Source organism: Helicobacter canis, from assembly GCF_008693005.1.
In the GTDB taxonomy this organism is placed as follows: domain Bacteria; phylum Campylobacterota; class Campylobacteria; order Campylobacterales; family Helicobacteraceae; genus Helicobacter_B; species Helicobacter_B canis.
The window spans coordinates 114498-155057 of record NZ_VXKE01000006.1; the positions used below are offsets into that span (position 1 = coordinate 114498).

33 protein-coding genes (1 of these 33 cut by a window edge) are annotated in these 40560 nt (G+C 47.7%); 18 read left to right on the forward strand and 15 right to left on the reverse strand.

The features are described 5' to 3' along the window. The 8 genes from rfbG to F4V45_RS02505 all read right to left on the reverse strand — a co-directional run. Positions 1-779, reverse strand: partial view of a CDP-glucose 4,6-dehydratase gene (gene rfbG, locus F4V45_RS02470; protein ID WP_150336906.1) — the 5' portion only. 298 nt of this gene lie to the left of the window's left edge; the window shows 779 of its 1077 coding nt (coding positions 1-779); the start codon lies at positions 777-779; its stop codon lies off the left edge, out of view. 5 nt (positions 780-784) lie between these two features. Continuing rightward, on the reverse strand, positions 785-1585 hold the full coding sequence (gene rfbF, locus F4V45_RS02475; protein WP_150336907.1) for a glucose-1-phosphate cytidylyltransferase: 801 nt from the start codon (positions 1583-1585) through the stop codon (positions 785-787). Further along, entirely contained in the window at positions 1582-2241 is a 660-nt protein-coding gene (locus F4V45_RS02480; RefSeq protein ID WP_150336908.1) for a hypothetical protein, read from the reverse strand. Before F4V45_RS02480 ends, rfbF begins: the two co-directional genes overlap by 4 nt. 89 nt (positions 2242-2330) lie before the next feature. Next, the gene (locus tag F4V45_RS02485) at positions 2331-5294 is read right to left on the reverse strand and encodes a heavy metal translocating P-type ATPase (RefSeq protein WP_150336909.1); all 2964 of its coding nucleotides are present in this window, start codon (positions 5292-5294) and stop codon (positions 2331-2333) included. 1 nt (position 5295) lies between these two features. Beyond that, entirely contained in the window at positions 5296-5952 is a 657-nt protein-coding gene (locus tag F4V45_RS02490; RefSeq protein WP_170235131.1) for a phosphatase PAP2 family protein, read from the reverse strand. A gap of 61 nt (positions 5953-6013) precedes the next feature. After that, positions 6014-7705: a Gfo/Idh/MocA family protein gene (locus F4V45_RS02495; protein WP_150336911.1), complete on the reverse strand. Its 1692-nt coding sequence runs from the start codon at positions 7703-7705 to the stop codon at positions 6014-6016. 2 nt (positions 7706-7707) lie between these two features. Then, positions 7708-9135 (reverse strand): 30S ribosomal protein S12 methylthiotransferase RimO, encoded by a 1428-nt coding sequence (gene rimO, locus F4V45_RS02500; protein ID WP_150336912.1) that lies wholly within the window; start codon positions 9133-9135, stop codon positions 7708-7710. Positions 9136-9137: 2 nt separating this feature from the next. Then, a complete protein-coding gene (locus tag F4V45_RS02505; RefSeq protein ID WP_150336913.1) occupies positions 9138-10331 on the reverse strand; it encodes a pyridoxal-phosphate-dependent aminotransferase family protein in 1194 nt (397 codons plus the stop codon). Positions 10332-10467: 136 nt separating this feature from the next. Here F4V45_RS02505 and purH point away from each other — a divergent pair, with 136 nt between their 5' ends. From purH to F4V45_RS02520, 3 genes are read left to right on the forward strand one after another with little or no spacing between them, the layout of a single operon-like run. Next, positions 10468-12072 carry a bifunctional phosphoribosylaminoimidazolecarboxamide formyltransferase/IMP cyclohydrolase gene (gene purH, locus F4V45_RS02510; protein WP_150336940.1) on the forward strand — a complete coding sequence of 535 codons (1605 nt, stop codon included), beginning with the start codon at positions 10468-10470 and terminating at the stop codon, positions 12070-12072. Between the two features lie 10 nt (positions 12073-12082). After that, positions 12083-12775, forward strand: a complete 693-nt coding sequence (gene ung / locus F4V45_RS02515; protein WP_150336914.1) for a uracil-DNA glycosylase — start codon at positions 12083-12085, stop codon at positions 12773-12775. After that, positions 12756-13100 carry a hypothetical protein gene (locus F4V45_RS02520; RefSeq protein WP_150336915.1) on the forward strand — a complete coding sequence of 115 codons (345 nt, stop codon included), beginning with the start codon at positions 12756-12758 and terminating at the stop codon, positions 13098-13100. Before ung ends, F4V45_RS02520 begins: the two co-directional genes overlap by 20 nt. Here F4V45_RS02520 and F4V45_RS02525 read toward each other — a convergent pair. Then, positions 13003-14319: a CapA family protein gene (locus tag F4V45_RS02525; RefSeq protein WP_150336916.1), complete on the reverse strand. Its 1317-nt coding sequence runs from the start codon at positions 14317-14319 to the stop codon at positions 13003-13005. The two genes, F4V45_RS02520 and F4V45_RS02525, sit on opposite strands and share 98 nt — an antisense overlap. After that, positions 14316-15635: a histidine--tRNA ligase gene (gene hisS / locus F4V45_RS02530; RefSeq protein ID WP_150336917.1), complete on the reverse strand. Its 1320-nt coding sequence runs from the start codon at positions 15633-15635 to the stop codon at positions 14316-14318. Before hisS ends, F4V45_RS02525 begins: the two co-directional genes overlap by 4 nt. Before the next feature lie 173 nt (positions 15636-15808). Here hisS and F4V45_RS02535 point away from each other — a divergent pair, with 173 nt between their 5' ends. Both F4V45_RS02535 and F4V45_RS02540 read left to right on the forward strand, forming a co-directional pair. Next, the gene (locus F4V45_RS02535; protein ID WP_246144981.1) at positions 15809-17353 is read left to right on the forward strand and encodes a glycosyltransferase family 9 protein; all 1545 of its coding nucleotides are present in this window, start codon (positions 15809-15811) and stop codon (positions 17351-17353) included. 15 nt (positions 17354-17368) lie between these two features. Further along, positions 17369-17953 (forward strand): flavin reductase family protein, encoded by a 585-nt coding sequence (locus tag F4V45_RS02540; RefSeq protein WP_150336919.1) that lies wholly within the window; start codon positions 17369-17371, stop codon positions 17951-17953. A 77-nt stretch (positions 17954-18030) separates the two neighbouring features. Here F4V45_RS02540 and cmoA read toward each other — a convergent pair whose 3' ends face one another. Then, complete coding sequence (cmoA, locus tag F4V45_RS02545) at positions 18031-18732, reverse strand: carboxy-S-adenosyl-L-methionine synthase CmoA (RefSeq protein WP_150336920.1); 702 nt, start codon at positions 18730-18732, stop codon at positions 18031-18033. 107 nt (positions 18733-18839) lie between these two features. Between cmoA and F4V45_RS02550 the strand changes: the two genes are divergently transcribed. Together F4V45_RS02550 and lpxD are read left to right on the forward strand one after the other, a co-directional pair. Continuing rightward, a complete protein-coding gene (locus F4V45_RS02550; protein WP_150336921.1) occupies positions 18840-19553 on the forward strand; it encodes a triose-phosphate isomerase in 714 nt (237 codons plus the stop codon). 32 nt (positions 19554-19585) lie between these two features. Then, positions 19586-20593 (forward strand): UDP-3-O-(3-hydroxymyristoyl)glucosamine N-acyltransferase, encoded by a 1008-nt coding sequence (gene lpxD, locus F4V45_RS02555; RefSeq protein ID WP_407925323.1) that lies wholly within the window; start codon positions 19586-19588, stop codon positions 20591-20593. A gap of 133 nt (positions 20594-20726) precedes the next feature. On the opposite strand, the gene F4V45_RS02560 is transcribed toward lpxD, so the two are convergent. Continuing rightward, the gene (locus tag F4V45_RS02560; RefSeq protein WP_150336923.1) at positions 20727-22277 is read right to left on the reverse strand and encodes a phospholipase D family protein; all 1551 of its coding nucleotides are present in this window, start codon (positions 22275-22277) and stop codon (positions 20727-20729) included. A 206-nt stretch (positions 22278-22483) separates the two neighbouring features. On the opposite strand from F4V45_RS02560, the gene F4V45_RS02565 reads away from it, so the two are divergent. Then, on the forward strand, positions 22484-24028 hold the full coding sequence (locus tag F4V45_RS02565) for a flagellin A (RefSeq protein ID WP_150336924.1): 1545 nt from the start codon (positions 22484-22486) through the stop codon (positions 24026-24028). A 117-nt stretch (positions 24029-24145) separates the two neighbouring features. Here the strand turns inward: F4V45_RS02565 and msrA are convergent, their stop codons facing one another. Then, the gene (msrA, locus tag F4V45_RS02570; RefSeq protein WP_150336925.1) at positions 24146-24655 is read right to left on the reverse strand and encodes a peptide-methionine (S)-S-oxide reductase MsrA; all 510 of its coding nucleotides are present in this window, start codon (positions 24653-24655) and stop codon (positions 24146-24148) included. Positions 24656-24673: 18 nt separating this feature from the next. After that, positions 24674-25258 carry a LemA family protein gene (locus F4V45_RS02575; RefSeq protein WP_150336926.1) on the reverse strand — a complete coding sequence of 195 codons (585 nt, stop codon included), beginning with the start codon at positions 25256-25258 and terminating at the stop codon, positions 24674-24676. Positions 25259-25396: 138 nt separating this feature from the next. On the opposite strand from F4V45_RS02575, the gene rpoD reads away from it, so the two are divergent. The 10 genes from rpoD to F4V45_RS02620 all read left to right on the forward strand — a co-directional run bounded on the left by rpoD (position 25397) and on the right by F4V45_RS02620 (position 38060). Beyond that, positions 25397-27262 carry an RNA polymerase sigma factor RpoD gene (rpoD, locus tag F4V45_RS02580; protein WP_150336927.1) on the forward strand — a complete coding sequence of 622 codons (1866 nt, stop codon included), beginning with the start codon at positions 25397-25399 and terminating at the stop codon, positions 27260-27262. 2 nt (positions 27263-27264) lie between these two features. After that, a complete protein-coding gene (locus tag F4V45_RS09310) occupies positions 27265-27441 on the forward strand; it encodes a hypothetical protein (RefSeq protein ID WP_170235133.1) in 177 nt (58 codons plus the stop codon). A 73-nt stretch (positions 27442-27514) separates the two neighbouring features. Beyond that, on the forward strand, positions 27515-28990 hold the full coding sequence (locus F4V45_RS02585) for a glycosyltransferase (RefSeq protein ID WP_170235134.1): 1476 nt from the start codon (positions 27515-27517) through the stop codon (positions 28988-28990). Between the two features lie 159 nt (positions 28991-29149). Then, positions 29150-30160, forward strand: a complete 1011-nt coding sequence (gene purM, locus F4V45_RS02590; protein ID WP_150336928.1) for a phosphoribosylformylglycinamidine cyclo-ligase — start codon at positions 29150-29152, stop codon at positions 30158-30160. A 27-nt stretch (positions 30161-30187) separates the two neighbouring features. After that, entirely contained in the window at positions 30188-30973 is a 786-nt protein-coding gene (locus tag F4V45_RS02595; RefSeq protein WP_150336929.1) for an SH3 domain-containing protein, read from the forward strand. Beyond that, positions 30973-31872: a shikimate dehydrogenase gene (locus F4V45_RS02600; protein ID WP_150336930.1), complete on the forward strand. Its 900-nt coding sequence runs from the start codon at positions 30973-30975 to the stop codon at positions 31870-31872. The genes F4V45_RS02595 and F4V45_RS02600 overlap by 1 nt, the downstream gene beginning before the upstream one ends. 266 nt (positions 31873-32138) lie before the next feature. Continuing rightward, on the forward strand, positions 32139-33605 hold the full coding sequence (locus tag F4V45_RS02605; protein WP_150336931.1) for a TolC family protein: 1467 nt from the start codon (positions 32139-32141) through the stop codon (positions 33603-33605). Between the two features lie 6 nt (positions 33606-33611). Then, entirely contained in the window at positions 33612-34322 is a 711-nt protein-coding gene (locus F4V45_RS02610) for an efflux RND transporter periplasmic adaptor subunit (RefSeq protein ID WP_150336932.1), read from the forward strand. A gap of 39 nt (positions 34323-34361) precedes the next feature. Then, complete coding sequence (locus F4V45_RS02615; RefSeq protein ID WP_150336933.1) at positions 34362-37442, forward strand: efflux RND transporter permease subunit; 3081 nt, start codon at positions 34362-34364, stop codon at positions 37440-37442. 9 nt (positions 37443-37451) lie between these two features. After that, on the forward strand, positions 37452-38060 hold the full coding sequence (locus F4V45_RS02620) for an outer membrane beta-barrel protein (protein ID WP_150336934.1): 609 nt from the start codon (positions 37452-37454) through the stop codon (positions 38058-38060). On the opposite strand, the gene F4V45_RS02625 is transcribed toward F4V45_RS02620, so the two are convergent. Further along, a complete protein-coding gene (locus F4V45_RS02625; RefSeq protein ID WP_150336935.1) occupies positions 38057-40324 on the reverse strand; it encodes an RNB domain-containing ribonuclease in 2268 nt (755 codons plus the stop codon). The two genes, F4V45_RS02620 and F4V45_RS02625, sit on opposite strands and share 4 nt — an antisense overlap. Positions 40325-40560 lie beyond the last annotated feature (236 nt).

Here is a 40560-nt window from a genome sequence, read left to right on the forward strand (position 1 = left end):
CACTCTATGCGCCCTGCTAGCAGAGCTTGCCCTAGTAGCAAGTAGCCCTGCAAGCTCTCGCATACAAACTGCCACGGGCGCGTGGCGTGCGGACTCCTAATGTGTGCTTTGCCGCTAGTGCGAGCTGCGCGCACGAGATCTGGCAGCAGCCTATCTTGGCTAAAGTCCCCACCGCCGATCACATTGCCAGCTCTAGCAGTGGCGATTAGCACGCTATGCCCCTTACTCCCGCTTGCGCCGTAATCTTCTGGGTGGAAAAAGCTCCTGCGCATAGAGTCTGTGATGATCTCCGCGCACGCCTTAGACGCGCTGTAAGGATCATAGCCGCCAAGCGCATCGCACTCCCTATACCCATAGAGCCACTCTTTGTTCTCATAGACTTTATCAGTGGTTACAATCACTACCGCGCGCACAGATTCTAGCTTGCGGCAGGCATTTAGCACATTAGCAACGCCTAGGGCGTTTGTGGCAAAGCTTCCTAGCGGGTCTTGGTAGCTTTGCCTTACAAGCGGCTGCGCTGCTAGGTGGAGCACCACTTCAGGCTTGGCTTCTTGCAGGGCGGATTCTAGCGTGGCGTAGTCGCTGATGTCTGCTAGCCACTCTTTGGCAAAAAGCCTTTGCGCACCGCTTAGAGTGTAGTGGCTAGGCTCTTGTGGGGGCAGGGAGTAGCCATAGAGCCTAGCCCCTAAGTGTGAGAGCCACAGAGCTAGCCACGAGCCTTTGAAGCCGGTATGCCCCGTTAGCAAGACTCTTTTACCGCGGTAAGCTTCATCAAACATTGCGATCACCATACCGCCCAAGGTGCGCTGCCACTAAGCCACATTTGTGTCAGGTCATTTTTGTCTTTCAAAGTGTCCATACACTTCCAAAATCCGCTATGCTGGTAGGTGTAGAGCTGCCCGTCTTTGGCTAGATTTTTCAAAGGCTCTTGCTCTAGGATAGTCATATCCCCAAGCCCTGCGCGCTCTATATACTCAAGCACCCTAGCCTCGCATACGAAAAATCCCCCATTGATCCAGCCGCTTTGCTGCGCGCTAGCATCGCCTCTGGGCTTTTCTACAAAGGTCTTTACAGCATTGGTGCTAGGCTCTATCTCTAGTGCGCCAAACCGCCCCTCTGGCAGCACAGAAGTCATACTCATAGCACCTTTGTGGGATTTGTGGAAGTCTAAAAGCGTGTGGAGATTTATGTCGCTCAAACCATCGCCATAAGTGAGCATAAAGCTTTCGTTGTTGATATAAGGCTTAGCGTGCAAGATCCTGCCCCCGGTTTGGGAGTCCTGCCCGGTGTAAAGGAGCGTTACACGCCAAGGCTCGTGGCGATTGGCGTGGATCTGCAAGGAGTTGTCCGCTAGATCGATGGTAATGTCGCTGTAATGCGTGTAGTAGTTTAGGAAGTATTCTTTGATGATATGCCCCTTATAGCCTGTAAGGATAATAAAATCACTAAAGCCATAGTACGCATAAATCTTCATAATATGCCACAAAATCGGTCGCCCGCCTATTTCTACCATAGGCTTTGGCTTAAGCCCTGTCTCTTCAGCGAGCCTTGTGCCAAGACCGCCGGCTAGGATAAGGACTTTCATAGGGCTAGCCTTTGGGGTTTGTTGAAGGATTCGGCTTTTGGGCTAGAATCGTGGATTGCTTCGCGCGTGCGGCGGTTACATACGCCAAGTATGCGCCCTTGCACGCGCTCGCAAAACCCCGATTCTATCTCCAAAATCCTAGAATCCTTTGCTAGCGTTTTTAGATTTTGTGCTTCACTCCTAGAATCCACTTTTTTACTAGCGGCGTTTGGGTAAAAAACGCAAAATCCTACCGCTTGCGAGTCGCTTACATTTGGGGCGTTTTTTCTGTCATTGCGAGCGGATTGAAAATCCGCGCGGCAATCCATACTAGAATCTACTTTTTTGCTTTTTTGTGCGTTATGTGTGGATTGCCACGCCACTGCTTCCGCAGTGTCTCGCAATGACGGCAAACTAGATTCTAGTGCGATATGGGATTCTAAGATTTTTGCGCTAAAAACGGCGTTTTGCGAAAACGAGAATTTTACTTGAAGTTGCTCGCGGAAAGATTTTCGCGCTAAAAATGGGGCTTCGCAAGGCGATTCAAGGGATTTACCTTGCGTGGTAATGAGCGCAGAATCGCCGCAGCGATCGCCGTTTTTAGCCGGAAAGCTAACGCGTGCTAGCTTCCCCCCCCCCCGTTTAACAGCAGCAACCATACCAACCACACAATCCACAAGCAGCCCTTAAGTTAAAGTAAGTAAGCGCAGATTCTAGCACATTACTTTTAATATCTAGCCAAGCCCTATGCTAAATCGCGCGCGAGCTACGCACCATCGCTGCTCACGCTACCTTTGCGCAGGGAGTTCCCCACAACAAGCAGCGACGATAGACTCATACTAAGTGCCGCCACTAGCGGTATCACAAACCCACATAAAGCCAGCGGGATTAGCAGGGCGTTGTAGGCTAGACTTATGGCTAGGTTTTGATAAATCCTAGCATAAGTCTCCCTAGCGATACCAAAGCCTGCTTGCAAGCTAGCTAGACTATCATCTAGCACGATCACATCACTTTGAGCGATGGCTATATCACTCCCAGCCCCCATAGAGATCCCCACATCAGCGTTTTTGAGCGCGACGATGTCATTAAGCCCATCGCCTATCATCACTACACTAGGATCTTCGCGCCAGAGCCCCTTGCCCCTAGGCGTGCTTAAGGCTTCTTGCAAATCCTGTATATATTGCGCCTTTTGCGCTGGGAGCAAGCCACTATGAAACTCCCTAATCCCAAGCGATCTCGCCACAGACTCTACCGCGCCAGCTCTATCACCACTAAGCAGCACGACTTGCTTGCCATTGCTTTGTAGATATGCTACAAGCTCTTTCGCCCCATCTTTTGGCTCATCGCTGATGTAGCAAATAAGCTTAAGTGAGCCATCTATAGCATAGCCAAACACGCTCATAGCGTTTAAGGGCGTTGGCTTTTGCGCGCTTTTGCGGGAGTCTGCGGCGTGGGCTTGCTCATTACCGACAAGGTAAATCCCTTCGCCCACGCCTTGACAACCCACAAAATCATCGCAAAATCCTACCGCCTGCGAGTCGCTTACACTTGGAGCGTTTTTGTCAAAACTCCTAGAATCTTGTGCTAGCTCGTTTAGAGTTGGGGCGTTGTTTCTGTCATTGCGAGCGAGCGCGGTAGCGGTTGCGTGGCAATCTACACCAGAATCTACTTTTTTGCTTTTTTGTGCGTTATGCGTGGATTGCCACGCCACTGCTTCCGTAGTATTTCGCAATGACGGAGAGCTAGAATCTAAAAAGTTAGATTCTAGCTCGGTTTGGTTTTTGCTTTTAGTTTGTTTTTCTTCAAAGATTCTAGGAATTGCGGTATTGCTTTCGTAGTTTTTAGCAAATTTTGTGGCAGAGCTAGACTTGTGGTCTGCGGTTGCCCCAAAATTTGCTAAATCTGCGGAATGACTACCCAACGCCGAATCTCTCACGCCACTATCTAGCAAAAACTCTACACTCCCTCCCACTACCTCCACCCCTCCACATCTCGCCCTTATCCCCCTAGAATCCACCTGCACCACCGCGCCTAGCTCCACTGCTCCGCTTGGGTGGAAGCACTCTGCCACAGCCATTGATATGGGGTGGGAAGAGAGCCGCACAAAATGCGCTAGCACATTTTCATCAAACTCCCCAAATCGCTCCATATACTGCACCTTTGGGCTGCCCTTTGTGAGCGTGCCGGTTTTGTCAAAGACCACCGACTTTGCGCGCGCTAGCACTTCTAAAAACCGCGCTTCTTTAAACACCAGCCCAGCCCTATACGCGCGCGAGATCCCCACCACACTAGCAATAGGCGTAGCAAGAGCTAGCGCGCAGGGACAAGCGATCACAATCACAGATATAGTGATAATAAGTGCTTGATCAAACCCAGAATCCACCCACCAATACACAAACCCACCTAGCGCGATGAAAAGCACAAAGCGAGAAAAATACTTCGCCAAGCTATTGGCTAGATTCTGTATCCTAGGGGCAGAGCTTAGGCTCTCTTCTAGCAGGGTGATAATCTTACTCATCGTAGAATCCACATACCGCTTACGCACTTCATACACAAGCGACTTTTCTAGCACAATGCTCCCAGATAGCACTTCTTCTCCACTTTTCTTGCCTACGGGCAAGCTTTCCCCTGAGAGCGAGCGCATATCTAGCAAGGTATCACTGCAAGCCACCCCATCACAAGGGAGCATTTCTCCCACAGCAATATGCACCCGCTCACCTATGCGCAAGTCTTTCACATCGCAGGTTTGCAAGCTCCCAGCGCGCTCGACTCTAACCATACTTGGTAGGATAGTATGCAGCTTATCAAGGCTATCGCCAGCAGCGCGCCTTGCACGCATTTCCAAAAACTTCCCACTAAAGACAAAGAGAATAATCATCGCCACCGATTCAAAGTAGCTCTCCCCACTGCGCGTAATACTCGCATAAATTGAGTAGATAAATGTCAAGCTCGCCCCAAAGGCGACCAAAAAGTCCATACCGATATAGCCCTGCCTAAGCCCATAATACGCCCCGGAGAAAAACACCCTCCCTGTATAAAACAGCACCGGAGTAGCAAGCAAGCAAGCGATGAGATTTAGCACATCTTTCATCAAGGGCTGCATACCATAGAAATACCCCACATACTGCGCGATAGCCACCATCATAATGCTCATCGTGCAAAACACCCCCACCACAAAGGAGATAAAAAAGCTCCTTTGTGTTTGCGCTAGCTGCTCTTCTTGCACTTTTGGGTCATAAATGTGGGCGATATAGCCGATAGATTCTATAAGCTCAAAAATCCTAGATAAGCTAATTTGCGCGCTATCAAAGAGAATTTTTGCTTTGTTGTTTGTGTAGTTGATAGAAGCCTTTTTAATACCCTTTTGCATACTTAGGATATGCTCATTAAGCCATATACACGCCGCGCAGTGAATGCCCCCTATCACAAGGCTTACTTCATTAAGCTCTCCCATTTTTGCTGTGTGCTGCTGCAAAAAGCTAGGCTCATCAAGGTAGCTAAAATCTACGCGCCTTTGCTCTAGGGGGGTTAGCGTTACTTCACCTAATCGCTCATAGAACCCGCCAAAGCCACTTTGGTGCAAAAGCTTATACACGCTCTCACAGCCATTGCAGCAGAAATACACATCATTGCCACTAGAATCTTTGCTATGTGAGAGCTTAGAGAGTGGGAAGCTACGCTGACAATGCGAGCATTTACAAGAAGTGCTAGCTTGAGCGAAGTCTTGCAAGCTATACCACCATCAATGCTAGCAGGGCGCACTCGCACAAAGTCGCCTTGGTGCTAGGTGGGGTTGCGCCCTTTGTGCCACCAAAGCTTGTGTGCCTTGCCCCTGTGTGCTTATCATCGCGCCTAGAAGCTAGGATAAAGGATAGGAAAAACCCAAGCATACCTCCGCAAATCACTTGCGTGATCGTGTGTCTTTGAGCGTGGATTCTAGAGATCCCAACCACACTTGCAATCGCTAAGGCTGGCAGCCCCAAGCGCAGCCCATAACGCTTCTGCAAAAACCCTACCGCCGCAAAGGCTGAAGCCGTATGCCCACTAGGGAAGCCCTCGAAATTCTCTCCATCTGGGCGTTTGGATAGGCTTTGGATTTTAGGACTTAGGGGTGCGCTATAATGCAAGGCATATTTAATCGCATAGGTGCTAGCCACCACTGCTACATAGCCTACAGCCTGCTGCCTAGCCCCCACAAAATCGCGTAAAAAAATCGCATAAGCAAGGCTTGCTGCCGGCAAGAACTGCGCCACATCGCCAAACTCACGCAAACTAATAGAGCGCACAGAGTCTATAAAAATATCTTGCTTCTCCTGTGTCTGCTCTACTTGGCTAGCCACTAGGCTGGCTACTAGCACGCTTAGAAGCAATAATGCCCTTATATACATACAAATCCTTAGGGGTAAATTTGGCGCATTGTAGCGCATATCAAGGGACTTGCGCAATCTCTTAGCGCAAAGTGGCTGCATCGATTTGCTCTAGGATTTGGACCACGCGCAAAGTGTGCTGCGCTAATTCTGGGCATATTTGCCCCTGCGTGATCTGGGCATAAAAATGCGCGATTGAAGAGATGAGTGGCGGAGTTGCGGGCAGTTCAGCTTGGCTAGAGAATTGAGCTTTGCTGGTTTTTGGCGTTGTCTTGTCGCTGGAGGATTCGGCTTTGCGCGATAAATCGGCGATTCTGCACGATTGTCTGCGGTCATTACCGCTAAGGTAACTCCCTTGCCAATCGCTTGAAAGCCCCGATTTCTCATCGCAATTCCTAGAATCCTTTGCGGAGTTGGCTAGAGTTTTTACTTCACTCCTAGAATCCACTTTTTCACCAATCGCGCTTCTTCTGTCATTGCGAGCGGATTGAAAATCCGCGCGGCAATCTACACTAGAATCTACTTTTTGCGCGGTATGGCTAGATTCTAGCTTTGTTTGGGATAAAGTCCTTTCAAGGGGGGACGGGGGGGCTTGAATTGGCAAGCTCGACTCCCTTATCCCCCCCTCTTTTTTCACTCCTTTTGCCCCCAAGCCAAGGGCGACGCTTTCAAGGTTGCACGCTTTGCGTGCGCCATTGATTTGATTGGATTCTGTTTGCGCAGAATTGGATTGCCACGCCGATGAATCGGCTCGCAATGACGGAGAGCTAGAATCTAAAAAGTTAGATTCTAGCTCGGTTTGGGTTTCACACTCAGCTCCTTTTTCTTCTTCAAGGATTCTAGGAATTGCGGTGGGGCTGTGGGAGCTTTGCGGATTTTTGGGAAGGTTAGCGACCTTGGCGGTCGTGCCTTTCACAAAATTTTCAATCTTGTCAAATTGCTCACCCAAGACCGAATCCACGGAAAATAAGGTAAGCTTATTTTCTGCCACCTCATCATACACCCCCACCCCCCTTGTCCCCACAATCACCATCTCGCGCACCTTTTTAGGAGAGAGCCACGAAGTATGGATAGAGATATGTGGCTCTCCAGCACCGCTAAACCCTATATCCGCTAAAGCGAGATAGCCACTTACATCAACAAGCTTTACACAAGGCTTCATCTGCTCTAGCACGCTAGAACCTAGCACATACGCTAAAATCGCCACATCGTGCAAGGCAAGATCCCACACCACGCTCACTTCTTTTTGAAATCGCCCAAGACTTGCGCGCCTTGCGTGGATAGAGTGGATCTGCCCAAACTCTTGGATATGCGCCCTTAGCCACTGCACCGCTGGCGCATACAAAAAGATATGATCACAATGTAGCACCACGCCCTGCTTGCTGGCTAGCTCATAGAGCAGCGCGCACTCTTTAGAGCTTAGTGCTAAAGGCTTTTCGACAAAGATATGCTTCTTAGATTCTAGGGCGGCTTTAGCTAGGGGGAAGTGGCTAGCAGGTGGGGTGATGAGAAAGATGGCTTCTATCTGCTTATCTGCCAGCAAGGCTTCATAGCTAGGATAGATATGTAAATGCGGGTAAGCTTGGCGCGCTTTTTGCGCATTATCTAGGCTGCTATCATACACGCCTATAAGCGTAAAATCTGCCCTTTGTAGCAGCCTTGTGCCATAAGGCTCTAGCACGCCTAAATCCCGCGACTCTTGCGCACTTGGCTCGCACATTGCACTTAGCACCTTCTCCCCCCAATATCCACACCCCACAAGCGCGCATTTCATCGCTATAAGCCTAGATCCCTAACCACACTGCCTAAAAGCATTGTGTCTTTAGTCTGCGTGATTTGCACTTCATAGAGCCCGGGAGCAAGCGTGCTAGAATCCACAGAGCTAGAATCTAGGCTAGATTCTAGCGCGATCTCATTGATCAATATCTCACCATCAATTTCTAACCCCCATCTGCGATCCCTAGCACTATAAAAATACTCACTTATGGCACTTTTAGATTCTATAAATGCCTGCACTCTCGCACCTTGCAAGGCTTTAGCGCGCTCTTTTGCCTGCTTGGCTAAAAGCTTTTGCAAGATAGTGAGCCTAGCGTTGGCTATTTTAGCAGGGACTGCGCCACTCATTGTGTGTGCTAGCGTGCCTTCTTCACTAGAGAAAGCAAAGAGATTGACACGATCAAACACCCCTTGCGCTAGAAACTCGCGCAGCTGCTCAAACTCGCTCTCACTCTCGCCCGGATGCCCTATGATAAAGGTGCTACGCAAAAACGCATTTGGCGCGGCTTTCATAAGCTTTAGCAGCTCTAAGACTTGCGCGGCTGTGTGGTTGCGGCGCATTCGTTTAAGCATAGGATCTGCGATATGCTGCATAGGCATATCAAAGTAGTTTTGCACGATGGGTGAGTCAATCATCGCTTCGATGAGCTTGGGGCTTGTGGTAGTTGGGTAGAGGTAGTGGATTCTAGCGTTTTTGGCTAGATTTTGAGAATCTAGGGCTTTTATGAGCTGGATTAGCCCATCTGCTTGCCCTTGATCGCGCAGGTAGGAGCTAGAATCTTGGGCGATGAAGCTAAAATCTACAAAGCCTTCTTTAGAGAGATTTTCTACCTCTTGCAAGATAGATTCTATGCTTCGTGATTGTAGCTTGCCCTTAAAGCTTGGGATCGCGCAAAAGGAGCAGCACTGGTTGCAGCCCTCTGCTAGCTTGATATAGGCGTGTAGGCGTGAGTTTGCGATGACTCGCTTATGCTTCTCATCTGCTAAAAAGACCTTATCGCTGCTGGATAGAATCTTAGATTCTAGGGGTGCAAGCTTAGGGCTAGGTGGCGCACTAGGGGCGGCAAAAAAGCGCGGGAGTGCGAAGCCCTTTTGCTCTAAGAGCACATCAATCTTGGCATAATCACGCACACCGATGATTAGATCTATCTCTGGGATTTCTTGCTCTAGCTCTTTAGCATATCGCTCGCTTAGGCAGCCGCTTACTACAAGTAGTGCGCCCTTTTTGCGCGCATTTGCCGCTTCTAAAATCGTTTGGATACTCTCTTGCTTTGCCGCGTGGATAAAGCCACAAGTATTGATGATAATCACATCTGCTTGGGTGATTTCATCACTTATTTCGCACGCGCTAAGCCGCCCTAGCATAACCTCACTATCGACAAGGTTTTTAGTGCAGCCAAGAGAGATTAAATGCAGTCGTGGTCGCATAGCTAGAGTATTTCTTGCTTTTTTAGCGCGCCAAAAAAGCTCGCATTCCCCGCGCCATCAAAGCTTCGTAGCCCAAGCGTATCCAAGCTTAGCTCTAGCGCGTTTATGGCATAGCTTGCTTCATAGATGTGGATAAGCCCCATATGATTGATACGGAAAATGCTATCTTTGATATGGTCTTGCCCAGCAGCGACATTGACCCCTAGAGCTTTCATACGCTGGCGGATTTTAGCAGAGTCTGCGTGGGCTATGGCACTCATCGCTAGGGCAGGAGATTTGGGGTAGAGAAATAAGCCTAGCGCATTGATCGCTTCTCTTGTAGCTAGGGCGATGGCTTTGGTGTGGGTATATGCTTTGGCAAAGCCCTGTGCTAGCAGGCTAGAATCTAACTCTTGTGTAAAAGTGGATTCTAGGGCGGAGTCTAAGTTGGTATTGGCTAGGGCTTGGACTATTTCAAAATACCGCACAAGCCCGCTGATAAGCGTGGTAGGCGCAGTCCAAGCGGTGGTGTTTTTGCGCTGGTTTTTTAGCTCTGTAAGGAAGCTGAAGTATAGTCCGCCCCTATGCGTGGGGCGAACTTCTAGCACTTCTAATGCTCGTTTTGAAAGCCCGATAATACTCATACCCGGTGGCAGCATAAATGCCTTTTGACTCCCGCCAATCAGGACATCAATATGCGTAGTATCAAGTGGCTCAACGCCCATAGCCGTAATGGCATCAGCGATAATGATAATATCCTGCCTATATGCTTTCACTTCGCGCGCGATTTGCTCTAAAGGCAGGCGCAAGCCCCCAGCAGACTCACACACCTGCAAAGCTAGGGTATCAATGCTAGGGTCGCTCTGCAAAGCTTCTAGCACTTCTTGTGCGCTTATAGGCGTATCCCACTCCTTTACAAGCTCGGTGTGGGGGAGATTGTTTGCTAATGCGATCTTCCCCCACCTTTGCCCAAACTTCCCGCAGCTAATGCTAAGTAGCTTGCTGTGGCAAAACTGCAGCACGCTTGCTTCCATAGCTCCTGTGCCACTACTTGCTAGTAGAAGCACTTCTTCCATATTGAGCATAGTTTGTAGCCCAAGCCTTGCCTTGGCAAAAATGCTCTCAAACTCTTTGGTGCGGTGGTGGAGTGTGGGGGTCGCCATCGCTTGGCGGATAGATTCTGGCGTGGGGGTTGGTCCGGGGGTGAAAAGTAGCATAGCAGTCCTTATCGCGCTAGATTTGTGAAGGGGGATTATATCATTTATTATATAATGCCAGCCCAGCGTTGCGCTGGCATTGGCTTTGCCATTTATCACACAAAGCCAAATCCCTAGAATCTAAAAGGACATTATGATGAAAGCACTCCTTAGCGTAAGCGACAAAACCGGCATTGTAGAGTTTGCTAGAGAGCTTGTGGGGCTTGGGTTTGAGATCCTATCCACAGGTGGGACGCTTAAAACCCTTCTTGATTCCAATATACAAGCCACAGAAGTAAGCTCCTATACGCAAAGCCCAGAGCTCTTTGATGGCAGGGTCAAAACACTGCACCCTAAAATCCACGGCGGCATTTTGCACCGCAGAGATAATGCCAAAGATATAGAGCAAGCAAAAGCCCATAGCATAGAGCCAATCGATCTTGTATGTGTCAATCTCTATCCATTTTATGAGACAACACAGCGCACTAATGACTTTGATGAAATTATAGAAAATATCGATATAGGTGGTCCTAGTATGGTGCGCGCCGCGGCAAAGGCATATAAATCTGTGCTAGTCATCACTAACCCTAGCGACTACCCAGCAATCATCAATGCCCTAAAGAATGGGGGAAACACCCTAGAGCTTAGGCGGCAGATGATGATAAAAGCCTTTAGCCATACAGCCCACTATGATGCGACCATTGCTAATTATATGAATACACGCTTTTGTGAAGGCTTTGGGGAGAGCGTGTTTATCAGCGGTAAAAGAGTGCTGCAAACGCGCTATGGTGAGAATCCCCACCAAAAAGGCGCGCTCTATGAGTTTGATAGCTTTTATAGCACAAATCTCCATATCCTAAAGGGTGAGCCAAGCTTTAATAACTTTACAGACATTGCTAGCGCGGTGCGTTTAGCAGCTAGCTTTGGAGACAAAAAGGCAGTAAGTATCATCAAGCACGGCAATCCTTGCGGCTTTGCGATGAAAGATAGCCTGCTAGAGTCCTACCAAGCCGCGCTAGCGTGCGATAGCATAAGCGCGTATGGAGGTGTGGTCGCAGTAAATGGCGTGGTGGATAAGGCATTGGCACAGGAGATGAGCAAGACATTTATCGAAGTGCTAGTGGCAAGTGATATTACCCAAGATGCGCTAGAGATTTTCGCGCCCAAAAAGAGAATGAAAATCTTCACCCTTCCATACCAAAGCCCGCGCGCAAACCATAGCCAGAATCTAGATTCTAGCTCCTGCGCCAATGCGCTAGCAGGATCTATGCCAGCACTAGCCCTACCGCTAGACCCTATGGACTTCAAGCATATTGGCGGGGGGTTTGTCTATCAGCAGAGTGATTACATCACAAGTGATGAGGTAGCAAATGCCAAATGCCAAGGCAAGGTTAGGGCAGATTCTAGCACGCTACAAGACTTGCATATCGCATATATCATCGCCGCACTTACTAAATCCAACTGCATAGCCTATGTCAAAGATGGCGCGCTGCTTGCCATTGGTATGGGTATGACAAGCAGGGTCGATGCCCAGCGCGCTGCCCTTGCTAAAGCGCGTGATATGGGGCTTGATACCACAGGGTGTGCTATGGCAAGTGAAGCATTTTTCCCATTCCGTGATAGTGTGGATCTAGCCGCACAAGCAGGTGTAAGTGCCATAATCCAGCCCGGTGGTAGCCTGCGCGATGAAGAAGTCATAGCTGCGGCAAATGAGCATAATATCGCGCTTTACTTCACCGGCGTGCGACACTTTTTGCACTAGAATCTAGCAAATGATCCCAAAGACCTTACACAAAGAGTGGGTAGAGCTTTTGGCTGATGAGTTTGATAAGCCATACTTCACCTATATTATTAAGCTTTACGCCCTAGCCAAATCCCACGCCACCATCTTCCCCCCTAGTGATAAGACTTTCCACGCACTCAATCTCACGCCGCCTTCACGCGTGCGCATAGTGATCCTAGGGCAAGACCCCTACCACGGCAGCAAGATGATCGATGGCATAGAAGTCCCCCAAGCTATGGGGCTAAGCTTTAGCGTGCCTAAAGGCGTGGCTATCCCACCAAGCTTGCGCAATATCTATAAAGAGCTAGAATCCACTTTGGGCATAACGCCCCCAAGCCACGGCGATCTAAGCGCGTGGGCGCATAGAGGCGCACTACTGCTAAATGCGATCCTTAGCGTAGAAAAACACAAAGCCGCCTCACATAGACATTTTGGCTGGGAGAACTTTAGCGATGCAATTATTAGCACGCTTTCAATGCAGTATAAAGGCATTGTCTTTATGCTTTGGGGCAATTATGCGCGCAAAAAGGCGGCACTTATAGATTCTAGCAAGCACTGCATTATAGAAGCGGCACACCCAAGCCCCCTAGCACAAGGATTTGTAGGCAGCGGGGTATTTCTACAAGCGCAAAATGCGCTTCAGGCAATGGGCAAAGAGCCATTTGACTGGAGTCTTATCTAACTACCTAGAATCTACTTTTCAAGCGATTCAGTCTTGGGTGAGCAATGCGGTTGATTACACGATTTTTATGGCAGTCATTACCAATCTAGGTAACTCCTACCCTAAAAATCGTGTAAAACAGCCACAGCCCCACCGCAAAACCAGCGAAGCGGTGCAAGGCGTAGCCGCAGCAGGTTTCTTTAGAAATCTTAGAATCGTTTTTTCACAATCAATCCCAAACCTAGAATCTACTTTTTCTTGGTGCTTGCTTGCGGGCTTTGGCGTTTATGCTTGGCTGGCGCGCTGGGCTTTTTGGCAGGGCTTTTGGTGGGATTTTTTAGCATAGAGTAAGCCTCTAGCCTACGCAAGATCCGCTCAAAGCCTTTAGAGTCATTGGCATAGATTCTAGGGGAGTAGTCATTGTAGCTTGGTGTGGAGCTAATGCTTACTGGGACTACACTATGCACTAGCACAAAGTCCCCTAGCTCATCGACTCTCTCCACGCCTTTGATAAAGGGCTTTTGCAAGTAGGCTTCTTGTGCGCACGCATCAAAGCGCAGATCTTCCATAAACTCGCGCCTTTTGCGCGCAGAATCTAGCTTGATAAAGCGCGTTTGATAGATCATACTATCTTTATCAGCTGGGTTTTTCGCTCCACCATAGATGAAATTCCCTAGGCTATAAATGATTTTTTTGCCCTTGTATGTTTCTACACCTTGCAAGACATGGGGGTGATGCCCCACTACCATATCCGCCCCAGAGTCAATAGTGAAGCGCGCTAGCTCTCTTTGCGCGGCGTTAGGATAGTGCTGCCGCTCCTCCCCCCAATGAAAGGTGAAAATCACTAGCTCCGCGCCCTGCTCCTTTAGCAGTTTAATCTCTCTTGCCACTTGGGGCTTAATGCCTAGATTCCAGCCCCTATGCCCAGCTAGCCCGATCTTTATGCCATTGACTTCATAGATATGCACAATCCCCTCCCCAAAGACAGCAAGACCTTGCGCGCGTAAATGCTTAATCGTATCTTCAAAGCCTTCTTTGCCATAATCACGCGAGTGATTGTTGGCAATATTCATCGCCTCAAAGCCTGCAGTAGTTAGAATCTTGGCATATTTTGAAGCACCTTTGAAAGAGAAGGGCTTATCAAAGGCATTTTTCAGAGACTTATCACTAAGCACACCCTCCATATTGCCAATGCTTAAATCATCGCTTTCTAGCACTTCGCGCACCCCTAAAGAGAAATACCCCAAATCCCCACCCACTTCGGCAAATTTGGCATTAAATGTCGCCCCAGAGCTGCCCTTATAATCCCCTAGCACATTATCGCCCACAAAGCTTAGTAAGGCTTGGGGCTGCAAGTGTGGCACGCACGCTTGCGATGTGGTTAGGAAGATTTTCTTACTCCCTAGACTAAGGTCTTGGGGCTGCAAGCGCGTGGGGGCGTCATCGTATTTGGGAGCGCACGCGCTGATATAGGCTGCTATGCTTACTATCCCCACAAAGCGCACCAAGTAGTAGAATCCACTTTTGAGCAGGGGGTGTCCGCGTGGCGATATGATGGCTTTCATTCTTTCATAATCTCTAGAGCGCGGAGAAAGCTTAGCGATTCTAGCTGCATACCTGTGGTCATATTTTTAAGCGTGAAAGTGTGGCTTATAAACTCATTTTCCCCGATGATTAGGCAGTATTCGTGCCCTTTATTGTTAGCATAAGTTAGCTGCTTTTTAAGCTTTTGGGCTTGGGGATAGACTTCTGTGTAGATTCCACTGCGGCGCAAGGACTCCGCGACTTTATGCGCAAAGCCTAGATAAGAGCTATCCATACACGCAATAAGCGCGCGCGCACTTGTGCTCCTACCCTGCAGCAATCCCAGCTCCTCTAATGCTGCTAGCAAGCGATCTAACCCAATGCTCGCCCCCACACCGCTTAATGGCTCTTTAGAAAAGGACTTTGTGAGATTATCATACCGCCCACCAGAGCAGACACTGCCGATATTTTTAAGCCGATTGAGTGTCGTCTCATACACAATGCCTGTGTAGTAGCCAAGCCCCCTAGCGATAGAGAAATCCACGCGGCATCTTGACTGATCCATCTCAAGGTTTTTTAGGATAGAAAACATCTCTTCAAGCTCTTCTAAGCCCTTCTTCAGCTCATCATTCCACGCTTTCATATACGCCACAGAGTCTAAAAACTCATCAATAGCAATGGTCTGGTGCATTGTGATAATGCCCAGCACTTCGCTAATCTTACTAGAATCCACAAGCTCTTCTAGCTCCTTTGCTACACCTTCTTGCCCGATTTTTTCTAGCTTATCAATGGTGCGCAAAAATCGCTCAATCTCTGTGATACCAAAGTGCTTGCAAATCCCATTTAGGATACTTCTGTGATTGACCCAAATGGTAAATTCATCAATATTTAGCGTGGCTAGGGAAGCATAAATGACTTGGATAATCTCTGCATCACAGCCGATAGAATCACTGCCGATAAAGTCAAAATCACATTGCGTAAATTCCCTATATCTGCCCCTTTGCGCTCTCTCTCCGCGGAAGACATTCCCAATAGCAAAGCGTTTAAAGGGCAGATCAAGCTCATTTCTATACTGCGAGATAAAGCGCGCTAAAGGCACGGTTTGGTCAAAGCGCAAGACGACATCGCGCCCGCCGTGATCCTTGAAGCGATATAGCTCTTTTTGTATCTCATCGCTCCCATGTTTGACCAAAATATCTGCATACTCCAAGTGCGGAGTCTCTATAGGCGCAAAGCCAAAGCTCTCAAACACACTAGAGAGCTTTTGCAAAAGCTTCTCCTTTGCCATTGCTTCTTTAGGGAGGCGATCGCGGAAGCCACTAAGCGTGCGCGGAACGATAAGCGATGTATCTGCCATATACTACTCCAAGCCAGAATCTAAAGGCGCGATATTACAACAAAGTTGCTAAAATTATCATTTAGCTAGGCAAGCACGCAAGCCACACAACCCACAAAGGAGACCCCATAGAGCCTACAAGCCCAGCCCCCATAATCACTATGCGCCTGCCAAATTGGCTAGGTGATGGTGTGATGAGCACACCTTGTATCGAGCTGCTCTTAGCGCGCTTCCCCAATGCCAAGCTTTGCTTAATCGCACCTAAGAGTATCCTAGAGCTTTTTAGCGCAGATTCTCGCATATATGCTTGCTTTGAAGACTCTACAAAAAAGTCCAAAAACCGCCTAAAAACCACTTGGCAGCTAGGGCGTGCGATTAGATCTAAGCTAGAGCGTGAAGGTGGCGTAGATATAGCTATAACGCTTACTAATCACTTTTACAGCGCGCTTTTGCTCTATGCCTGTGGGGCTAGAGTGCGCATAGGCTATAAGCGGGGTGTTGGCAATATGTTTTTGACCCATAAGCTAGCTAGGGCTGGGGGGCCTCATCAGGTGGAGAGCTATGCGCGCTTGCTTGATCTACTCCCACAAGCAGAATCTAAAACGCTAGATTCTAGCCCAAAATCTGCGATCCCACCGCTGCGACTTTGCGCAGCACCTAAACAGGCTTTAGACTCCAAGCCCTTGCGCATAGGGTTAAACCCGGGCGCAGCCTATGGAAGTGCTAAATGCTGGGACAAGGAGCATTATGCGCGTGTGGGAGCGCACTTTGCGGCTTTGGGGGCGGAGGTGGTGGTCTATGGGGTGGAGGCGGATAGGGAGCTAGCGGAAGAGATTGTTGCTTCAATAGATTCAGCTTTGGGTAAGAGGGATTCGGCTTTGGGTGAGCAATGCGGCAGTGTTGCAAAAATTGTGAAAGGCACGACCGCCAAGGTCGCTAACCTTCCCCAATTTTTGCAAAGCTCCCACAGCCCCACCGCAAGTCCTAGAATCTTAGAAGAAAATCAATCGTCATTGCGAGCGGTATCCGCGAAGCAATCCACACTAGAATCTAGCGTGCAAGTGGATTCTAGGGGGGACCATTCTACTATCGCAGAATCTATGGATTGCCACGCGGATTTTCAATCCGCTCGCAATGACAGAAAAAACGCCCCAAATGTAAGCAAGCAGCCAAAGGATTCTAGGATTAACAAAAACGCTCAAAATGTGTTTTCTCCAAACGCAGATAGGCGGCAGGATTTGGGTGATAAAAATGGGGCTTTGCAAGGCGAGTCAAGGGCGCATACTTGGGCGTATGTAACCGCCGACTCGCCGCAGCAAAACAAGGGATACCGCTCGGCGTTAGCCGATGTTTCTTTAGAATCGCCATTTTTAGCCCAAAAGCCAACGCCAAAAATCACAAACGCTTGCGGGCAAACAACTATCCCCACCCTTCTCCAAGAGCTGCAAACCTTGGATCTCTTCATCACCAACGATAGCGGCTCTATGCACATCGCAGCAGCCCTAGAAGTGCCTATGGTGGCAATCTTTGGTCCTACAAATATGACTGAAACTGCGCCGTGGCGGGCTAAAAACTGCATTTTGCTAAATCTCAATCTCCCCTGCGCGCCGTGCAAAAAGCGCGTATGCCCGCTAGGTCATCACAAATGTATGAAAGATTTGCGCCCAGAAATGGTGATAGAAGCTGCCCACAAGCTCCTAGAAGCTCGCCAAGCCTCTAGCAATCAAGCCCAAACTTGAGATTAAGGAGAATCTATGCTGATTGATTTTGCCCATCAAGGAGCTTTGACCAAATATCGTATCCTTAGCAATACCATTACCCCACGCCCTATCGCGTGGATTAGCACCATTAGCCAAAGTGGCACAAGCAATCTAGCTCCTTTTAGCTTTTTTAGCGTGGTGAGCTCTAATCCTGTGGTGTTTAGTCTATGCATTGGCACAAAGTCTAATGGCGAGCATAAAGACACCTTGCGCAATCTCTTAGATACAAAAAAAGCTACGATCAATCTAATAATGGTAGATTTGCTCCCCCAGCTAGAGCAAAGCTCCCAAGAGCTACCCTATGAGAGAAGCGAGGCAAGTGTATTTGATATTGGCTTGCAGGCGGTGCATCCGCAGTATCCGCCCATAGTCCAAGATGTCAAAGTGGCGTATTTTTGCGATTTAGTAGAGACAAAGAGCTTTGGTGGAAGTGATATAAGCGTGTTTTTAGAAGCAAAGGAGTGCTTCATTGATGATATGATTTATAGAGAAGATCTGCGATTTTTGCCGCCGCATTTAGGGCGCGTGGGGAAGTATTATCTACAAGCAAGTGAGCTAATCGACCCTAAAAAGCCCTAAGGCTTTGGCTCTCTTTTGGGCTAGGAGCTAGATTGGCTTGCAACGATAATAAAAGTGGATTCTAGGCTTATTGTGCGCTACTTTATTGCGATAAATGTCGCAAAATTCACCCATTTAAACAACACTTCCACACTAGCAAACCCCGCTTCTTTAAGTAAGGCAAGATTTTCCTCTAAGCTATAGGGCACAAGCACATTTTCTAAGGCTTCTCTTTTAGCAGAAATCTCGCTTTTGGTGTAGCCATTATGGGCTTTGTATTGGTGGTAGTAGGAGATCATTTGCGCATCAAGGCTTGGGCTGTGGCTTATGGTCTTTTCACTAAGGATTAGCACGCCACTAGATTCTAGGGCATTATGCAGCGTGGCAAGAAGCTTTGCGCGCAGGGGCGGGCGGATAAACTGCAAGGTGTAGTTAGCGATGAAGCCTTGCGCACTTTGGTAGGGGAAGTCCATAATATCTGCGCAAATGAAGCTAATTGCCGCATTATATGCCCTAGCCTTTCGGTGGGCTTGATCAATCATCGCTTGAGAGCTATCTAGCCCGATCAGCTCGCCGCTTACTTGCTCTCTTAATGCTAGCAGGGTGTTGCCCGTAGAGCAGCCTAGATCATAGATTCTACCCTGCTTAGCAAAGATGGATAAAAAGTCAATGCAGAGCTTTTGGGTATCTTTGTAGTAGGGGATTGATCGAGCAAGCATATCATCAAAGACACTTGCGACTTCTTCGTTAAAGACAAATTTATGCTGTTTTTTGCTTTGAAATATTCTATCTTTTGCCATCTTGCGCTCCAAAAGCTGCGATTATAGCAGGTAAGCCTATATGGCGATTTAATATCACGCGAGTTTTAAGTATAATGTGTCCTTTAGATTCTACACAAGGCTTCATTATGCAATTTATGGCAAATTTTAAATGCAACCACACCGCACACTCTGTGCAAGAGTATTTCACTACTTTGCGCACGCTTGGGTTCTCACAAGAGTTCTTACGCGAGCACGAGCTTGTGTTTTTCCCATCATTTCTAAGCTTGCAAGCCGCGAAAGACTTCGCACCTTTTGGGGAAATCGGCGTGCAAAATGCCTACCCCGCCTTTAATGGAGCTTTCACAGGAGAAATTGGCGCACAAGCCCTAGAATCTATGCAGGTGCGCACCATACTCATTGGGCATAGTGAGCGGCGAAGCCTGCTAGGCGAATCGCAGGAGTGTGTCGCAGAGAAGTTTGCGTTTTTTGCTAGGCTTGGATTTTTCATCGTGTATTGCGTGGGAGAGCCTTTGAGCGTGCGCCAGCAGGGAGAAAAAGCCGTGCAAGACTACCTACAAGCGCAATTTGCAGGTATAGATTTAGAAGCCACGCGCGTAAGTGTGGCGTATGAGCCCATTTGGGCGATTGGCACAGGCAGAAGTGCTAGCGTGCAAGAAATCGCCCAAACGCACGCATTTTTACGCACCTTGACACAAAGCCCGCTTCTTTATGGCGGTAGTGTCAATGCTGGCAATGCTAGAGAGATTCTCTTAACCCCTAATGTTAATGGCGTGCTAGTAGGCAGCGCATCACTAGATGCCAAAAGCTTCCATACAATCACACAAAGCGTGCTTTTATAATCTCTATCTATAAAAGGAGCAGTATGCAGCCTATTTTTCTCTCTTCTATCATCGATATGCTTGGTATCACAAGCACCATTACAAGAGACTTTCAAATCTCTGCCCTAACGCCCCTAGAGCACGGGACACAAGATGATATAAGCTATATCGATCAGCCCAAATACTTCGCCGCTCTGCCTAGCTCACAAGTAGGCGCGGTGCTTGTGCGAGAGCGCGACTACCTAGCGCATAAAGAGCTTTTCCCACCCCATATACAAGCCCTATTTGTCCCAAATCCACACCTAGCCTTTGCCAAACTCTCGCAATGCTTTGCTCAAAGTGAGTTTGCCAACCCTTTAGAGCCTACACTCTATGACCCAAGCAAGCCCACAGACTCCCAAAGCGCGCATATCCACCCAAGCGCGCAAATTATGCAAGGGGTGCATATCGGTGATAATGTGCATATCGGTGCTAGAAGCTGCATAATGCCCGGTGTCGTGCTAAGTGATGGCGTGCGCATTGGCGATGATTGTAAAATCTATCCAAATGTCGTCATCTATCGCCAAAGCATTATAGGCGATCGTGTCAATATCCACGCGGGCAGCGTGATTGGCAGCGATGGATTTGGCTATGCGCATACAGATTCTGGGGAGCATTGCAAAATCGAGCATAATGGCATTGTAGAAATCGGTGATGATGTAGAAATAGGCGCAAATGTTACCATTGATCGCGCAGTATTTGGAGTAACGATGATTAAGCGCGGCAGTAAAATCGACAATCTTGTGCAAATCGGGCATAACTGCATAATCGGCGAGCATTCACTGCTTGTCTCACAAGTGGGGCTTGCTGGCTCTACAACCACAGGGCGCAATGTGATAATGGGCGGGCAAGCAGGCACAGGCGGGCATATACACATTAGCGATTTTGTGCAAGTGGCGGGGCGTGGAGCTGTGGGGAAAAACTTACCCCCAAACACCAAGTGGGGCGGACACCCGCTAATGCCACTTGATGAGTGGATGAAGTTCTATGTCTCACTAAGAAGAATGCTGAAAAAATCCTAGATTCTAGCCAAGCCCATAGAATCTAGGCACAATTGCCACGCTGGTATTAACTAATCAGTGGCAAATAAAGTGCGTCATTAAGGCTTTGTAGAGATAGCCGGCTTAGATTCTAGGCTTAGATTCTAGCTAGAATCTAAATTTGACTCTCTGGGAAAATACGCATAAAGAAGTTCAAAGTCCTTAGCCACAATGTCGTATCTGGCAGGTGTGTTACACATATATCACTATCACCTTCAGGGCTGTTATAAGCGCACCACTTAGTCTTTTTCCCATCAAGCTCGATATGCCACGCGCCTTGCATATCAAGGTGGATAAGCTTAATGCTCTCTTTTGCAAACTCTTCATTATCAAAGATCGCTACCACTTCAGTATTGATGATACTTGATCTAGGGTCTAGGTTGAAGCTCCCAATCCACGCGATTTTCTTATCAAACACAAGCGTTTTGCTATGTAAGCTCGCCCCAGAAGTTAGCTTGCCTTTGACTTGGATTTTGCCAGCACTTTTGCGGTATTCATACACCTGCGCACCCATTTTCACAAGCTTATCTCTATATCGCTCCCAGCCTGCATACACAGGCAAAGAGTCCGTGCTTGAGAGAGAGTTTGTAAGCACAAACATCGAAATCCCTTTATCAATACACTCTTGCATTTCTGCCAAGCCTCTTTTGCCCGGCACAAGATAGGCTGAAGAAATATACATAGAATCTGTCGTGCTTCGTATAATGTGCTGCAAAGCTTCATAGACTTTGCTTGTGGGGTTTTTGGCATCGATCTTTTCTGGTAGATCGGCGATTAGGCGGGCATTACCCCAGTAGATTGTATTAGCGCGGCTTTCATACTGCTTGACAATTTGCACGATGGTTTGCTCATACTGATCCCACTCACTAGAAGACGCCTCAAGCCCTGCTACAATCTCTTCATAATGCTTCATAAACTTCTTCATCTTGCGCTTTGATGGCAGAAGCTCCACAGGGATAGCGCGGTGATACTCCCAATACTGCTGGAAGCTCTCTCTTGCTTGCCTAGCAATCACACCGATGAAAAGCGCGTCTGTATCGGAGAAATTTACATCTTCTTTGTTGTTGAAATAGTTATCCGCGATATTGCGCCCGCCGATGATAAGCCCCACAGAATCTGCGATAAAAAGCTTATTGTGCATACGGCGATTGATGCGATTAAAGTGCAAGATCATCTCTGGCAAGCGCAAAAGCTTGATTCTATTGCGATAGGGGTTAAAGATTTTGACCTCGATATTTGGGTGGTTATTAAGCGCGATAATATCAGAGTAGTCAGAATCTAGCCCATTATCATCAACAAGCATTTTGACTTTCACGCCGCGATTAGCCGCTAGCCAGATCTCGTGCATTAGCACGCGAGAGGCAATGTCGTTTTTATATATATATGTCTGTATCTCTAGGGAGTAGCGTGCTTTGCGCACCAAGGCTGCGCGCTGCAAAAACGCGCTTGAGCCATCAGCGATAAGCATAGCCCCGCTAGAGCTAGGCGAAGATGAAAGCTCCTTGGCATAAGGCGTAGCTATGGGAGAATCTAGCGGATCAAATACTGCAAAGCCACTGGATTCTAGGGGGTTTTTGAGATAGCGCGTTGAGGGCACGATAGAAGCACAGCCTGCTAAAATAAAAAACAAGGAAAACACAATTAAAGCTATATGCGTATCATTCATTACATATCCATAAGCTATTGAGATTGCGCTCTATGCGCGATAACTGCACGAAATGCGCGCGTTGTGGCGAGCGCAAATTATAGCAAATCGCGGGCAAACCACAAGAATTTGCAAAAATTGCTACAACTTTTTGTGCCTTTGACCGATTATATCTCTGTCAAAGGCAAGGAAGCCTTGAAGACATAAATTTCAAAAAGGAGTTTCAAATGGCGTTTCAAATTAACACCAACATCAACGCTCTTAACGCACACGCGCAGAGTGTCGGCACTCAGCTAGGTCTCAAAAATTCTTTGGAAAAATTGAGCTCAGGTCTTCGTATCAACAAAGCAGCAGATGATGCTTCTGGTATGATTATCGCGGACTCTTTGCGATCTCAAGCAAGTGCATTGGGACAAGCGATTTCCAACACCAATGACGGAATTGGGATTATCCAAGTTGCGGATAAGGCGATGGATGAAATGTTAAAAATTCTTGACACAGTCAAAGTCAAAGCTACTCAAGCTGCGCAAGATGGGCAAACAACAGTTTCAAGAAAAGCGATCCAAAACGACATTATCCGCTTGATCCAAGGTCTTGACTATATTGGTAATACCACTTCTTACAACGGACAGGCTTTGCTCTCTGGTCAATGGACGAACAAAGAGTTCCAAGTGGGTGCGTATTCTAACCAATCTATCAAAGCCTCAATCGGTTCTACCACTTCGGATAAAATCGGTCAAGTGCGCCTAGAAACAGGAGCGATGATCACTTCCTCTGGCGATGTTGCCTTGAAGTTTAAAGCAGTCGATGGTGTCAATGATGTCCAGCTAGAATCTGTGAAGATCTCTCACTCTTCAGGCACGGGGCTAGGAAATCTTGCTGAAATCATCAACAAAAGCTCTGATAAAACCGGAATCCGCGCAAATGCGATCGTGCATTCTACTTCTAACGAAGAAATTAAAGCGGGCGACTTGCGACAGCTTGTTATCAACGGCTTTACACTTGGGGATATTATCGGCATTAAGCAAGCTGACTCTGATGGGCGACTTGTGCAAGCTATCAATGGTGCCACTGCTGAGACAGGCGTTGAGGCTTATACGGACAATGAAGGTAAGCTAAATCTCCGCAGTATCGATGGTCGTGGGATTGTTGTTACATCAAACAATCAAGGTGCAAACACTCCTAAAGCGATTGAAAAGATCAATGATCAAGAAATCGAAGGGACTACAAAAGATGGTGTGCCACAAGGTGGCTCTATCAACTACGGACGCCTAGCGATGACTCGCCTAGATTCTAGGGACATTATCGTATCTGGGACAAACATTAGCTCCACAGGTTATGGTCAAGGTCAAGATGTCGCCGAGTGGGTTGCTAACTTGCGCGATGTTTTAGGTGTGTTTAATGAAGCCGTGCGCTCTGCTGCTGGTGGGAATGAAAACAACGCTGAAGCTTTGAATAACAGAATTCTAGGTGCTGGTGTTACGACACTTCGAGGTGCGATGATTGTTATGGATATTGCAGAGTCTGCTGGAAGAACACTTGATAAAATCCGTGCGGATCTTGGTTCTGTGCAAGGGCAAATGCAAGCCACAGTTAATAACATCACCATCACTCAAGTGAATGTTAAAGCAGCTGAAAGCCAAATCCGCGAAGTGGATTTCGCAAGCGAATCTGCTGAATTTAACAAATTTAGCATTCTCGCACAAAGCGGAAGCTACGCGATGAGCCAAGCAAACGCTGCGCAGCAAAACATCTTAAGGCTACTTTCTTAAGTGCCTACGCCTTTGGACTTGGGAGCTTCCCAAGCCTGAAGCGCGGGACTCTTTCTCCCCCTTTTCTCACTTCTCTACTAGAGTTTTTTGTTTATACATTTAGATTCTAGCAGGCACTTAGTCTTTAGAGCTTGTATCCCATAGCTTCAAAGCAGAATCTATATCGATATGGCAGTAGCCTTGCGGGTTAGCTTGCAGGTAGTTTTGGTGGTAGGGCTCTGCTAGGTAGAAATTTTGCAAGGGCAGCACTTCTGTAGCAGCCTTGAGAGCATTTTGCTGCTCCCAGAGTTTAATGCGCTCTTGTATCACCGCTTCATCGCTCTCTTGCAGATAATACACGCCATTGCGGTATTGTGTGCCAATATCGTTGCCTTGATAATTAAGCGCGGCTGGGTCAATGATAGTAAGCAGCCTATCGACAATTTCACTAAGCTCTAATTGCTTCTCATCATAGACAAGCTCTAGTGCTTCTACCGCGCCACTACGCCCAGAGCAGACGATCTCATAGCTGGGATTTGCAATCTGTGAGTTGGCATAGCCTACACTGGATTCTAGCACGCCAGCCACGCGTGCAAAATACGCCTGTATCCCCCAGAAGCACCCGCCAGCGAGATAGATTTTGCGCATAGATTCTAGCTCTTCTATTTAGAACTGCACTTTTGGCACAGACTCTAGCCGCTGCGCTTCAAACTCTAGCGTCTTGCGATCATCTTTTAAGCGCGCAAACATTGCGGAGATAAGCACATTAGGGAAGCTTTGCTTGTAGGTGTTGAAGTTTGTTACGCTATCGTTGTAGGCTTGGCGAGAGAAGGCGATTTTGTTCTCCGTGGTGGAGAGCTCTTCGGTGAGAGAGAGCATATTTTGGCTAGCTTTTAGATCTGGGTAGGCTTCTAGTGTGATATTTAGCCCTTGGAGCGCGTGCATTAGGGTGGATTCTGCTTGCTCTAGCGTGCGTAGAGACTCTTGGCTAGAATCCACTTTTTGCAAGGCGGCTTTAGCGGCATTTCTCGCTTCCACGACTTTAAGCAGTGTTTGCTCCTCGTGGGAGAGATAGCGTTTTGCCACTTCGATAAGATTGGGGATAAGATCATAGCGTCTCTTTAGCTGCACTTCTATTTGTGCGAAAGCATTTTCCACGCGATTGCACAGCAAAATCAAGTGATTATAAATGCTTATGCCATACACCAGCAAAGCCAGCGCAACAAGCCCAATAGCCACACCCCACACCATAAACACTCCTTAGAAATTTTATATTTACAAAAGATAAAACATTATACAATCCGCCCTTTAAAAATCCTTTTACATTAGCCGATATTTGCTAGTCATAGTCTCTTAAATCCTAACCCAAATCCACCCTAAAGGCACACAATGTCTGCAAAAACAATCAACCAGCAATTAGAAGAGCTTTTTACCACCTCTGAGCAGAAGATGATCTCCCACGAGTCTATCGCACAGATTCTAAAAAAGCCCCCCACAAGCGCACAGACAAAGAAAATCCTAGAGCTAGCTAAAAAGCATAAATGCGAGCTTGTGAGCTCATCGGAGCTGGCTAAAACACTCAACACCCAAGACAAAATCAAGCTAGAAGAAGAGCGCAAGAAGCTTCTAGATGAAGAGCTTGAAGAAGAATTTGACTTTATGAAAGAGCGCGAGCTGTTAGAGTGGAGCAGGAGCGATAGCCCTGTGCGTATGTATCTGCGCGAAATGGGGCAGATTGATCTACTCACTAAAGAAGAGGAAGTCGAGCTAAGCAAGCAGATAGAATTTGGCGAAAATATTATCCTTGATGCTATTTGCTCTGTGCCTTATCTTATTGACTTTATCTATGACTACAAAGACGCGCTCATTAACCGCGAACGCCGTGTCAAAGAGCTGTTTAAAAGCTTTGATGATGAGGGCGATAGCGATGGAGAAAACTTCGAAGAAAATGATGAAGAAGAGAGCGAAGACGATAATGAAGAAGGCAAACGCCCCATTTCTAAGAAAGATCAAAAGCGCATTGATAGAGTGCTAGAGAGCTTCAAAGCCCTTGAAAAAGCCAAAAAGGACTGGCTAAAGGTGCTAGACTCGCATGCGGATATGAAGTTTGATAATAAAGTCGATGAGCTTGTGTTTATCCTAACACTTGCGCATAAAAAGGAGCTGCTAAAATCTAGGCTGCTTGATCTAGGACCTACAAGCAAGCTCATCAACGAAATCGTAAAAGCTATGGAAAATAGCCTAAAAAATGGCGATGGCTTTGAGCGCGAGCTAGCCCGCCTAGAATACAAGCTCCCACTCTTTAATGACACCCTAGTCCAAAACCACCAGAAAATCCTTAGCAACATCACCAATATGAGCCGCGATGAAATCATCCAAGCAGTCCCAGAAGCGACTATGGTAAGCGTATATATGGAGCTAAAAAAGCTCTTCCAAACCAAAGAAGCAAGCGAAAGCAGCTTCAACATCGACCCAGAAAAGCTTAAAGAAATTTTAGAGCAAATCAAGCGCGGTAAATCCATCTCCGACAAGGCTAAAACCAAAATGGCAAAGTCCAATCTCCGCCTAGTTGTAAGTATCGCTAAGCGTTACACCAACCGCGGTCTGCCATTTTTAGATCTTATCCAAGAAGGCAATATCGGGCTAATGAAAGCGGTGGATAAGTTTGAATACCAAAAGGGCTTTAAATTCTCCACCTATGCCACTTGGTGGATCCGTCAGGCAATTTCTCGCGCCATTGCCGATCAAGCCCGCACGATTAGAATCCCAATCCATATGATAGAGACAATCAATAGAATCCACAAAATTATCCGCAAGCACCTGCAAGAGACGGGCAAAGAGCCAGATGTCGAAGTCATCGCTGAAGAAGTGGGGCTAAGTGTGGATAAGGTCAAAAATGTCATCAAAATCACCAAAGAGCCAGTGAGCCTAGAAGCCCCTATCGGCAGCGATGATGATGGGAAGTTTGGGGATTTTGTGGAGGACAAAACCACGCCAAGTGCTATGGATCATATTTTGAAAGAAGACCTACGCGCCCAAATCGATGAAGTGCTCTCCCAGCTCAATGACAGAGAGCAATCTGTCATTAAAATGCGCTTTGGGCTGCTAGAAGATGAGAGCGACCGCACGCTAGAAGAGATTGGCAAAGAGCTTAATGTAACGCGCGAGCGCGTGCGCCAGATAGAATCCAGCGCGATTAAAAAGCTTAAACACCCAAAAGTGGGCAGAAAACTCAAAAACTACATAGAAGAGTAGCTATGCGCGTGATAAAATCTAGCATTAAGCGCGCATTATACGCGCTTGGACTCTCGCAAAAGACTATCACACATCTAGGCTTCTCTTACACGCGTGGGAAGAGAAATGTGCGCATTGGGGTTTTTGTGGTGCAAAGGGTGTGTAGGCAGATTCTCATAGGGGGGGGGGCGACTAGGTAAGGATTCAGCTTTTTGGCTAAAAACGGCGATTTCTGCGCCGCGCTGCGTCGATAGACCTCAAGTCTTATCTTCCTTGCTCGGCTTGAAAAACGCCGTTTTTAGCTCAAAAATCTTAGAATCCCAAAGCGGTAAGAAAAACAAGCACAAACTCCCAAATCCCACCGCGAGCGACTCTGCACTAGAATCCACCTTTCATCGTCATTGCGAAAAAATCCGCAAGGATTTTTGTGGCGATCCACACACCGCCCAAGCCCTAGAATCCACTTTTACACAAAGCCCTGATTCTATCTCTACAATCCTAGAATCTAAAAAGCAAGATTCTAGCAAATCCCCATCACAAGCCGACTCCCTGTCATCGCGAGACTTCCGCAAGGAAGTCGTGGCGATCCACAGCACAAGCCTAGATTCTAGTGCAAACGCAGTGGATTCTATGGATTCTAAAGAAACATCGGCTATCGCCGAGCGGTATCCCTTGTTTTCTAAAGAAACCTGCTGCGCTACGCTTTGCCACGCGGACAAGTCCGCTCGCAATGACAAGAACTTAGATTCTAATAACAACGCCCAAAAGTGCCTAGAATCCACTTTTGAAAACACCCACGCTCAATACGATTCTAAGCGTTGCGGTGGGGCTTTGCAAGCTTTGGGGCAATTTGGGGGTGGGAGTTACCTAAGCGGTAATGACCGCCCACAAATTGCCCCAATCTTGTCGAATCGCTCACCCAAGACTGAATCGCCACAAGTCCAAACCCCGCCTGTGCTAGTCTCTCTCACCTCCTTCCCCGCCCGCCTCCCCTATCTCCACCACACACTCTACTCTATCCTAACCCAAGACTACAAAGACTTCCATATAGCCTTGTTTCTTAGCTCTAGCGAGGTGCGCCCAGATGAGCTCCCGCGTATCTTAAAGATTTTTGCAAGGCTCGGGCTGCTTAGTATCCACTTCGTAGAAGAAAATTTGCGCGCGTATAAAAAGCTCTTTTACGCCCTGCAAGCCTACCCAGAGCATATCATCATAACCATCGATGATGACCAAATCTACGCCCCAAACACCATACGCCTCCTGCTAGAATCCTACAATAAATTCCCGCGCGCGATCCACACGCACCTAGCCTATGATGGCGCGTATATGGCAGATATTTTGGAGCTAGATTCTGCTACATACTGCGCGATTATCAAAGAGAGCTCCCCCCACCTAGCCCTAGCAAGCGTGGGCGTATCAGGCGTGCTTTACCCGCCAAGAGCCTTTAGCCAAGAGTTTTTCAACACACAAGCAATCCTTTCGCTCGCGCCTTATAGCGATGATTTGTGGTTTTTTGTGATGAGTGTGCTAAATGATGTGCCAAAGGTGCTTGTGAAAAACGCGCTAGAGCACCCTAAAGAATCTAGCATAGCCATCGATGAGAGCCCCAATCTCTGGGAGATAAACTGCGAGCAAAATCGCAACTATGATCAACTCCGCGCCCTGCTAGAAGCCTACCCACAAGCTAGGGCAAAGATCTTAGAGTCGCTAGGGCTAGCAGATCCCAAAACCCCAAACCCTAGAATCTAGCTTCTAGTGATTGTGCTATAGATTGCCACGCTTTAGAGAGCAAGTCTCGCAATGACAAAGCGCGATTAGTGAAAGCTTAGATTCTAGTGTTTAATATGTAAAGTTTGTGTCAAGTTTGGCTATAATGCCAGCCTAACTCCCCCAAATGTAAGGACTACGATGCCCCAAAGCCACGCCCCAAAGGGACTTACCTATAAAGATTCTGGTGTTGATATTGATTGTGGCAATGCCCTAGTTAGCGCGCTAAAGCCTTTGGTGCAAAGCACATTTTCACCCCAAGTGATCGGCGGTATAGGCTCGTTTGCCGGAGCATATACCCTGCCTAGTGGGTATAAAGAGCCTGTGCTCCTTGCAGCCACCGATGGCGTAGGCACGAAGCTAAAGCTTGCCATAGAGTCCAATAAGCTAGATTCTGTGGGGATTGATTTAGTAGCAATGTGTGTCAATGACCTTATTTGCAACTTTGCTACACCGATGTTTTTCCTAGACTATTACGCCACGGGCAAGCTTGATAAAGATTCTGCCCTGCGCGTGATAGGCGGCATTGTAGATGGCTGCAAGCAGGCGGAGTGCGCGCTCATTGGCGGAGAGAGCGCAGAAATGCCTAGTATGTATAAGGACGGGGACTTTGATCTAGCGGGCTTTGCCGTAGGCATTGCAGAAAAAAGCGAAGTAGAATCCACTTTGGGTGCTAAGGCTGGCGATGTGCTTATCGGGCTGCCTAGTAGCGGGCTACACTCTAATGGCTTCTCTCTTGTGCGCGCCCTGCTCTTTGATAGGCTCAAAATGCGCTTTAGCGATAGGCTAGATTCTAGCTCACTTATTGACACACTCCTAGAGCCTACTAGAATCTATGTCAAAACTTTTAAAGCTCTAAAGCCGCTTATCCACTCACTAGCGCATATCACAGGTGGAGGTATCGTAGAGAATCTCCCTCGCGCCCTGCCTAGCCACCTTGGCGCGCGTATTGATACAAGTGCGATCCCCAAGCAAGAGATATTTACACTTTTGCTTAAACATATCGAGCGCGAAGAAGCTTACCGCGTGTTTAATATGGGGGTTGGAATGATTTTTGCTGTGGCAGAAGAAAGTGTCGCTGAAATTCTTGCCAAAAGCGATGGATTTGTGCTAGGCGAAGTTGTAGAGCAAGAAGGCATTACACTCATTTAAGCCCTTAGGGGTGATTAAGGACACATATTGAAATCTCTTATCAAAACCTACGCCCTGCCTTTGCTAGTGTTGTTCATAGGTGGCGGACTTTACTATGTGGTGTTCTCCAAAAGTGTCCAATCACGCCTAGGGACTAAGGGTGAGAGCACCGCTGCGCTAGATTCTAGCCTAATCACACCAGAATCTAGCCCACCATCAGCTAGCCCCCAAGGTGAGATCTACACCACAGAGCAAGACACCCTACATCTCCCTAGCGCAGGAAAAGAGCCTAGCATAGACTCTAGCACAGAGCAAGGCGCACCACAAGAGCTAGACCCGCTAGATTCTACACCCTCTAGTGATGGTGCGCTTGCAGCAAGCGATGGTAGCTCCGCCCCAGAATCTGGCACAGGGAGCATTGAGCCAGAGCCCACCACACAGGCACAGAGCGAGCCTGAGCCAAAGCTTGAAGCCATCTACTACTCCAAAGCTACAAATCTCAATATCCGCGCGATCCCTAAGACTTCTGGGCGCATTGTAGGGCGGCTTGCCCTAGGGCAGAGCGTGGTGGTTGTGGAGATAGAAAATGAGTGGGCGAAGCTTGACTCTGGCGGGTGGGTGAGCCTAGCTCTACTCTCTCCCACACAGCCAAGCGAGCGGCTCTATGTCGTTATCCCAAATACCCTAAATATCCGCCAAAGCCCAGAATCTGGCGCGCCTGTGGTAGGCGCACTCTATAAAGGGCAGAAGGTCCAAGTCCAAACCACACAAGATGAGTGGGCTAGACTTGATTCTGGCGGGTGGGTGAGCCTACGGCTTATCAAAGCCCTATAATGCGCTATCTCTGCGTCTTTGGCAATCCTATCGCACACTCGCTCTCGCCCCTTTTGCACAACGCAGTCTTACAAAGCTACAAGCTTCCCTATCTCTATGGGCGTTTTATGCTTGATAGTGGGGAGAATCTAGGCAAGACATTTGACAAGCTAGATCTTTGTGGGGCAAATATCACGCTACCTTTCAAGGAGCACGCCTACCTTGTAGCGCACTCGCTCTCGCCCTTAGCCAAACGCATTGGCGCAGTGAATACGCTTGTGCGCACTTCATCTGGCAAAATTTGTGGCTACAACACCGATGCCCCCGGGTTCATCGCGAGCCTTTTGCTTAGTGGATTTAGGCTTGGAAGTGCTAAAGGCTTAGAAGAATCGCTCCAAAGTGAAGAGATGAGCAAGCTCGCACCACTTTTGGAGCAAAGCAGTGGCGAGCGCATAGAATCTGCGCTAATTTTAGGAGCTGGGGGCAGTGCCAAAGCCCTAGCGTGTGCCTTGCAAGAGTGCGGCACGCCTGTTGTGGTCGCAAATCGCTCAAGCAAGCACGAAGCATTTTTCACACAAAGACAAATCCCTTACTGCCTATTTGATGAGCTAGATTCTAGTGCGCGATTTGATCTAATCATCAATGCCACAAGCTCTAGCATAGCCCAAGCCCTCCCCCTACCAGAATCCACTTTAGCCCCCCTACTTACGCGCTCTAAACTTGCTTATGATCTAATGTATGGCAGGCTCACACCTTTTGCGCACATAAGCAAAGAGTGCGGCACAGCTTACAAAGATGGTGCAGGTATGCTGATCTTGCAAGCCCTTAGTGCGCTTAGACTTTTCTGCCCAGAGCTAGCTGACACCCCTAGAATCTACACAATTATGCGCAGTGTTTTCACACAAGGGCGCAGTGCGTAGCCTACCCACCCTATAAGCTTGTAAAGAAACCTAGCTAAAGACTCTTATAGCCTTAGCTATAAATCAAGCAAAATCTCCCCTAGATTCTAGCTAAGCTACGCGCGCTTCTCCTGCACTTCTGCAAAAGCCTAGATGTGCCATAATTACGACATTTTCTTAAATATTTGTATATACAATTATTTAAGAAAATATTAAATTCTTTGTGTTATAATCGCGCTTCACTTTTTAAGCTACCAATTATAAATGATTAGAATCTAGGAGTTTCTATGCGATATATGCGATATGGTATTGCGCTACTACTTTGTGCCTATGCTTATGGGCTATCTTGGCAAGCTGCGCCATCACCAGTGCTAGAATCTAGCGCAAGCGTAAGTGTAAGCACCGCGCCTTCAAGCGAGCCTGCGAATGCACCAGCCACACAAGATGAGCCAGCCCTAGGGGTCAATGAGCTGCTTAAGCAAATCGATGATCTCACCAAAGATTCCGCCCAAAAAGTAGGGCTAAGAGACCTGCTAAGTGGCGCGGATAATAACTACTCCCTGCAAGCTCAAATGCTCCAAGCCCAATCAAACAAAAAAATCGCTTCAGTCGCTAAAGCGGCGTTTTTGCCTAGATTTGATGTCGATTATGGCTACCAGCACAACTACAAAACCATCGACAATATGATGCAGTTTGGTAACTTTGGTAACTACCAAACCCAAGCAGCAAATGCGCGCTTCTCGCTTGATCTCTTTAGCGGCTTTAGCACCATCAATATGATCCGGGAGAAAAACGCCACCTACCGCTCATCAGTCGCCGATGTAGAATACACTAAGCAAAGTATCTATCTCCAAGTGATCCAGCAGTATTACAGCTATTTCAACAATCTCTCCCAGCTCCTCTCGCTCAAACGCCAGCTTGATCAAGTGCGTGCGGATTTAGTGCGCACACAAAAGCTCTATGACTCTGGGCTCTCCACCATCGATGACCTAGAATCTTTGCGCTCGCAAGTCTCATCAAGCGAATACCAAATCGCTGATATGCGCCTAAGTGTGGAGCAAAATATCCTAATGCTAAAATACCTAACCAACATCGATTTTGATGGCTTAAAGCGCGAGGATCTCACCAACCCAGCTCTAAAAGACAATCTCGAGCGACAGGATATTATCTCGCTAAAAGAGCAGATCAACGCACTAAAATACCAAAACAAGCAGCAGCACTACTACCCCATTGTAACACTAAGCGACACCTACACTTGGCAGATCCAAAAGCCCGAGTATGTAACCAACCCCTCAAAGTTTGGCAGCGATCCGGCGATGGCTTCGTTTTATCAAAGAATGTTCCCCACACACGCTAATACAATAGGGCTAAGCGTTACACTAAGGGTGTTTGATGATATAGGGGTGAGCTTTCAAAAGCAAGCCTTGCGCCTATCCCAGCTCGCCCAAGAAAAGCAGCTAGCCTACAAGCAAGCCGAAAAGACAAAAGATGAAATGCTCTATCGCAAGACCCTTGAAGTCGCACGCTCTAAGATACTCTCTGCTGAAGCGAGCCTAAAGTCTGCGAACATTTCCTTTGACAATGTGCGCAAGAAGTATAACAACCAGCTTGTAAATTTCACTGACTATTTGCGCGCACTAAGCACTAAATACAATGCCGAAGCCACCTACAACCAAGCCCTAAACAACTACGAGCTGCAAAAGGCAAACTACATCTTTTACAGCGGACAGCAAATCCAAGAGTATATTAAATAAGGAGACATAATGAAGCAGATTCTACAAGCAGTGATGATAAGCGCACTTTGTGCAAGCGCGATCTATGCAGAAGAAGTGTATGCGATCTTTAATATCAAAGCCGTGCAAGATGCCAATCTAGCCCTTGATTCTGGTGGGATTGTCGATAAGATTCTAGTCGATGTAGATAGCGCGGTAAAAAAGGGAGATGTGCTACTAACACTTGCTAATAAAGACAAGTCCGCCCAGCTCCAAGCGATTAAAGAGCAATATCTCTTCGCCAAAAAGCAGTATGAGCGATATAGCAAAAGTGCTGATGTAGTCGATAAAAACACCCTAGATCAATACCACTCCAACTACAAAAAGCTAGAAGCTGACTACAACTACTACCAATCAAGCTATGAGAAAAGTATCTTGCGCGCGCCCTTTAATGGCGTAATCGCTGAGAAGAAAATCGAAGTAGGCGATGGGGTGAGCGGGGCTTCTACCACACTCTTGCGCCTTGTAAGCACAAGCAAAAAAATCGTCTTGCAATTTGACTCCAAATACCAAGACAAAGTGCGTGTAGGGGATTTATATGAGTATAGTGTCGATGGAGGTGGCGCGAAAAAGACTGCCACCATTACCAAAATCTACCCAGCAATCGACACTGCCACACGCAAGATGACTGCTGAAGCAGCCGTAGATAGCGCGATGACCCCCGGACTCTTTGGCGATGGCTTTATCAAAACACGCTAGATTCTAGGCTTGGCATAAGGACAACCACAAAGGACAACAATGTATAAATTTGCTATCAATCGCCCCATTGCGACCTTGATGTTTTCTCTGGGGATTATATTTTTTGGCGTGCTTGGGTTTAAGAAGATTCCAACTGCGCTATTCCCCAACATTGACTTCCCCATCGTGCTAATTAGCACCGTGTATCCGGGGGCTTCACCCACAACCATTGAGAGTAAAGTAACTGACAAAGTCGAAGAGCAAGTGCTTGGTATTGATGGGCTTAAGCAAGTTACATCAATGAGCGTGCGCAATACCAGCCTTGTCATCGTGCAATTCCAGCTTGATAAGCCTATGGATCAAGCAGTAAGCGATGTGATCAACAAAGTCTCATCAGTTACCTTTACTGATGCAGATATTCGCAAGCCAGCCATTGATAAGATCGACACCAATGGGCAGGCGATCATCTCGCTTTTCCTTAGCAGCGCGACCCACTCCCAGCCAGATTTGATGAAGCACGCAGATAATATCATCAAACCTCAGCTACAAAAGGTAAGCGGAGTCGGGGGCGTGCAGCTAAATGGCTACCGAGAACGACAGGTGAGAATCTACCCCGACCCAACCCTAATGGCAAAATACAATATCACCTACCCACAAATCGCCCAAGCTATCGGTAGAGAAAACACCGAGCTTGATGGTGGGCGCATTGTCAATGAAACAAGTGAGTTTGCCATCACCACCGATGGCAATAGCCCAAGTGTGGAAAAAGTCGGCGATATTCGTATCACGGATAATCTTTTGCTCCGCGATGTTGCTGTGGTAGAAGATGGGCTAGAAGAGTATAAAACCTACGCGGCATTTGATGGCGTGGGCGGGGTGATTATGGAAGTGCAGAAGATTTCTGGGGCAAATGATATAGCCATAGCTGATGGCGTGTATAAAGCCCTGCCGATGATCCAAGCAGTAAGCCCGGGCTATGATGTGCGGACATTCCTAGATACCACAGAGTTTATCCGCGCAAGCTTGCACGATATTGAAGTGGATTTGATTTTAGGGGGGATTTTGGCGGTGAGCATTGTGTTTGTCTTCTTGCGCAATGTAACAATCACACTTGTCTCAGCGATCTCTATCCCCATTTCTGTGCTTGGGACATTTGCGCTTGTGCAGATGATGGGCTACTCGCTTAATATGCTCACAATGATGGCTATCACGCTCTCCATTGGGATTATCATCGATGATGCGATTGTCGTTATTGAAAATATCCACAAAAAGCTAGAATCTGGTATGCAAAAGCGTGAGGCGGCATATCAGGGCGTGCGCGAAATTGCCTTTGCGATTTTTGCTATTTCTGCGATGTTGCTCTCAGTCTTTATCCCTGTGGGGAATATGTCTGGGATTATCGGCAAGTTTTTCCAAAGCTTTGGGATCACTGTGGCTCTTGCCATTGGTGTCTCCTATATCGTGGTAATGACCGTAGTGCCTATGGCAAGCTCGCTTGTAGTAAGCCCCAAGCAGTCTAGATTCTACCACTGGAGTGAGCCGTATTTTGTCAAAATGCAAGACGCTTATGCTAGGACGCTTAAAGTCGTAATGAAGCAAAAGACCTTAGTAACAATCCTAGTCTTTGGTATCTTCGCTGGCTCTATTGTCGTGCTAAGTAAGCTTGGTATGGACTTTATGCTTAAAGAAGATCGCTCACAGATGTATTTCTGGGTGCAGACAAAGCCGGGTATTAGTATCTATGATATGCGCAAGAAAACAGAAGCCCTGCAAAGAGCCATTATGGCGGACTCTGCCAATGTAGAATACACCACAATCCAAGTCGCCTACGGCAAAACGCAAAACACCAACAAATCCAAAATCTATGTCAAGCTAAAAAACGAAAAACAGCGCAATGTCGATCAATTTGTCTGGGCAAGAAATATGGCAAAGACGCTTTACACCCTGCCTGAAGCACAGGGGCTTGTGATTATCCCAGCAGAAGTCCCACTTATTGGCGGAGGGGATAACTCCGCCTTGCAAGTAGTCATCTACTCGCCATCTCAAGCCCTTGTTGATGAGAGTGCTGCAAAGCTTAAGTCTATGCTCCTTGAGGGCGCGCTTAAAGGTAGCGTGGAAGGATATCACGAGAGTGTATCAGACTGGTCTCCAGAGTATCGTCTGCATATCCTGCGTCAAAATGCCAACCAATATGGCATAACAGCCCAAGATATAGGGCAGGCGATTAGCTCGGCATTTGCCGGAGAAAACAAAGTAGGCTACTACAAAGAAAATGGCAAAGAATACAGCATAACCTTGCGCGTGCCAGATAATCGCCGCTTAAGCGTAGAAGATATTAAGCGCATACAGATTAAAACCGCTAGCGGAGAGAGTGTGTTTATCGATGGGCTTGTAGAGATAGAAGAATCAAGTATGCCCTCCATCATCAATCGCTACAATCGCCAGCGCAGTATCACTATCTATGCCAACCCAGCAGAAAAAGATGGCAAAAAGGTCGATCTAGGCACACTGCTTCGCACCATTGATGAAAAGCGCGCAGAGTGGGCAGAAGAGGGTGTGGGCTATGTCTTTAGCGGAGAAGCGGACAACCTAGCAGAAACACAAGAAGCCTTTGCCATTGCCGTGGCGACAGCCTTTGTGCTAATCTACCTAATCCTAGCGGCGTTGTATGAGTCGATTTTAGAGCCAATTATCATTATGGTAACAATGCCTCTAAGCTTCTCTGGTGCGTTTTTCGCGCTAGGGCTTGTGGGGCAGCCACTTAGTATGTTTTCACTTATGGGGCTTATCTTGCTTATAGGTATGGTGGGGAAAAACGCCACCTTGCTCATTGATGTGGCAAATGAAAAGCGTGAAGAGGGGTATAGTATAGCCGATGCGATCCTTTTAGCAGGGGAGCTACGCTTGCGCCCAATCCTTATGACAACCATTGCTATGGTCTTTGGTATGCTGCCCCTAGCCTTTGCCACAGGGCAGGGCTCATCGATGAAGTCTGCCATTGGGATTTGTATGATTGGCGGGCTTATTGTCTCAATGTTTTTAAGCTTGCTTATCGTGCCGGTGTTTTACAGAATCCTAGCTCCAATTGATGATAAAATCAAAAAGTTCTATAAAGTATCTAGGGATCAAATGCTTGCATAAGGATAGCAAGTGCGTAGCATAATACAAATTAGCCTAGTAGCCCTAGCGTGCTTTGTGTGCCTGCAAGCCACCCCACTAGAATCCAAACTTAAAGCCCCTACTTCACAAGTATTTGTGGGGGCAGGTGCGCTGCTAGCATTCCAGCAAGACTTAGACCCAAGCAGCAAGCCCACCGCTACCTACCCTGCCCTAAGCATATCCGCGCGTGGCGGATATCAATACAGATTTTTTACTCCACTAATCGTGCGCTTGTATTTAGACTATACAATGAGTATGCGCCCTACTGGACTTGAGAGCATTACGACTTCAAGCTTCCTTGTCAATAGTGATGTTGTGTCGTATTTTTACACACTTGGCTCGGTGGATTTTGGGCTCTTTGCTGGGGTGGGGCTTGGGATTGGCACTTATGGCAAAGAAGTGCAAGAAGACCCTAGCACACTAGACTCTGTGCTAGCAAAGGGCTTTAGCGCGTTTGTCAATGGCGGCTTAAGTGTGCTGTTTGCTAGCACTCACCGCCTAGAGCTTGGTGTGAAGCTTCCTATCACAAAGCTAGAGCTAGCACCCACTAGAGCCTACCAAGATACACACTTACTTTTGATATATGACTATGTGTTTTAAGGGATTTGCACATAGATTCTAGCAGCGATGAGATCTACTCGCTCTATCACTGCAGTGTAAATGCCCTCACGCATAAGCTCACAGCTACTTTGAGAGATGACTACGCGTGCTCCTTGGAGCAGTGGAGCTGCTTTGTGGGATCGCGCTTGCTTGGCTGTTTTTGTATGGATTACTAAAGAAGCTGCGGCTGCGCCTTGCTTTGCCACGCCGCCGTTGTCGGCTCGCAATGACAAGGAAGCTGATTGTTTAAAATCGCCTTGATTGTCTTCTTTAAGGATTCTAGGAATTGCGGTGGGGCTGTGGGAGCTTTGCGGATTTTGGGGAAGGTTAGCGAACTTGGCGTTCGTGCCTTTCACAAAATCCGCAACACTGCCGCATTGCTCACCCAAAGCCGAATCCCCCGCACAGACCACACCAAATGTCGGATACCTCTCATCAACCACACACACCTGCACCACCGCCCCCATTAGTGCTTGCGCTTCTCGCGCGTATTTTCTGTCCTTAAACTCCGCTTCTGCCCTAGAGATCTGCCGCTCTCTTTCATTGAGCAGCGGAATCATCGCACTACTAGATTCTAGGGCATAGGCGACTTGCTTGCGCGCTTTGCTCCCTAGAGTAGTGGGCGCATTTGCCACAACTACGCGCTTAGGATTATCACGCATTGCGATTTTTAGCAAGCGGTGGGCGATTAGATCGCTATATCGGCGAATGGGCGAAGTGAAATGCGTATAAGCCTCAAACCCTAGCCCAAAGTGTGCTTCCTTTTTATCTGTATAGCGCGCTTCTTTCTGGGCTTTGATGATTAGGGTATCTAGCTGCTTGCGCGCACTCTCCCCGCGCTTTAGGGCTTCTTTTTGCAAGGCTTGTATTTGGGCGTGGAGATTGGAGCTTTTGATCGTGTAGCCTAGCTCTTTGGCTTGCGAAAACAGCGCATAAATCCTATCATCACTTGGAGGCTCGTGCGCGCGGTATATCCCGCCATCTTCACAGGTACCTGCTAGCACTTGTGCGCTTAAGATATTTGCCAAAAGCATTGACTCTTCTATGAGAGAGTGGCTAGGGCAGGCAGCGTGCGTGTGGATAGACTCTATCGTGCCTTGGGGGTTTAGGCGCATAGTGGTATCACTAGTTATAAAGTCATAGCCCTTTTCTAGTCGCTTTGCCTTTAGCCTTTGGGTAATGGCGTGCAAATCACACAGCCAAGAGAAGCGCGCAAGGTTAGATTCTAGCTCGCAAGCTAGCCTCCTAGAATCTAAAATCGCTTGCGCTTGCTCATAGCTAATATTCGCGCGGGGGGTGATGAGTGCTTCATAGAGCTTAGCAGATCTAGGGAGCTTGGTGCGCCTATGTAGCGCAATCTCCCACACAAGTGCTAGCTTAGGCTCATTAGCGCGCAAGGAGCAAAGAGACTGGCTCAAAGCATTTGGCAGCATAGGGTAGCAAATATGCGGGAAGTATAGGCTAAAGCAGCGCGCTTTTGCCTGTGTATCTAGCTCGGTGTTTGGCAGCACATATTCACTCACATCAGCGATAGCGATATAGAGTGTATGGGAGTCTTGATCCCAAAACACCGCATCATCGTGGTCTTTGGCATCACTTGGATCAATGGTGATAAAGGGCTTATCGCAGAGATTAGCCCTCTCTGGGTAGCAGCTCACATCGACATCGCCAAAGCTCTTGGTGAAAGCTTGTGCAGCTTGGCTAAAGCTATCAGCGAAATTATATTTAGCTAGGATAAGCTTCTCATCAATGCTAGGGTCAAGCAAAGAGCCCAAAACCTTTGTAATCTGTCCAGCACTATACTCAAGCACGCAATACTTAGGCAAGGCGCGCAAAGACTTTTGCGAAAATGGCAAGGAGATGGGCTCTAGGCTTTTGCAGTCTAGGGCGATGATTTTGCCCCTTTTTTGCACAAGACATAGCAGCCTTGAAGCGGGCGCACTAGAGCGGTTAAGCACTTTTATAAGCCTAGGCTCTTTGGGCTTAGTGAGTAGCAGCACCAAGTCGCCATCAGCAAGCGCATTAGCGCGCCTATCTCTCCCGCTCCGTAAGCGTAGCCTCCTGTCCTTTGGGCTAGCGATATTGTGCGCGAAGAGCCCGCCGCTATTTTTATGGACTCTTGCTAGCATAAATACAGGGGCAAGCCTATACAGCCTAGAGTCTTTAGCGATCGCCCCGCAAGCGCGCAGCTGCTCATACACGCTGGCAAATTTCTTGGGTATATCACGCCTACCCACCACAAGACTTACTAGAAACTCCTCCACACAGCTATCCTTACAAACATACTATGCCATTATAGTAGCATTAAGGTCCTTAAAGGCTCTTAGCACGCGCTTGGCATAGCCACACACTTAAGGTATTCTAAGCTATAATCACAGCCACTCCCCCACACCAAAGGACCTAAATGCTCTTTAACTCCTATCTCTTTATCTTTTGCTTTTTGCCTATTGTGTGGGCAGTGTTTCATATTTTAAAAGCATTGAGTGTTAAAAAAGATTCT

What these genes read in the sequence shown, in the direction of transcription:
- F4V45_RS09310 (WP_170235133.1), top strand. Translation starts at nt 27,265, where the DNA reads ATGCGCGTGATAAAATCTAGCATTAAGCGCGCATTATACGCGCTTGGA.
- msrA (WP_150336925.1), bottom strand. Translation starts at nt 24,655, where the DNA reads ATGCGCAAAATCTATCTCGCTGGCGGGTGCTTCTGGGGGATACAGGCG.
- F4V45_RS02605 (WP_150336931.1), top strand. Translation starts at nt 32,139, where the DNA reads ATGCGATATATGCGATATGGTATTGCGCTACTACTTTGTGCCTATGCT.
- F4V45_RS02535 (WP_246144981.1), top strand. Translation starts at nt 15,809, where the DNA reads ATGAGCACACCTTGTATCGAGCTGCTCTTAGCGCGCTTCCCCAATGCC.
- F4V45_RS02550 (WP_150336921.1), top strand. Translation starts at nt 18,840, where the DNA reads ATGCAATTTATGGCAAATTTTAAATGCAACCACACCGCACACTCTGTG.
- rimO (WP_150336912.1), bottom strand. Translation starts at nt 9,135, where the DNA reads ATGCGACCACGACTGCATTTAATCTCTCTTGGCTGCACTAAAAACCTT.
- F4V45_RS02560 (WP_150336923.1), bottom strand. Translation starts at nt 22,277, where the DNA reads ATGAATGATACGCATATAGCTTTAATTGTGTTTTCCTTGTTTTTTATT.
- rfbF (WP_150336907.1), bottom strand. Translation starts at nt 1,585, where the DNA reads ATGAAAGTCCTTATCCTAGCCGGCGGTCTTGGCACAAGGCTCGCTGAA.
- rpoD (WP_150336927.1), top strand. Translation starts at nt 25,397, where the DNA reads ATGTCTGCAAAAACAATCAACCAGCAATTAGAAGAGCTTTTTACCACC.
- purM (WP_150336928.1), top strand. Translation starts at nt 29,150, where the DNA reads ATGCCCCAAAGCCACGCCCCAAAGGGACTTACCTATAAAGATTCTGGT.
- F4V45_RS02540 (WP_150336919.1), top strand. Translation starts at nt 17,369, where the DNA reads ATGCTGATTGATTTTGCCCATCAAGGAGCTTTGACCAAATATCGTATC.
- purH (WP_150336940.1), top strand. Translation starts at nt 10,468, where the DNA reads ATGAAAGCACTCCTTAGCGTAAGCGACAAAACCGGCATTGTAGAGTTT.
- F4V45_RS02495 (WP_150336911.1), bottom strand. Translation starts at nt 7,705, where the DNA reads ATGAAATGCGCGCTTGTGGGGTGTGGATATTGGGGGGAGAAGGTGCTA.
- cmoA (WP_150336920.1), bottom strand. Translation starts at nt 18,732, where the DNA reads ATGGCAAAAGATAGAATATTTCAAAGCAAAAAACAGCATAAATTTGTC.
- F4V45_RS02505 (WP_150336913.1), bottom strand. Translation starts at nt 10,331, where the DNA reads ATGCTACTTTTCACCCCCGGACCAACCCCCACGCCAGAATCTATCCGC.
- F4V45_RS02600 (WP_150336930.1), top strand. Translation starts at nt 30,973, where the DNA reads ATGCGCTATCTCTGCGTCTTTGGCAATCCTATCGCACACTCGCTCTCG.
- ung (WP_150336914.1), top strand. Translation starts at nt 12,083, where the DNA reads ATGATCCCAAAGACCTTACACAAAGAGTGGGTAGAGCTTTTGGCTGAT.
- hisS (WP_150336917.1), bottom strand. Translation starts at nt 15,635, where the DNA reads ATGGCAGATACATCGCTTATCGTTCCGCGCACGCTTAGTGGCTTCCGC.
- F4V45_RS02615 (WP_150336933.1), top strand. Translation starts at nt 34,362, where the DNA reads ATGTATAAATTTGCTATCAATCGCCCCATTGCGACCTTGATGTTTTCT.
- F4V45_RS02525 (WP_150336916.1), bottom strand. Translation starts at nt 14,319, where the DNA reads ATGAAAGCCATCATATCGCCACGCGGACACCCCCTGCTCAAAAGTGGA.
- F4V45_RS02575 (WP_150336926.1), bottom strand. Translation starts at nt 25,258, where the DNA reads ATGGTGTGGGGTGTGGCTATTGGGCTTGTTGCGCTGGCTTTGCTGGTG.
- F4V45_RS02490 (WP_170235131.1), bottom strand. Translation starts at nt 5,952, where the DNA reads ATGTATATAAGGGCATTATTGCTTCTAAGCGTGCTAGTAGCCAGCCTA.
- F4V45_RS02565 (WP_150336924.1), top strand. Translation starts at nt 22,484, where the DNA reads ATGGCGTTTCAAATTAACACCAACATCAACGCTCTTAACGCACACGCG.